This is a genomic window from Streptomyces sp. NPDC021622 (genome assembly GCF_040640795.1).
Classification (GTDB): domain Bacteria; phylum Actinomycetota; class Actinomycetes; order Streptomycetales; family Streptomycetaceae; genus Streptomyces.
In genome coordinates this window covers 56256-113926 of record NZ_JBFACK010000002.1, presented here as the reverse complement: position 1 = coordinate 113926, position 57671 = coordinate 56256, and the positions used below count along the sequence as shown (strand labels likewise).

Genomic DNA, 57671 nt, shown 5'->3' with positions numbered 1-57671 from the left:
GCGCGAAGAGGGCGTCGACGTGGCCGACTTCGTGCCCACGGTGCTGCGCACCCTGGCCGCGCACATCGCCGAGAGCGGCCAGGACCTGGCCTTCCTCAAACTGCTCATCGTCGGCTCCGACACCTTCCCCGCCGACGAGCTGGAGCGGATCCGCCGGCTGTGCGGACCGGACACGGATGTCGTCAACTGCTACGGCCTGACCGAAGGCACCATCGACAGCACCTACTTCACCGTCGGCGCAGAGGACCAGGACACCCGGTCCGTGCTCATCGGCACCCCGCTGCCCGGTACCGAGGCGTATCTCCTCGACGACCGGATGCGCCTTGTGCCACCGGGCGTGCCCGGCACCCTGTACATCGCGGGACCCAGCCTCACCCGCGGCTATCTCGACGCCCCGGGCCGCACCGCGGACGCCTTCGTGCCGCACCCCTTCGCCGGCCGGCCCGGCGCGCGGATGTACCGGACCGGCGACCGCGGCCGCTACCGGCACGGGCCGCACGGCCTGCGCATCGAGTTCCTCGGCCGCCGCGACCACCAGCTCAAGGTGCGCGGCTACCGCGTCGAACTCGGCGAGATCGAGGCCGCGTTCCGCCGCTCACCGAGCATCAGGGACGCCGTCGTCCTCACCGCGGAGGAGCAGGGCACGAGGCGCGTCCACGCCTATCTCGTACCGAGCGCCGGGCAGGAAGGCGTGGACTGGCACGCGGTGGTGCGCGAGCATCTGCCGCTGTACATGCTGCCCGACCGCCTGGTGCTGCTGCCCGAACTTCCGCTCACCCCGAACGGCAAGCTGGACCGCGCCGCGCTGCCGCAGGCCGGCGGCGCCGAGGTCGCGCCGCCCGGCACCGCCAGACCCGCCCGCACACCGGTCGAGCACACCCTGCTCGACCTGTGGCGCGGCGTGCTGCGGCGCGCGGAGATCGGCGTCAACGACGACTTCTTCAGCCACGGCGGTGACTCGCTGATGGTGATGCGGGTGATCGCGGCAGCGCACGACACCTGGGGCGTGGACATCACCGTACGGGCCTTCTTCCGGGCTCCGACCGTGGCCCGACTCGCCCCGCTGGTCGAGGGGTTGCTCGCCGATTGCGCCGCACAGGGCGGGACGGACCGAACATCTGGCGCGCCCGACCGGATCGTCCCGGTCGCCCGCCGACGCATCGCGTACGAGGAGGGTTGAGTGACCACTGGACCGCAGCACGGCGGCGACCCGGCCGCATACCGGGTCGTCGTCAATCACGAGGAGCAGTACTCGATCTGGCCCGCCGAACAGCCGCGCCCTGCCGGCTGGGAGGACACCGGGCACGGCGGACCGCGCGAGGAGTGCCTGGCGTACATCGAGACCGTCTGGACCGACATGCGGCCGCTGAGCCTGCGCCGCAGGATCGAGCGGGAGGCCGCCGGATGACGCCGTACTACCTGGGCTGTCTCCTCGGAGACGTGCGCGGCTTCGCCGGCTGGGCCGAAGCCGCTGCGGGGGAGCAGCGGGAGCTGCCCGACGACACCGTGGTGTATCTGCGCGAGGACCTTGCCGTCGTACGCCACCCCGTGCAGGCCGACCAAGGGGTGCTGTGGGACGCGGCGACGCCGCAGTGGCGCGCCTTCTGCGCCGACGCGCTGCGGTTCGAGCCGCCCGCAGGACGGAAGTGACGGCCGTGCAGCTGCCCCACGTCATCGAGGCCCACGAGGGCGAGGAACTCCTCGGCAGGATCGGCCGGGACCGGGCCGCGATCCGCCGGCGGCTGCGCTCCGACGGCGCCGTGCTGCTTCGCGGCTTCACGGCAGGCGGCGTCGACGGGTTCGAGTCCGCGGTACGTGAACTGTCCGGCGAGGCCCCGCTGCGCTACGAGGAACGGTCGTCGCCCCGCAGCACCATCAAGGGCCGGGTGTACACCTCCACCGACTACCCGCCGCACGAAGAGATCTTCTTCCACAACGAGAACTCCTACCGCGTGTCCTGGCCGATGAGCCTGTACTTCTACTGCGTCGAGCCACCGGGCGGCAGAGGAGCGACCCCGCTCTCCGACACGCGCCGCGTGCTGAGCCTCCTCGACCCCGCCGTGCGCGAGGAGTTCGAGCGGCGCGGCTGGAAGGTGGTGCGCAACTTCGGCTCCGAGTTCGGGCTGAGCTGGCAGGAGGTCTACGACACCGATGACCGGGCCCAGGTGGAGCGGTTCTGCGCGGCCAACGGCGTCGCCGTCGAGTGGCGTCCGGACGGCGGCCTTCGCACGTCCTCGGTGCGCGATGCCGTCCATCGGCACCCGGAGACGGGGGAGGAGGTGTGGTTCAACCACGCGGCGATCTTCCACATCTCGACGCTGTCGCCGGAGAACCGTGAGGGCATGCTCGAACTGTTCGGCGAGGAAGACCTGCCCAACCAGAGCTACTTCGGTGACGGCGCGGACATCCCCGACGACGTCATGGCGCACGTACGCGACTGCTACCGGACGGCGGCCACGCGGTTCGACTGGTCCCGCGACGACGTCCTGGTCATCGACAACATGCTCACCGCGCACGGCCGGGAGCCCTTCACCCGTCCCCGTACGATCGCCGTCGCCATGGCCGAGGCGGTCGCGGCGAACGGGCGGGGGTGACCGCCATGACGGGACGAACGGTGTCCGCCCTGGTGAGCGACGCGTCGTACGCCCAGGCGCGGATGTACTTCCTCGACGAACTGGCCCATCGGACCGGGGTGTTCACCGTCGCCCGCGTCCTCGACCTGACCGGTGACCTCGACCCGGCGGCCCTGGACGCGGCGGTGCGCGGATGCGTGCGCCGCCACGAGAGCCTGCGCACCTGCTTCCGCGTCCACGAGGGACAGCTGCAGCAGATCGTCACCGACCAGGAGCCCGAGCTGCGCATCCTCGACCTGCGCACCCTGCTCGGGCGGGACGCCCCGCCGGACGAGCAGGACCTCGTCGCCGACCTGGCCCGGCAGGAGGCCGCCGAACCCTTTGATCTGCGGCGCGTTCCCCTGCTGCGGACCACGCTGATCCGCCTCACCGACCAGCGGGCCGTACTGCTGTTGACGCTGCATCACATCGTTGCCGACGCCTGGTCGTTGGACCTGCTCCTGCGGGAGCTCGCGGCGCTCTACCGGGCCCACGTCACCGGCGCTCCCGACGGGCTGCCCGAACTGCCCTTGCAGTACGCGGATTTCGCCGCCTGGCAGCAGCGCGCCGAGACGAGCGGCGCCCACGACCGGCTCCTCGCGCACTGGCGCGAGCGCCTGAGCGACCTGCCCGAACTTCCCCTGCCCACCGACCGCCCGCGCCCCGAACAGCGCTCCTACCGCGGCCAGGAACTCTCCGTCCCGCTCGACGACCGGCTCGCGGGCCGGCTGGGTTCCCTGTGCCGGGAGGAGGAGGCGAGTCTCTTCATGGGCCTGCTCGCCGGCTTCTATGTCGCGCTGCACCGCTACAGCGGCCGGGCCGATCTCACCGTGGGCGGCACCACGTCCGGCCGGGCCCGCCCCGAGACCCAGAACGTGATCGGTTCCTTCGTGAACATGGTGGTGCTGCGGACCACGGTCCGCGACGACCACACGCTGCGGGACGTGCTGCGGGCCACCGCGGAGACCTGTCACGACGCCTACGACCACCAGGAACTGCCCTTCGAGCGGTTGGTGGCCGCGCACGGCGGCGCCCGAAGGGCCAACAGGAACCCGCTGTTCCAGATCGTGTTCCAGATGATCGCCGAGCCGGACGACGAGCTGTCCGTGCCGGGCCTTGGCATCCGGATGCGCGAGGCGGCCACCAGCGTCACCACCTTCGACCTGGTGTGCACCGTGACCAACAGGGCCGGCCGGCTCTCGGCGACCCTGGACTACGCGACCGAGCTGTGGGACCAGGACACCGTCGCGGCCCTGGGCCACGCCTGGCAGCGGGCGCTGCGGGACCTCGCAGAGCGGCCCGACCGCGCCCTGCGGGACATCCCCCTCGCCGAGGAGCGTCCGTACACCCCGGACGTCCTGCCGGACGAGCTGCGCGGCGATGCGGCGCTCGCGCAGCTGCCCGCCGATGCCGTGCTGACCGTCCGCGACCCCTACGGCCACCCCGCGCCGCCCGGAGCGGTCGGTGAGCTCTTCCGCCGCGACAGGCCGGACGGTCCCGCGCGGCCGACCGGCGTCGCGGTGCGGTCACGCGGAGACGGCCGCCTCACGGCGGCGCCATCGCAGGACGCCGCCTCCGAAACCGCCCCGGAGCCGTCCGACAAGTCCGCACCCGTCGGCCCCATGGAGCGCGAACTCGCCGCGCTGTGGGAGGAGTTGCTCGGCTGCACAGGCGTCGGACGGCACGACAACTTCTTCCGGTGCGGCGGCCATTCGCTGCTTGCGACGGTGCTCATCACCCACGTCCAGGAGCGCTACGGCGCCGATGTCACCCTTGAGGCGTTCTTCCGGCAGCCCACCCCCGCGGGCCTCGGCGAGGCGATCGCCGCCGCCTCCGATGCAGCAGGGAAGACCGGTGCCGCGGGAGCCGATGAACTGAGCGCGCTCGTGGACGCATTGGAGCGACGGGGGGACCATGCCTGAAGCCGACCTCGCCGAGCGGATCCAGAACCTCACGGCGAAGCAGCGCACGGAACTGCTCGGACAGCTGCGCGAACGCGGCATCACCCCGCCGCTGAGCCTGTTCGCAGGCCCTGCCGACGGGGACGCGCCCGTGTCGTCGGGGCAGCGTCGCATCCTCTTCCTGGGCGCGCTGCAGCCGGAGAACTCCGGCTACACCAGCGTGAACCCCTTCCGGCTCACCGGGCGACTCGACCCGGCCGTGCTCCACCGGTGCCTGAACGAGATCACGGCCCGGCACGAGATCCTGCGGACCGTGTTCCCCCTGGTCGACGGCGTCCCCGTGCAGCGCGTCCGGGCCGCCGCACGGGTCGAGCTGACCGTCGTCGACCTGCGCGGACTCCCGCCCGCGCGGCGCGCCGCCGAGGCGGACCGCCTCATCGAGGCCGAGCACGGCATCCCCTTCGACCTGGCGGAGACCCCGCCCGTGCGGTTCCGGCTGCTGCGGCTCTCCGCCGAGGAGTCGGTGCTCCTCTCGGTGTTCCACCACGTCCTCGTGGACGGCTGGTCCCTCGCCGTCCTGGGCCGCGAACTGACCACTCTGTACGAGGCGTTCGCGATCGGCCTGCCAAGCCCGCTGCCGCCCCTGACCGTGCAGTACGGCGGCTTCGCCCGCTGGCAGGCGGTCTGCGAGGACGGCGCGGAGGCCCGGCGGCAACTGGCCTACTGGGAGACGCACCTCAGCGGCGCCCCCGACCGGCTCGACCTGCCCACCGACCGGCCGCGGCCACCCGTGCAGAGCCACCGGGGAGCCACCCACCATTTCGTCGTCGACGCCGAACTGACCGACTCCCTGCGCGAGTTGGGCGTACGGCACGGAGCGACCCTCCACATGACCCTGCTCGCCGCGCTCGCCACCGTGCTCCACCGCTACAGCGGTCAGAGCGATCTGCTCATCGGCGGGGCCGTCGCCAACCGGCGGCAGAGCGAACTGCACGACCTGGTGGGCTTCTTCGCCAACTCGGTCCTTTTCCGGGTGCGCCTCGATGACGACCCCGACTTCGCGGAACACCTGGCCCGGGTGCGCCGGACCTGCCTGGCGGCGCACGACCACCAGGACGTCCCGGTGGACCTGATCGCCCAGCGGCTCTTCCCCGAGCGTGACCTCGCGCGCAATCCGCTGTACCAGGTGAATTTCACCCTGCACAACACGCCGGCCGTCACCGGCGACCCTTCCGGCCTGACGGTGACGCTGCTCGACACGGCGACTGAGTCGTCCCGCTTCGACCTCGACTTCAACATCCTGGAGACCGACGAAGGACTCGACTGCCTGGTCGACTACGCCACCGACCTCTTCGACGCGACCACCGTCGGCCGCATCTGCGACTCCCTCGGCGAACTCCTCCGTGCCGTCGCCACCGACCCCGAACGGCGCCTCTCCGCCCTGCCGGTGCTGTCCGCTGGCGAACTGCGGCGGATCGTGAGCGAGTGGAACGACACCGGCACCGATTCCTGCGCGACCCCCCTGCACGAACTGGTCGCGGCCCAGGCGTCCCGCACACCCGAAGCGGTCGCGGTGAGCCGTGCGGACCACACCATGACGTACGCAGAACTCGACAGGGCGGCGAACCGGCTCGCCCACCATCTGCGGGACGCCGGCGCAAGGACCGGCACCGTGGTGGCCGTCCTGATGGACCACGGACCCCAGACCGTGACCGCGCTCCTCGCGATCCTCAAGACCGGCGCCGCCTACGTGCCGCTCGACCGCACGCATCCCGCGTCCCGGACGAACGCCATGCTCGCCGACAGCGAGGCCACCGTCCTGGTGGTGAACGACGCCCTGCCGGCGCAGGTGGACCCGGCCGGCGCCCGGGTCGTCAGGACGGCCGCCGAAGCCGACGCGATAGCGCTGCGGCCATCGGCCGCCCCCGACGTCCGCGTGTCGGCGGACGACCTGATCTACCTCATGTTCACCTCGGGCTCCACGGGCCGCCCCAAGGCGGCACTGCTCACCCACCGCAACATCGTCAACTACCTGCTGTGGGCGAAGGATTACTACGCCGCGGCCGCGGGGACGGGCGTGCCCGTGCACTCCCCGCTCGCCTTCGACCTGACCGTGACGAGCGTCTTCGCGCCCCTGCTCGCCGGGCAGCGCGTGCTGCTCCCGACGCCGACCGCCGACGACACCCCCGACGCCGCCCTGCGCGACCTGCTGACGGACGCCGCCGACCTGAGCTTCGTCAAACTGACCCCCTCGCACCTGAGACTCCTTGAGCAGTCCGCCGACGGCGCACCGCTCGCCCTGCCCGCCCGGACAGTCATCCTGGGCGGGGAGGGGCTGCACGAAGACGCCCTGTCCGCGCTGCGCGCGGGTACACCCGATGTCCGGATCGTCAACGAGTACGGACCCACGGAGACCGCCGTGGCCTGTACCGCCTTCGACGCGGGGAGCGGCCCGCAGGCGGACAGCGCGGGTCCGGTGCCGATCGGCAGGCCGATCACCAACGTCCGCGTCCATGTCCTGGACGAGGCGCTGCGCCCGGTGCCGGTCGGTGTGCCCGGCGAGGCGTGCGTCGGCGGGGCCGGAGTGGGCCAGGGCTACTGGGGGCGTCCCGCGCTCACCGCCGAACGCTTCGTGCCCGACCCCTTCGGCACGGCCCCGGGCGCCAGGCTGTACCGGACGGGCGACCTGGTCCGGCTGCTGCCCAGCGGTGAGCTGGAGTACCTGGGCCGCCGGGACGAACAGGTCAAGGTGCGCGGCCACCGGCTCGAACCCGCCGAGGTCGAGGCCGCGGTGCGCAGCCACCCGGAAGTGCGGCAGTGCGCCGTCGAGGTGGTCAGCCGCGCGCCCGGCGACGAACGGATCGTCGCCTTCGTCTGCCTGCGGGACAGCTCAAGGAGCGAGCGGAACTGGGACGGCGACCGCGTCGAGGAATGGCGGCGGCTCTACGAGACCACCTACGGCGATCTGCCCGCCGACCGCGACGCCGCCTTCAACCTCGCGGGCTGGCTCAGCAGTTACACCGGCCGGCCCCTGGACGAAGGGGAGATGCGTGCCTGGCTCGACGACACGCTCCGCCGCATCGTCGCCCTGCGGCCCCGCGACGTCCTGGAGATCGGCAGCGGCACCGGTATGATCCTGCTCAACATGGCCGCCGGGTGCGGGAGTTACCGGGCCACCGACCTCTCCGCCCCGGCCGTCGCGTACGTACGGGACACGGTGGCCGCCATGGACCTGCCGCCCGGCCGGGTCGAGGTCCGCACGGCCCCCGCCCACCAGAGCTTCACTCCGGAGGCGGGCGACCCGGCACCCGACACGGTGGTGCTCAACTCGGTGGTCCAGTACTTCCCTTCGGCCGACTACCTCCTCGACGTGCTCCGGCAGGCCGTCGACGCGGTGCCCGACGGCGGCCACGTCTTCCTCGGCGATCTGCGCAGCCTGCCGCTGCTCGACCTGTTCCACACCTCCGTCCAGGCGCACCGGGCCCCGGCGAACATGCGCATCGCCGAACTGCGGTCCAGGATCCGCCGCCAGAGCGCCCTCGACCCGGAACTGTGCGTCGATCCACGGCTGTTCGAGGAGGTGGCGGCCCGCTGGCCGCGGGTCGCGCAGGTCCGTGTCCTGCCCAAGCGCGGCCGCCATGACAACGAGCTCAACCACTACCGGTACGACGTCGTCCTCACCGTCGGCCCCGAGGCCCCTGTGGCCCCCGAGGTGCCCGAAGTCCCCGAGCCCTCCGGCACCGTGCTCGACTGGGCCGCATCGCCCCTCACTCCGGACGAACTCCTGCGCCTAGTCGAGCGGGAGCGCCCCGAGCGGCTCAGCCTCACCGGCGTACCCAATGCCCGGCTCGGCGCGGCGCTCGCCCTGCGCGACCTCATCGAAGAGCGTGCGCCTTCGTCCTCCGTGGGCGAACTCCGGGCCCGCGCCAGCGCCCTGCCGCCGCACGGCCGCGCCCCGGACGACTGGTGGGAACTGGCCGATCGGTGCGCGTACGAGGTGGAACTGAGCTGGCTCGAAGGGCGGTCCGACGGCGCGTACGACGTCGTCCTGGTGCGCCGCGACGTGGACTCCGCCGCGCTCCCGGCCACCCCCACGCACCGCCGTGCCACGCCCCCCGCCGAGCTGTTCGACGCACGGCGGCACACCAACGACCCGCACTGGCGCCGTGCCTGCGCGGTGACCATTCCGGACATCGACGCCCACGTACGGAGCTGGCTGCCCGAACCGCTCCTCCCGGCCCACTACGTGCCGCTGCCCGAGCTCCCGCTCACCTCGAACGGGAAGGCGGACCGCACCCAGCTGCGCCGACTCGCGGCGGACCCCGCCGTCGTGGAGCGGGCCGTATGGGGCGTGGCCGCCCGGGAGCTCACCGCCACCGAACAGGTCGTCGCCGACATCTGGCGCGAGCTGCTCGACTGCGGTGACGTCACGCCCGACGACGACTTCTTCGGACTCGGCGGGCACTCGCTGCTCACCCTCCAGGTCGTCTTCCGCCTCCGCAAGCGCCTGGACGTCGCCCTGCCGGCACGCGCCCCGTTCGACCACCGGACCCTCGCCGACCTCGCCGCCTGCGTCGACGCGCTGCGGGAGCCCGAGGCCGGCGCCGCGCCGCCGCCGCTGACCGCCGTGCCCCGCACGGGAGTGCTGCCGGCCTCCTGCGCCCAGGAACGGCTCTGGTTCATGGACCAGTTGAACCCGGGTGATCCCCGGTACAACGTGCCGGTCTTCGACCGGATCCGTGGACCGCTCGACCCCCGGGCGCTGTCCCGGGCGCTCGACGCGCTCGTCGCCCGGCACGAGGTGCTGCGGACCCTGATCACCGCGCCCGACGGCGCGCCCCGGCAGGAGATCCGGCCGCCCGAGCCGGTGCCGCTCCCGCTGGTCGACCTCACCGGGCTGCCCGCGGAAGCCCGGGAAGCGGAACTGACCCGCCTGGTGCGGGAGGAGTACCGCCGGCCCTTCGACCTGGCCGAGGGACCGGTCATCCGCGCCCACCTGGTGCGCCTCGCCCCGCAGGACCACGCCCTGCTCCTTTCGCTGCATCACATCGTGCACGACGGCTGGTCGTTGGGCCTCTTCAACGTCGACTTCGCCGCGTTCTACGAGGCCTTCGCCGCGGGGCGCGAGCCCGACCCGGCCACGCCGTCGGTCCAGTACGCCGACTACGCCGTATGGCAGCGGCGCCTGCTCGACGAGGGCCACCTGGACGCCCAACTGGCGTACTGGAAGCGCAAATTGGCCGGAGTCGTCGAGCTGCCCCTGCTGGCCACAGATCATCCACGGCCCGCCCGGCCCACCGGCAGCGGCAGGCTGCTCCCCGTCGCCATCCCCGCCGAAACGGTGGGGAAGATCCGGCGGCTGTGCCGGCAGTCCGGGGCCACTCCGTTCGCCGTGCTGCTCACCGCCCTCGGCGTGGCCCTGTGCGCCCACACGGGCGAGCGGGAGGTGACCGTCGGCACCGATGTCGCGGGCCGGACCGCCGCCGAGACGCAGGACATGCTCGGCTTCTTCGTCAACCAGCTGACGCTGCGCGTCGACCTCGCAGGCGACCCGACCCGCAGTGAGCTCCTCGCGCGCGTCCACGGCACGGTGCTCGAAGCGCTCAGCCACCAGGACGTGCCCTTCGAGCGGGTCGTCCAGGCGCTCAACCCGCCCCGCAGCCGCCGGCACAGCCCGCTGTTCCAGACCAAGCTCGTACTGAACAACACGCCGGGACGGTCCGGCGTCGAACTTCCGGGGCTGCGCATCGAACCCGTCCAGGCCGGCCTCGACACCACCAGGTCCGACGTGGCGCTCGTCCTGCAGGAGAGCCAGGCGGTGCGGGACGGCATCTCCCCGTCCGACGCGGACGGGGAGATCACCGGATTCCTGGAGTACAGCACCGAGCTGTTCGACGAGTCGACCATGACGAAGCTGCTCGACGACTTCGAGCGCGCCCTCGACTCGCTGACCGACGACGCCCCGGGGACAGGTGCCGCCTGATGAAGCCGCTCACGACGTATCTCAACGGGGGGACCGCCGTGCGCGCCGAGGACGAGGCCCTTGTGCTCACCGATGACGCACGGGCCGCATTCGACGCGGGCCGGGAGCTGGCCGCGACGGGGGAGTACCGCGCGGCGATCGGGCTGCTCCAGGCGGCTGCCGGAGACCCGCAACTGCGGGCGCGGGCCCTGTACTTGGCTGGTGAGTGCTTCGAGCGTCTCGGGGCGGAATCGGCCGCCGCCATCGCCTTCCAGCAGGCAGCGCTGAGCGGTCCCGGCGAGGACGACAAACGCCTCCTGTACGACAGCGCACGGGCTCTGCAGGGGGAGGGCAGGCACGCCGAAGCCGCCGACCGCTTCGAGACGCTGCTCGCCTGGGACGCCACGTACGAGGACGCCTGGAAACACCATGAGGACAGCCGGACACGCGCCGGTGCGACCGCCCGGGAGATGGTGCGACCGCACAGTCCCGAGTCGCTCGTCAGGGACCTGGAGGCGCGCGGTCTGCTCGGGAACTCCGACTCCCGGATCGCGGCGTACGACGCCTTGTTCTACGTCCAGTTCGACCACACCGGGCTGCACGACAGCGTCAAGAAGCGGCTTGAACTCGTCCAGCTGCTCACCGCCGTCGGAGATGTCTCCGCCGTGCGCACCTCGCTCGACGTCGGCAGTGGCACCCTGCGCTACCCCCAGGTCCTGAACCGGTTCGGCGTGCGGTCGTACGGGATCGACCTCAGCGACGCGGGCGTCCGCGTCTGCGTGGACGAGCAGTGGGCGGCGGGCCGGTTCGCCGTCGCCGACGGCACGGCGATGCCCTTCCGCGACGGCTCCTTCGACCTCGTCACCTGCATGATGGGCACGGTCAACCACCTGTCGGCGGACCAGCGCGAACGCTTCCTCGCCGAGTCGTTCCGCACGCTGCGGCCCGGAGGGCTCCTGGTGGTGAGCGCATGGGATCCCGCGTGCCGCTTCCAGACGTTCCTCTCCTTCTACTCCCCGGCGGAAATGGCCCAGCTGCGGGGGCAGTTGACCGAGCGGGAGCCGCTGCGCGCGGAGTGCGCGGCGGCGGGCTTCGGCGATGTGCGCACCACGCCGTTCTGCACGGCCCCCGACTGGCTGGTGACGGGGGCCGGCGCGGCAGGGACGAACGCCGACCACCTGGCCCGCCTCGCGGAGCTCGACCGGGAACGCGCGGCACACGATCCGGCGGAAGCCGGCCAGATGTTCCTGCTCAGCGCGCGTCGCTGACCCCGCTCCCGCCGAACACGTCCGCGAGGCTGTCCGCCGTGAGGAAACGGATGCTGCGTACGGTGATTCCCTCGCGCCGGCAGGCGGTGGCGAGCTTCATCGCCGTGATCGAATCCCCGCCCAGGTCGAGGAAGTTGTCACCGGCGCGGACACCGCGTACGCCGAGAACGTGCTCGCACAGGGCGCACACCTTGCGCAGGACGTCGCCGGGCCCGCCGCTGCCGGGTTCGGCTTGTGCGCGACCGGAACGCGTCGCCCGGGTCTCCTTCTCGAACAGGTCCTGAAGGCGCCGGCGGTCGAGCTTGCCGTGCCGGGTGAGCGGGAGTTCGCCGAGTGCCGAGAAGTGCTGGGGGACCATGTACGGCGGGACGGAGGCTTCGAGCCGGGCCCGCAGCGGTTCCGGGTCGAGGCCCGGGGCGCGGCCTGGGGAGCGGCCTGGGGAGGGGCTTGGGGAGGGGCTTGGGGAGAGGCCAGGAGAGAGGCCCGGCGAGCCGCTCCCGTCCGGGACGACGAAGGCGGCGAGCACGCTCCGCGGCTCGCGCGCCTTCACGACCGCCGCCGCGCATATGCCCTCCATCGCGCACAACAGCGCCTCGATCTCCGCGAGTTCCACGCGCTGGCCCCGGATCTTCACCTGCCCGTCGGCCCGGCCCACGACGACCGGACGGCCCCGCGGATCGAGGCGTACGAGATCTCCCGTGCGGTAGACGCGCCCCTCGCCGTCGGGCAGCGCACTGAACGCGCGGTCCGTGGCGTCGGGGAGGTTGAGATAGCCGCGGGCGACACCCGCCCCGCTGATGACCAACTCGCCCACGCCTTGGGCGGCTTGCTCCGCATCGGTGTCGTCCACGGTCAGGCGCGTGTGCGGAATGGGGTGGCCGATCGGCAGCGGGTCGTCCGGCGCGTACTCCTCGATGCGGAACCCGGCGGTCTCGTCAAGGCGGAGGAAGCAGCGGCCCACCACGGTCTCCGTCGGACCGTAGTGGTTGTAGACCACCGAGTCCGGGAACAGCCGCCGCAGGGCCGTGAGATGGCGGGCGCGCAGGATCTCACCTCCGACGACGAACTGCCGCGGCCCGCGCAGCCCCCGCCGGCCGCCGAGCCGGGCCGTGAGCATCTCGATGTGCGAGGGGGTCAGGCGCACCAGGTCGAAGTCCGGGTTCTGGACGGCCGTCGCGAGATCCTCGGCCTCCTGGTGCTGCGGGGCGAGGTGGAGGGCGCCGCCGGTGACGAGCGGCAGGAAGAGGCTCGTCAGGGAGAAGTCGAAGCTGAGCGGCGTGTGCAGATACGCGTCGGCAGGACGTCCGCCGGAGAACTCGGACACCGTCCAGCCGACGTAGTTCGACAGGCCGGAATGCTCCACCGCCACGCCCTTGGGGTGTCCGGTGGAGCCGGAGGTGTACAGGACGTAGGCGAGGCGTGCGGGATCCGGGACCTGAGGCTGTACGGGGCTGCTCGTCACGCGCGCGGCACCCGCGCGGAGATTCACGGTCCGTACGGATGTCCCCGCAAGGCGGTGGCGGTGCTCGGTATCGGTTACGGCGAGTTTCATGGATGTGTCGTGCACCATGAACGCCAGCCGCTCCGGCGGGAGATCGGTACCTAGGGGCACGTATGCGCCGCCTGCCCGCAGGACGGCGAGGAGGCCGACGACGAGGCCGGGCGAACGACCCGCGAGCAGCCCCACCGCCTGCTCCGGACCGACGCCACGCTCCAGGAGTTCCCCGGACAACTGGACGACTCTGGAGTGCAGTTCGCGATAGCTGATCCGTACGCCGCCCTGAACGACGGCCGGCGAGTCGGGCCGCTGCTCCGCCTGCCCGGCGAACCAGTCGTATACGGAGCCGTCCGTGGATGCGTCTGTGGATGCGTCCGTGGATGCGTCCGTGGGGGAGAGATGCTCGTCGTTCCGTGCCGATTCCTGGTCCACCGCTCCGACTCCCGTTCTCGCGTGGTGACAAAGTGACCCGGCGACCCCGGCGCGACAGCCGCTCACGGTGTCACCATGCGGCGCATGCAGGCAGCGTACATAGACGATTTCGGGCCGCCCGACGCCATCCGCCACGGCGAACTGCCGCCCCCGGTACCGGGGCCCACAGACGTCCTGGTCGACACCCTTGCCACCACGGTCAACCCGGTGGACACCTTCATCAGAGCCGGCACCTGGCGGACGGGGGTGACCTTCCCCTTCGTGGTCGGCCGTGACCTCGTGGGCACCGTCGCCTCGGTGGGGCCCGGTGCGACGGGCTTCGCCGTGGGGGACCGGGTCTGGTGCAACAGTCTCGGACACGAGGGCCGGCAGGGCGCGGCGGCCGAGCGGGCCGTGGCGCCCGTGGACCGGCTGTATCACCTGCCGGACGGCGTGCGGCCGACGGACGCGGCAGCCGTGCTCCATCCGTCGGCCACCGGCTATCTGGCCCTGTTCACCCACGGGCGGTTGAGGGCCGGCGAGACCGTGCTCGTCGCGGGAGCTGCCGGCAACGTCGGCAGCGCGCTGGTCGTCCTCGCCGCCGAGGCCGGTGCGCGGGTGCTCGCCACGGCAAGGACCGAGGACGAGGAGCACTGTCTGCGGCTCGGCGCGACGGCCGTCATCGACTACCGCGATCCCCGACTCCCGGAGCAGATAAGGGAGTTGTCGCCGCACGGCGTCGACCTGGTCGTCGACACCTCCGGGCACAACGACATGACGGCCGCCGTCGATCTGCTCGCCTTCCGGGGCCGCATCGTGCTCCTGGCCGGTCTCCGGTCACGCCCGGTGCTCCCGGTGGGCCCGCTCTACCTCAAGGACGGCTCCGTCACCGGCTTCGTCATCTCGCGCGCCACCACCGCCGAACTCGCCGAAGCGGCACGCACCCTCAACCGGCTGATGGCGGCCGGTCGGTTGCGCGCCCGAGCGGTCGAGGAGCGGCCGCTGAGCACCGCGGCAGAGGCTCATGCCCGGCTGGAAAAGGGGGAGTTGAACGGCAGGCGCATCGTGCTCCTTCCGGACCGGCTGCTCTGATCGCGAAGTCCCCACAAGCCCTGCCGCGGGGCCGACTTGACGGACCCGGACGACCGTCGTTGACCCGTCTCGGCTCCGCTGGCCAGGCTTCCGGCCATGACGAATTCCGAAGTCGAACCCGCCACGCTCTTCCAGATCAGTGTCCGGACCGAGGTCGCCTCCTCGGCGGCCGAGGCGTACGCGGTCGTCAGCGACCTGCCGCGCTGCGGCGAGTGGAGCACCGAGTGCACCGGCGGACGCTGGGTCTCCGGGCAGGCCGCCACCGTGGGAGCCGTGTTCCGGGGCGAGAACCACCGCCCCGAGGACGTCGTCGCCTGGGCGCCCGTCGTGCGCGGCAAGTGGACCACCGAGGCGGAGGTCGTCGCGGCCGAACCCGGCAGCACCTTCCGCTGGGCGATGCGCGACAGCTCGGGCCGCCGCCAGGACAGCGTATGGGCCTTCGACATCGAGGCCGCGGACCAAGGCTGCGTCCTGGTGCACCACTTCCGGATGGGAGCGCCCACCGAAGGCATCCGCGGCATCACCGCCGGCATGGACGCCACCGAGCGGCAGCGGTTCTTCGCCGACTGGTCGGCCAAGTTGGACGCCGACATGGCCGCCACCCTGCAGCGCGTCAAGAAGGTCATCGAGGCTGGCTGACCGGCACGCCGCACGATCACACGCACGACGCACGACGCACACGCACGACGCACACGCGCGACGACGACCGACCCGGAACCCCAACCCCCTGTGCGGTTCCGGAATCCGAACCCCCTGAGTTCTCCGCAGCGACCGGCGAGAGGGTGCACACAACATGCTGCTGCAGCGCATAGCAAACCGTGGAATCAGGCTGGGGACGCTCTTCGACCGTGCCGCGTCCCGGCATCCCACGAACGTCATGATCTTCGACCACGACCTGGACGTGGCACCGGACCTCGGCCGCCGCGCGACCGTCGCGGAAATGGCGGACCTGGTCGCGGAGCAGGCATCCCGGCTCTGGGCGGCCAAGGTACGCCCCGGCGAACGCGTCGTGATCCACAAGTCCGACAGCTTCGACATCACCCTGCTCGCCTGCGCCGCCGCCCGGATCGGCGCGGTGCCGGTGCTGCTCTCTCCCAAGCTCGACGGCGCCACGGTCGCCGAGCTGGTCCGCCGCGCCGACCGGCCCCATCTCCTCACCGACGGCGCCAAGTTGGAGCTTGAACTTCCCGACTCGGTCTTCGAGCTGGCGCAGAGCGTGCTGCTCGCCTCCGGCCGGCACGAGCGCGCCGTCGAACTCGCCCGCTTCGCCGGGGCCCGGCGCGTCGACCCGGTCACCATGCCGCCCGACCACCCCACGCTGATCACCCACACCTCAGGGACGACCGGAGTGCCCAAGCTGGCCGTGCACACCGGGCGCACGCTCCAGGCGCGTTACCGTCCGCAGCGGATGGCGATCGCGGCCGTCATCCGCAAGCCCGAGACCATCGCGATGCATGTCTCCTTCGTGCACTCGCGGCTGTTCACCGCCCTTGCCATCTCGCTGCTCAACGGCTTCCCCATCGTCGTACTCAACGACTCGGACCCCAAGCGGGCCGCCGACCTCTTCGTGCAGCTGCGCCCCGGCATCCTGGAGGCCCACCCCAACTCCTTCATGCGCTGGGAGGAGTTGGCGGACGACCGGCGCGGTCCGCTCGCCAACGTGAAGCTGTTCAGCAGCACCTTCGACGCCATCCACCCGCGCACCGTCCACCGGCTGCTCCGTGCATCGCGGCGCAGGGCACCGCTGTTCGGGCAGCTGTACGGGCAGAGCGAGGTGGGTCCCACGGTCGTGCGTGCCTTCACCAGGCGGCACCGGCCGGACGACGACGGGCGCTGCGTCGGTGTGCCCTTCCCCGGCATGACCGACGTCCGCGTGGTCAGCCGCGACGGACAGCCGCCCTCGGAGCAGAACCCCGGCCACATCGAGGTGCGCAGCGACGGGCGCATCATGACGTACCTGGGCGAATCCGAGCGCTACGCACGGCAGTTGAGCGACGGTTGGTGGCGGATGGGCGACGTGGGCTACCGGACCAAGCGGGGCTGCCTGCACCTGCTCGACCGCGAGGTCGACCTGATCCCCGGCTTCGGCTCCACCCTCGCGGCCGAGGACGCCCTGCTCGCGAAGCTCGACCGGCTCTCCGAGGTGATCATCGTGCCGAGCGAGGACGGCGCCGCCGTACCCGTGGTGTGCACCAAGGACGACGAGCCGGTGAGCCTCGCCGAGTGGCGCAGGGCCGTGGCCGGTCTTCCCGCGATGGCCGACCCGGTGCACTGGCGGCTCACGGACCTGCCGCAGACCGCGACCACGAAGATCAAGCGTCTCGAACTGGCGAAGCTGCTGACGGCAGCCGCCCAGGCCGAATAGAGGCAGACATGGCGAGGATGATCATCGTCGGGGGCGGTATCGGCGGGCTCGCGGCCGCCGTCGCCGTCGCCCGGCGCGGGCACCGCGCGGTCGTACTGGAACGCTCCGCCGACTTCGCCGAGATCGGCGCCGGGATCCAGCTGGCCCCCAACGGCCTGCACGCGCTCGACCGGCTCGGTGTCGGCGATGCCGTGCGCGACTGCGCGGTGCACATCGACGAACTGCGGTTCATGGACGGGGTGAGCGGCGAGCATGTGACGAGCATGCCGCTCACCGGCGATTACCGGCGCCGGTTCGGCAGTCCGTACGTCGTCGTGCACCGCGGCGAGCTGTACCGGCTGCTCCTTGACGCCTGCCGCCGCTCGGGCGCGGTCGAACTGCGCGCCGCAAGCCAGGTCATCGGCTACCGCCAGGACGATACGAGCGCGACCGCCCTGCTGGCAGACGGGACACGGGTCACCGGTGACGCGGTGATCGGGGCCGACGGCATCAGGTCGGCGATCCGCGGGCAGCTCGTCGGCGACGGCGAACCGCGCGTCGTGGGCATCACCGTGTACCGGACGGTGGTCCCGATGGAGCGGGTCCCCGAGGAGCTGCGGTGGAACGCCGTCACCTGGTGGGCAGGCCCGGGCCGGCACTTCGTGCACTACGCGATCGCCGGCGGCCGCTACCTCAACCTCGCCCCGAGCATCGAGAACGGGGTCACCGAGGCGTTCGCCGGAGTGCCGGTGGCGGCGCCGGAGGTGCACAGCGCCTTCGCCGGTCTCGGCGACACGGCCCGACGGCTGCTCGCCCTGGGCGAGGACTGGAAGTCGTGGTCGCTGGTCGACCGCGATCCGGTGGACCGCTGGACCGACGGACGCGTCGCGCTGCTCGGCGACGCCGCCCATCCGATGCTGCACTACGCAGCCCAGGGCGCCTGTCAGGCGCTGGAGGACGCCGTGCTCCTCGGCGACCTGCTCGACGACCCGGCCGACGCGATCGGCGAACGGTTCGAGAAGTACGCCGCCGAACGGCGCGAACGCACCGCACGGATCACGCTCGCCGCCCGGGCGAGCACCCGCCTGTGGCACCCCGCAGGGCCCGAAGCGAGAGCGAGGAACGCGATGCTGTCCGCCATGTCCGCGACGGAGCTGCACGACCACGTCGCGTGGATGCACTCGGCCCCCGAATCCGACGCCCGGGGCGTGCGGCCATGAGCGGCGCCCATGCCGAAGTGTGCATCGTCGGGGCGGGACCCCGGGGTCTGTGCGTCCTGGAGCGGCTGTGCGCCAACGAGCGCACGGCACCGTCGTACGCGTCGGTGACCGTGCACGTCGTCGACCCGGCCGCCCCCGGCGCCGGCGCGGTCTGGCGCACGGACCAGTCGCACCACCTGCTCACCAACACCGTGGCCTCGCAGATCACCGTGTTCACCGACGACGACACACGGATCGAGGGGCCCATCGAGCCAGGACCGAGCCTGTACGAGTGGGCCGACGGCGTGGCCCGCTGGGGCGAACCGGACACGTACGACGAGCAGATCCTCGCCGAGGCACGCGAGCTCGGCCCGGACTCCTATCCCACCCGCGCCCTGTACGGCCAGTATCTGCGGGACTCCTTCCGGCGGGTGGCCGCCCGCGCTCCCGAGCACGTCACCGTCCGGGTGCACCGCTCGCGGGCCGTGGCGATGGCGGACACCAGCGGTACGCCCGGTGGACCGCAGGGCGTCCGGCTCGCGGACGGCACGCGCATCCACGACCTGGACGCCGTGGTCCTCGCCCTGGGGCACCTGCCGGCGCAGCTGACCGCCCGTCAGGAACGCACCGCGAGTCTGGCGCGCATCCACCACCTCACCTACGTCACTCCGGCCAACCCCGCCGACGTGGACACGGAGTTCGCCGCACCCGGCGAGCCGGTCCTGCTGCGCGGGCTCGGCCTCAACTTCTTCGACTACATGGCCCTGTTCACCATCGGCCGCGGCGGCGTCTTCGAGCGGACAGGCGACCGCCTGGTCTACCGTCCGTCGGGCCGCGAGCCGCAGCTGTACGCCAGCTCGCGCCGCGGGGTCCCGTACCACGCGCGCGGACAGAACGAGAAGGGCGCGTTCGGCCGCCACACCCCCCGGCTCCTGACACCGCCGGTGATCGCCCGGCTGCGCGGGCGGGCCCAGGAGGGCGAGCGCGTGCACTTCGAGGCGGACGTATGGCCGCTGATCGCCGCGGAGGTGGAAGGCGTCTACTACGGGACGCTGCTGACCTCGCGCGGCGACGATCCCGAGCCGTTCGTCTCGCGCTACCTGGCCGCGTCGCCACCGCGCCGGGCCGCGCTCCTGGACGAGCACGCCATCGGCACCGACGACCGCTGGGACTGGGACCGCCTGGCCAGGCCCTGGCTCGGGCACGACTTCGCCGACCGCGACGAGTTCCACGGCTGGCTGCTCGGCTACCTGCGGCAGGACGCACGGGAGGCGCGGACCGGGAACGTGAGCAGCCCGCTGAAGGCAGCTCTCGACGTACTGCGGGACCTGCGCAACGAAGTGCGTCTGGTGGTCGACCACGGCGGTCTCGAAGGCGGATCCCACCTGAACGAACTGGAGGCCTGGTACACGCCGCTCAACGCGTTCCTCTCCATCGGCCCGCCGGTCTCCCGGATCGAGGAGATGGCCGCGCTGATCGAGGCGGGTGTCCTGGAACTCACCGGACCCGGCACACAGATCTGGATCGACACCGAAGAAGGGGCCTTCGTCGCACGGTCGTCGTTCGTCCCCGGAGAGCGCGTGCGCTCCCGGCACCTCATCGAGGCCCGGCTGCCGCTGCCCGACGTGCGCCGCACCGCCGATCCGCTGCTGCGGCATCTGCTGATCACCGAGCAGTGCAGCCCCTACCGCATCGACGGCGACTGCGGGGTCAGCCACGAGACCGGTGGCCTCGCCGTCACCGAGCGGCCGTGCCGGGTCGTGGACGGACAAGGCCGCGCGCACCCAAGGCGGTTCGCCTACGGCGTCCCCACCGAGTCGGTGCACTGGGTGACGGCCGCCGGCGTCCGGCCCGGCGTCGACTCGGTGACGCTTGGCGACGCCGACGCCATCGCGCGCGCCGTGCTGTCCCTCGCCCCGGCCCGACAGGCCCCCGAACAGCGGGCCGTGGCCCCTCGGGAAGGCGACACGTCTCTCACGGGAGTGATCGTATGACCGACGCACTCGTCGACGCCGGACTGCTTTCCCCGGTCCGTGCGGGCACACCGGCCGAGGCCGCGGTGTCCGACATGGCCTGGCTGCAGGCCATGCTGGACGCCGAGGCCGCGCTCGCCCGGGCCCAGGCCCGGCTCGGCGCGGTCCCGCACACCGCGGCCGAGGCGATCACCCGGGCCGCCCGCGCCGAGCGGCTCGACCTGCGGGCGATCGCGGTCGGCGCCCGGGAGACCGCCAACCCCGTGGTCGGCCTGGTGCGGGCGCTGACCGACGCGGTCAAGGCCGAAGCCCCGACGGCGGCCGAGTTCGTGCACCGGGGGTCCACCAGCCAGGACGTCTTCGACACGGGCGCGATGCTGGTGGCCCGGCGCACCCTGCGGCTGATCCGGTCCGACCTCGCGGCGACGGCCGACGCACTGGCACGCCACGCGGCCGAGCACCGCGACACCCCGATGGCGGGACGCACCCTGGCCCTGCACGCGGTGCCGACGACCTTCGGCCTGAAGGCGGCGGGCTGGCGGCAGTTGGTCCTCGACGCCGACCGGCGCCTCGCCGTCGTGGACGCTTCGCTGCCCGTGGCGCTCGGCGGCGCCGCGGGCACCCTCGCCGGCTATCTGGCATCGGCCCGGCTCAGCGGACCTGCGGCGGACGCCTATCCCGACCGGCTGATCGAGGCGTTCGCCGACGAGACGGGGCTCGCCAGGCCGGTGCTGCCCTGGCACGCCCTGCGCACGCCGATGGCCGACCTGGGCGCGGCCCTCGCGTTCACCGCCGGGGGGCTCGGGAAGATCGCGGTCGATGTGCAGTCCCTGGCAAGGACCGAGGTCGCCGAGGTCGCCGAGCCGGGCGGTCCGGGACGGGGCGTGTCGTCGGCCATGCCCCACAAGCGCAACCCGGTCCTCGCCACGCTGTTGCGCAGCGCGGCGCTCCAAGTGCCGCCCATCGCAACGGGTCTGACGCAGTGTCTGCTCTCGGAGGACGAGCGTTCCGCGGGCGCCTGGCACGCGGAGTGGCAACTGCTGCGCGAGTGCCTGCGCCTGACCGGCGGTTCCGCCCATACGGCGGTGGAGCTGGCCCGTGGCCTGCGGGTGAGCCCCCGGCGGATGCGGGAGAACCTGGGACTCACCGGTTCCCGGATCGTCGCCGAGCGCGTCGCCGCCGCCCTCGCGCCCCTGCGCGGTGCGGCGGAGGCGAGGAGCCTGCTCGACGGGGCGTCCCGCGAGGCCGAGGAGAGCGGCAGGACGCTGGCCGAGGTCCTCGGTGCCGTACCCGGCCTTGGGCTCGGCGCCGGGGAGCTCGCGGAGCTGTGCGACCCCACCGGGTACACGGGCGCCGCGGGGCCGCTCGTCGACCGGGCGCTGCGGGCCGCGGCCCCGCCGGCGCCCTGACGGAACGTACGCATCCCAACGCACCGACGCACCGACGCACCGACGCAGCGACGCAGCGCACGAAAGAGCCGGCCGGGTCGTCCACCCGGCCGGCCGTTTCGCGCGCCGTCCTCCCCGTGCTCCCCGCTCCTCACCCTTCGGCGACGTGGGTCAGCAGTTCGGCGAGGATCCGCTCGCCCTCCTGGGTGAGCACCGACTCCGCGTGGAACTGCACGGAGGCGAAGTGCGGCCCGCGCAGCGCGTACACCTCGCCGGTCTCGCGGTCCCGGCTCAGCTCCACCTGGCCCACGCCCGCGCACTCCGTCTTGTCCTCGTTCCACCGGGCCTCGAACGTGTTGTAGAAGCCGACCGTCTCCCGCGCACCGAAGAGATCGATCTCCCGCTGCGTGCCCTGGTTCGGGGTGTCCCTGCGGAACAGGTCGAACCCCAGCCGCGTGCACAGCACTTGGTGGCTGAAGCAGACGGCGAGAAAGGGCCGGCGCTCGGCAAGGAGCGTGTCGACGGCCGCGCGCAGCCGGTCGACCTTCGGATGTCCGGCGGCCCGCGGATCGCCGGGCCCCGGGCCGAGGAGGACGAAGTCGTACCCGTCGAAGGAGTGGGCCTCGTCGAACCTGCGCACCGTCACGGACAGCCCCAGGGCGGCAAGTTGATGCCGGAGCATCGCGGTGAAGGTGTCCTCCGCGTCGACGACCAGGACCTTCGCGCCGTCCAGGGCCGGCAGTCGGGGCACCTGCGCACCGCGCCCGTCGAGCCAGAAGCGGGCGATCGAGGCGTTGCGTTCGGCGAGCGCCGTACGGACGTGGGGGTGCTCGGCGTACCCGGAACCGCGCCCGCCCTCCAGGGCGGCGAGCAGACCGGCCGCCTTCGCCCGGGTCTCCGCCGCCTCGGCGGCCGGGTCGGAGTGGCGCACCAGCGTCGCGCCGACGCCGATGTCGAGCTGCCCGTCGCCGGCTATCTCGGCGGTGCGGATGAGGATGGCGGAGTCGAGGGTGCGGGCGTCCCGCTCGTCCCGGCCGATGAGCGCGAGGACACCGCTGTAGTAGCCGCGGCCCTCGGGCTCGTACCGCTCGATCACCCGGCAGGCGCTCTCCAGGGGGCTCCCGGTGACCGTGGGGGCGAGCAGTGTCTCGCGCAGGATCTCCCTCGGGTCGCGGTCGCTGCGTCCCTCGATGAAGTACTCGGTGTGCGCGAGGCGGGTCATCTCCTTCAGATAGGGGCCCACCACGCGGCCGCCGTCCTCGCAGATGCGGGCCATCATCTTCAGCTCTTCGTCGAGGACCATGTACAGCTCGTCGGTCTCCTTCTCGTCCGCGAGGAACTCCAGGACCCCGGGCAGCGCGGGCCCCGCGGGCGGATAGCGGTAGGTCCCGCTGATCGGGTTCATCACCGCCGTGCCGTCCTTGAGGCTGACGTGCCGCTCCGGGGACGCGCCGACGAAGGTGCGCGTGCCGGTGTGCACGACGTACGTCCAGTAGGCGCCGGACTCGGTCTCCAGGAGGTTGCGGAAGAACGACAGCGCGCTGCGCAGCGTGTAGTCCCGGATCCGGGCCCGGTACGAGCGCCGGATGACGAAGTTCGCGCCCTCGCCCGTGCCGATCTCGTTCGCGATCACGTCGCGCACCGTGGCCGCGTACGCCGCGTCGTCCGGCACGAAGCGGCCGTCCACGAGGTCGGTCGGCTCCCGGGGGAGTCGGGCCAGCGCATCGGCGAGGCGAACGGTGTCCTGTTCGGTCACGCGCAGCGCGAGCAGCGGGGCGCCGTCGTCGACGCCCGCGAATCCGCGTTCGCGGATCTGCCGGTAGGGCACAAGGGCCAGCACGTCGTGCCGGGCGCCGGTGCCGTGGGGCCCCTGCTCCGGGAGCGGGATCGCGCCGAGCTCGGGCCAGGCGTCGACCTCGCCGAGCAGCACGTCGAGCCGGGCCTCGCCGTCCGCCGTCGAACGGTGGATCAGGGCGAAGGGCGGCGGCTGCGTCGCCAGCACCTTGTCGAACGCGCCGGATGTCATGCGAGGACCTCCTTCACCGTGGTGACGACGGCGCAGGAGCGTGCCGCGTAGTCGAGGGCCAACTGGTGGCGCTCGGCCGAGAAGTCGGCGACGGCGTCGGCCACCAGGAACGTCTCGATGTCGTTGCTGAACGCGTCGACCGCGGTCATCAGGACGCCCAGGTGGGCGTAGATGCCGCAGAGGATCAGCTGGTCGCGCCCCTGGGCGCGCATCCGCTCCAGGAGTTCCGAGCGGAAGAAGGCGCTGTAACGCCACTTGGTGAACACCCAGTCGTCGGGCGCGGGGGTCAACTCCCGTGTGACAGCGCGGTGTTCGGAGTCCCCCCGCATGCCGGGGCCCCAGAAGTCCTTCAGGAGCCCGCGGTCGGCGTCGCTCATGTCGCCGGGCTGCGCCGTGTAGGCGACGCGCACGTCGAGTGAGGCGCAGTTCTCGCGCAGCCGGGCGATGTTGTCCACCAGCGGCTGCCGCAGGGCCTGGGGGAACGGCCGGAGGAAGTACTCCTGCATGTCGTGCACAAGGAGCACCGCGCGGTCCGGCTCGGCGGTCCACGGTGCGACGGCTTCGGGCAGCTCGCCGGTGCTCGGCAGCTCGTAGGGTTCTATGAGGGGCAGGCCGGTCATGGAGATCCTTTCGAACATGGGCGGGGACTACATGCCGAGCGTGGCGCCGCCGTCGACCGTGAGGCTGTGCAGGGTGATGTGCGCGGCCCGGTCGGAGAGCAGGAAGACGACGGCGTCGGCGATGTCGTCGGGCCGGGCCAGCTTGCGCAGCGGAATGCCCAGGCGGTACTCCTCGGGCTTGCCGTCGAGGGTGCCGCGCGGCCCGCTCTCGTCGTGCCACATCGAGGTGAGCATCGGGGTGTCGGTGGAGCCTGGGGCGACCAGATTGCAGCGGATCCCGTGCTCGGCGACCTCGAGGCCGAGGCACTTGGTGAACATGGTGGCGGCGGCCTTCGACGCCGAGTAGGCGGCCATGTGGGTGCGCGCGGTGCCGGCCGCGTTGGACGCCACCGTGACGATGGAGCCCTGACGGCGTGGCACCATCCGGTTCACGACCGCCTGCGACATGTGGAACACGCCCGTGGTGTTGACCGCGAAGGTGCCCTCCCAGTCGGCGGCGGACAGCCGGCGGGCTTCGCCGAGCCGGAGCACGCCCGCGGTGTTCACGAGGTGGTCCAGCGGGCCCAGTCGACGCTCGACCCGGTCGACCATGCGGTCGACCTCGGCCCGGTCGGTGATGTCGGCCAAGAACGCCTCGGCGACAAGTCCGTCGGCGGTCAGCTTCCGCACGACGTTGTCGAGCCCCTCGGCGTCCCGGTCCACGGCGGCCACAGCCATGCCGTCCTCGGCGAGCGCACGGGCCACCGCGCTGCCGATCCCTCCCGCTGCTCCGGTGACCAGAGCGACCTTGCCTTCCATGTGGATTCTCCTTAGTCCGTAGGGTTGTTGGCTCCCGCCGTGGGGCCTGGGGCCTAGGCCTGCCAGGCCCCGACGACAGACACCGCCTGATCCGGGCGGAGCCGCGGATCGCACAGACTCGTGTACGTCTCGTGCACCTGATCGGCGGCCGACGGATTCGGGGCGCATTCGGTCACGTCGTCCGGCGTGGTCTCCAGGTGCAGCCCGCCGGCGACACCGCCGCCCGCCAGGACCGCCGCCCGGAAGTCCCGCACCTCCTGCGCGATCCACTCCACGTAGCGCGTCTTGCGTCCGGCCGGGGTGGTGACGGTGTTGGCGTGCATCGGGTCGCAGAGCCAGATGACGGGGTGCCCGGCGGCGCGCACCGCCGACACCAGCGGCGGAAGACCCCGGGCGGCGAGCTGGGCGCCCATCCGGGCGATCAGGGTGAGCCTGCCCGGCACCCGGTCCGGGTCCAACCGCTCGCACAGCGCGAGCAGTTCACCTGCGGTCATGCCCGGGCCGACCTTGCAGGCGACGGGGTTGGCCACCGCGGAGAGCAGGGCGACGTGCGCTCCGTCGACCTGACGGGTGCGGTCACCGATCCACGGCCAGTGCGTGGAGGCCAGATAGAGCGCGCCCGTGGACTCCGTACGCAGCAAGGGGACTTCATAGTCGAGTACGAGTGCCTCATGGCTGGTCCAGACGGGCGGCTCGACCGGTAACTCCTCGGGGCGGCGGCGCCAGCCGAGGTGGCGAAGGACCTCGTCGGACGCGCGGTAGCACCGCTCCATGCGCAGCGGATCCGGCCGCCTTGCCCGCGGGTTCGGCTCGGGCCCGTTGACCAAGTGCCCTCTGTAGACGGGGAGTTCGACGTCGCCGACCCATTCCGTCGGCTTCGAGCGGGGCTTGCCGAACTGCCCCGCCATCCTGCCCACGCGGACCACCGGGCGGTGCGTGGCCGCCGTCATCTCGTCCGCGAGCAGACCGATCAGGCCCACCTTGCGGGCGACATGGGCCGCGGTGCACTCGTCGGGATCCTCCGCGCAGTCGCCCGCCTGCACCACATGGGCGGCGCCGGAGGCGACTTGGGCCAGGGCCGAACGCAGGGCGTGTACGTCGTCGGATCCGACCAGGCCGGGAGCGTCCCGGAGTCGCTGCCGTACCCGTCGTACGGCCTCCTCGTCGTCCCACCGCGGCTGCTGGCCGGCCTGCTTCGATCCGAATTCGAGCACGGGGTTGTCCACTGATCTCTCCTGAGGGGATGACCGGTGCGCAGATGTGTCGCGCGGATGGGTGGGAGGACGCGGCAGCACGGAGCGCCGTGCGCGGGCCTGGCCGGGGCGTGGACACCGCCCCCGCTCCGGCCGCCGTCGGCGGGTCACGGAGCGGGGGTGTCGGCGCCCCCGGCATGCAGTGATGCGGCGGATCGTTCGACGGAGCTGATCCTGCGATGGCACTGATCCTGTTATGGGCGCAAGGGAGGCGACAACACGCCGCTCAGCACTTCGTCAGGTGCCGAGCCGCGTCCCGGTCGTCGCCTGCCCGCCCGATGCGGCCGCCGCGGTCAGCACGGTGATCGCGTGCGCGGCCGATGCCAGGGTCATGTGCCGATGCCACCCCTCGAAGGACCGGCCCACGTAGTCCTCGATGCCCACGGCCTTGGACACCTGCAGATAGTCGTCCTCGACGCGGTCGAGCAGCGTGCACAGCGTGAGCAGCACGGTCGGCTTGACGCGCGTCAGATCGGTGAGCCAGAGCTGCGGCGCGTCCTGCGGCCTGCCCCGCCTGGAGAGGGCGACCAGGGTCAGCGGCCGTCCCGTTCCCGACCGCAGGATGCCCGGTCGCCCCGAGGGCAGCTTCACCGTCACGGTGGCCAGCTGCCCGGTCCATAAGCCGCCGCTCACGCCGGGCTGGTGCCAACGGACGGGGTGCCGGAAGCCGTTGGACGCCCGCGCCACCTCCCACGCCTGCATCTTCGCGGAGCCGTGGTGACCGGTGAGCGCCGGGTCGGTGACGACCAGCGGGACCGACTCGTCGATGCGCGCCATCATGGGGATGCCCCGCCGGCCGAGCCGGTTCACGATGGTGGGGACGTACATGGCGCGTGCGTCCAGGACCACCGGGCGCACCGGCATGGCCCACTCCGTCATCATGTCGACACAGAGATTGGCGGCCCGGTCGGTCAGCGGCTCCTCCTCGGCGGTGTCCGGTATGGAGGCGCGGCTGCGGCGGGATCCGTCGTCTATCCAGACCCGGGGGAGATGGAGGCCCCAGTCGACCGGGCTGCTGCGCCCGCCCGACGCGGCCCAGACACTGACCGCCTGCTGGGCGTTGAGCACCCGGCCCTCGGCCGGGACGAACCGGCGGTCGACGCCGACGGAGTGCTGTCCTGCCTTGCGGATCACGGTGTTCTGCACCACCCAGGCCTCCACGGGGAGGCGCGGCACCAGATACCGGGACAGGGCCTGGCGTACCGGCATCCAGTCCCAGGTCGATTCGCTGATGAAGTGATGCAAACTCTGATCGGTCGCCCGACCGCCCATGAGATTCGCGATGTTCCTGATGGATTTCCGTCCGGTGACCTTGAGCAGGCCCTTCACATACGCAACGCCCTTATTGCGCTGATCGGTGCGGGGTAGCGACGCAAATAGGGATCTCGAAATTTCCTGGAGCACATCATCGCTGACACTTTCGTCAAGGAATCTATTCGCTCCCCTTGCTCCCGTTTGTGTGGTGGTCAGCGGCAAAGGCGCTGCAGTCACAGGATACCCCCGAACATACGACTCCCGTCAGGCAAGCAAATGCCCTCGAATGGCTCGTGCCGTTTCCCTGTGCACCTTCGTGGCGACGCGTATTAGTCGCGTACGACCCGCGTACGACCCGCGCCACCACGTGTCCGAGCTCGCCCCCCTCCCCTCGGCGGCCGCAAAACTCGCCAAAGCGGACATGATGTTATGGCGCCTCGGAGCATTCCTCCACGGTTGTGATTGACATCTGTCACCTCACTCACTGAAGTGGCAGAACGCACCGTCGGGAACAGGGGCATACCGTCGAACGTGACGGACTATTATCGGCCACGTTGACGACATTTCACGGGTGCTTCACTGTCGCGGAGTAGGGCACCGGCACCACAAATGCGACGCACAAAGCACCGGAGCCGGCGGATGAATCACCGGAACGGTGAGATGAAAGTGCGAGGCCCTTGCAGAAGGCGCAGTCGAACCGAAAGAATCAGCGCGATCCCGGGGAATGCGACTTCAGGCCTGGTCGGGCGACGTGCTGACGGGGAATCAGCAGCGGTCGCCGGACGAGACGTACACGGTCGTGCCCGCCGGGCCGTCCTGCGCCGTCTGACGCAGGAGAAGATCGGCGAGGTCCCCGCGGGACGTCCGGGCGCCGGGCAGGGCGTGCGGAGAGATCCGGTAGTCGGTGCGGCCCGCGCCCCAGAGGCGGCCCGGCCGCACGATCGTCCAGTCGAGCGCGCTGCTCCTGACGATGCTCTCCATGCGCCCCATGTCCCTGTGCACGCCGAGCATCCGTGCCTGGAAGAGGCGGCGGTGCGCCTCCCGGCGCGACAGCGTGCGGGCGGATCGCGCGGCCCGGTCGAGGCCGGCGGAGCTGACGCACACCAGGCGCCGCATCCCGTGCGTGGTCATCGAGTTGACGATGTTGCCTGCGCTCTCCGAGTAGACGGTGACGGGCCGCCTGGTCGGGGGTACGCCGATGACCGAGACGACCGCGTCATGGCCCGCCACGACCCAGTCCACCGCTTCCGCGTCCCGCACGTCGACCTCGGCCACCTGCAGTTCCCGGTCGAAGAACGGGAACTCCTTGGGCCGCCGGGCGATGGCCGTGACCGAGTGGCCCGCCGCGACGGCCATCGAAACGACCAGACGTCCAGTGGCTCCGTTGGCGCCGAGCACCACGAGCTTCACACTCTCCTCCTGCCCGAACAATGTTCTGGTACCCGTACAACGCTCGATCGCATGGATCAACGTACTACCATGGTCGGGCAGAGAGCACGAGAGCCGGAAAGGCTGGTGGCATCGTCGTGAACAAGCCACGGGGGAACAATTCGACCGGTGCGGACGTCGCGAGCAGTGTCTGGCTGCGCCCGCCGGTACCGCGCTCGGTGCCGCCGCTGACCCTGGAGCGCATCACCGAGGGGGCGGTCGCGCTCCTCGACGAGGAGGGCATGGACCGGCTGACCATGCGTCACCTCGCAGAGCGGCTCGGCGTCGGCACCACGACGCTGTATTGGCACATCAAGACCAAGGGTGACGTGATCGACCTGGCGATCGATGCCATCTTTGGCGAGACATCGCTGCCCGACAAGGGCTCCGGGGACTGGCGGGAGGACATCGTCGCGCTCCTCACGGACTGCCGGGCCATGCTCCTGCGCCACCCCTGGTCAGCCGCCCTGCCGCTGCGTCAACGGCCCGCGATCGGACCGAACTTCCTCGCCTGGATGGAATTCCTGCAGGCCTCCCTGGTGCGCGTCGGCTTCCGGGGCAAGGCGGTCACTGCCGCCTGCTGGCTGCTCTACAGCCACCTCCAGGGATCCACGTCCAGTCAGTCGAGCCTCAGCTGGTCCGACAGCGAACGGGTCGCGGCCCAGGAGCAGTTGCGCCGCCACCGGGACTCCTATCCGACGCTCGCGGGCCATGAGTACCTGCTCGACGACGACTGGGAGCAGAACTTCCACCTGGGTCTGCGGTACGCCCTCGACGGGCTCCAGGCGCAGATCGACCGCACTCCATGATCAGCTGAAATTGATCGCTCGGCGGCGCACCACCTGACAGATCCGTACAGCTTCGCTGGACCGTGACGCGAGCGCCGACTGTTCTGATGTGTGACATCAGGACGACTACGGAGCAGATCATGATCACATGTGGTGCGGTCACCGGGAGTCCCGGCATCCTCGGCACGGGCTCCTATGTGCCGAGCCGGGTCATCGACAACAAGGACATCAGCGAGCTGATCGGGGTGTCCGAGGAGGCGATCTGGCGCAAGACGATGATCCGCGAACGGCGTTGGGCCAAGCCGGAGGAGGCGACATCGGACCTCGCGGTCGCCGCCGCCCGGCAGGCTCTCGAGCAGGCCGGCATCAGCGCCTCCCGGCTGAGTGCCGTCGTCGTGGCCACCTCCACGCCCGATTACCCGCAGCCGCCGACGGCATCCGTGGTCGCGGACGAGCTCGGGGCAGGACACGGAACCGCGGCCTTCGACGTCAACACCGTGTGCAGCGGCTTCACTTACGCGCTGTCGGTGACCGAACGGCTCCTTGCGGGCGCCGACGAGGGCTACGCGGTGGTCGTCGGTGCCGACGTCTACTCACGGATCCTCGACCCCACCGACCGGCGCACCGTCCTGCTGTTCGGCGACGGAGCCGGTGCCGTCGTCCTGGGCCCCGGCGCCCCTGCCCGGCTGCTCTCCACCCGCCTCGACGGCTTCGGCTCGGCACGTGAGCTCATCCAGGTCCGCGCCGGCGGGAGCAGGCTTCCGACGACGGAGGAGACGCTGCGCGAGGGGCTGCACCACTTCACGATGGACGGGCGCGGCGTGACCGAGTTCATCGACAGCGTGGTGGTTCCCGGCATCCGGAAGTTCCTCGCGGACAACGGCGTACACCCCGGCGACATAGCGCACTTCGTGCCGCACCAGGCCAACGGCCGGATCATGGAATCGCTCGCACGGCGCCTGGACATCCCCGAGGACCGGGTGGCCAGCACCGTCACCCGGTACGCCAACACCGGTGCCGCTTCGGTGCCCATCACCCTGGACCACCTGAGCCGCTCGGGCGCCGTGGCGGCGGGCGACCTGGTGCTCCTCGCGGCGTTCGGCGGGGGCATGTCCATGGGGCTCAACCTGATCTCGTACTGACGCACCGGAGCCCGCCCCCTTCAGCGAGGGACCGGGCTCCGGCGCGTCCGGGCCGGGCAAGCACGCCCGGCCCGATGTCAGCGCTTGTTGCCGATGTGCAGGGCTTCCTTCACGAAGACACTGGCGTAACTGGGCACGCCCTTCGTCGTGATGACCTCGACGATCTCGCCGGCGTCGCGGTGGTCGACCGCCGAGCGCACCAGCGCGTCCGCGAGGTCCTTGCGGGCGGTGAACCGGCCGGGCGTGCGCGGCTTCCCGACGATGTACTCGGTCGGGTCCGTGGTGTCGAAGAGGCCGGCCGGGCGGATGATCGTCCAGTCGAGGCCGCTGGCGCGCACGAGTTCCTCCATGCGGCCCATGTCCTCGTAGAGGGTGCGGCCCATCTTCAGGAGCATGGGCGCGATGACTTTGCGGAAGGTGAAGGACTCGCCCGGTGCGTGCTCGGGGGTGACGCCGATCGAGCTCACGCAGACCAGGCGCCGGACGCCGTGGAACTCCATCGCCTTGAGCATGTTCGCCATGCCGTCGGAATAGACGGTCACGGGCTCTTTCGTGTACGGCAGGCCGAGTGTGGAGACCACGGCGTCCTGCCCGGCCACCAGACGGTCCACCGCGGCGGCGTCGTGGACGTCCGCGCCCGCGACCTCCAACCGGGCGTCGCTCAGCGGGAATTCGTCGGGTCGGCGAGTGACGGCCGTGACGGTGTGCCCTTCGGTGAGTGCCTGTTCTGTGGCCAGTCTGCCGGTCGGGCCGTTGGCGCCGAAGATGACCAGCTTCACGGTTTCCTCCTGCGGAAGGCGGTGGGGGGATGCCTCGCACGGACAGTGATCGATCACTCGTACAACGTTCTGGTACCAGATCAACGTACCACGCAGGGGCGGGAGTTCCGGGAAGGAAAGGGTGTGGGCAACGCGCGACGACCGGCCCGTTCGGGCCGGTCGTCGTCGGGCTTCACGCGGTCGGTGCGGCGCCTTGGATCAGTCCATCGACAGGTGCGGGAACTTCCTGGCGAGGTCCTCCAGGCTGACGTAGTTGATGGCGGACTCCGTCTGCTTGAGCCCGATCTGGTAGGCGGTGGCGACCTCCACGACCCGCTGGGTCTGGTACTCGATCGCCTTGATGTTGTCCTCGTGCACATGGTTCGCCAGGTGCCGCGAGATGCTGCACGTGCCGTACGGCGAGCCGTTGTGCTCGGAGGCCAGGATCTCGACGCTCGACCCGTTCGGCACGATGAGCGAACCCCAGTGGCACAGCGCGTTGTGAATGGCGAGGATCGCGGTCTGCGCGCCCGCGTGCGCCGCGGACCCCGAGGCGAACACGGTGACCGCCTTGTTCACGAGCATGCCGGGGATGGCGACCGGGCCGGAGTGGTCGATGAAGTTCAGGACCTGCGGCGCCGGAAGGCCGAAGTGGACCGGAGTGCCGATCATGATGGCGTCGGCCCACAGCAGGTCCTCCAGCGTCACCACCGGGATGTCCGCGGTCTTGGTCTCCAGGTCGTTGTACGCGTCATTGTCCAGCACCATCGGGTCCGGAAGCTCCCCGAACTTGAGCAACTTCGGCTCGGCGCCCGCCTTTTCGGCCGCCGCCGCGGCCGCGGCCGCCAGCTGGTAGATGTTGCCGCTCCGGGAATGGAAGATGATGGCTACCTTGGTCACGGGTACTCCTCGCCCCTCGTCTTTTCGATCACCACGTCATGATCGGTATGTGCGGCATCATGAGTTCCGCGCGAGGGGTATGCATAGCCGGAGGCCGCACAGTTCGTCAGGTGTGCAATGCGATCCTCACGATGACGACGGCGACCTGACAAACTGGCCTGTGCCGAGTTGAGCGCCCTCCCGTGCTGCCAGTGTGCTGTCCGCCATGGTGAATTCAACCGATCAGGCGACCGGCCTTCCGACTGACCTTCAGACGGAACTTCCGACGGACCTCATGCAACTCCCCGGTGCATTCGCGGAGGCATTCAACGCCGGAAATCTCGAGATCCTGCGGATGCTTTTCGACCCGCAGGCCATGCGCGTCCTTTCCCCCGGTAAATTCCAGGCCGGCGACGAACTCTGGGACACGGGCGAGGAGACGCTCGCCCACCGGCTGCCCATCAGCCTCAAGGTGCGGCACGCCTACACGGTCGGCGACACGGCCCTGATGATCATCGACTATGTGCACGAGGGCACAGGACCCGACGGCAAGCACGTCAAGATCGAGGGCACGGCCGCCGACATCGCCCGACGCGGCGCGGACGGCGTCTGGCGCTGCCTGATCAGCAACCCGTCCGGCACGGGCAAGGCCTGAGGGCCGGGCATGCGGGACGACACTCAGGCACCCACCGGGAAGCCGTGGCGGCGCGCCATCGACGTACACCACCACATCCTCCCGGACTTCTACCACGACGAGCTCACGGCCATGGGAATTCCGGTCGTGCTGCCCGGAATCGACAAGCCGACGTGGGACGTCGATGCCAGCCTCACCATGATGGACCGCCATGGAATTCGGTCAGCCGTGGTGAGCGTCTGGCCGGGAGTTCCGGGCCATCTCGAGGCCAAACCGGCCGCGGAATTCGCGCGCCGCGTCAATGAATACCTCGCCGGTCTGGTCGCCGACCATCCCGGCCGGTTCGGCGCATTCGCCGTGCTGCCCTTTCCGTACATGGACGTGGCGCTGGAGGAGTTCGTCTACGCCGCCGATGTGCTGGGACTCGACGGCGTGGGCCTGGTCAGCAACTACGGCGGTCAGTACGTCGGGGACCCCGCGATGGACCCGCTCTTCGACGAAGCGGCGCGCCGGAAGAAGCCGCTGTTCGTCCACCCCACCCTGCCGCCGGCCGGCACCCGGCCGATGCCGGACCTGCCGGCACCGTGGTACGAGTTCCCCTTCGAGACGGTCCGGGTCGCGGCCCAACTCCTCTACAACCAGACGCTCGAGAGGTACCCCGAGCTTGCGGTGATCCTGCCGCACGGCGGGGGCGGCGTCCCCTCCTACGCGGGACGCCTGGCCGCCGGAGGGCTCATCAGCCCGGCGCTCGCCAAGCGGCTGCCCGAGGACCCCATGCGCTCGCTGCAGCGGCTGTACGTCGACATCGCGATGACCGGTGACGCGCACGCCCTGGCGGCCCTGCGTTCGTTCGCCCCCGCGAGCCAGATCCTGGTCGGCTCCGACTTCCCGCTCATGCCCGAGGCGTACACCCTCGGCACCGGCCACGGTGTGCTGGCGCACGGGAAGTTCGACGCCGAGGAACAGCTCCTTCTCGACCACCGAAACGCCGAGGGACTCTTCCCGAGGCTCAGCGGAAAGGAAGCGTGAGACATCGTGCTCGACGAGCGGACCGTATCGGCCTATCTGGACCGCATTTCCGCCGACGCCCCCAAGCGCCTGGACGCCGCCGCACTGCGCCATCTGCACGAACGCCATGTGCTCTCGGTGCCGTTCGACAGCCTCGACTACCACTCGGGCGACGAGATCTACCTGGACGAGCGGGTCATCGAGAAGATCGTGCACCAGCGCCGCGGCGGCGGGTGCTACGAGATCAACGCCGGTTTCTACCTGCTCCTCCAGGCGCTCGGCTTTGATGTGACGCTGCATCAGGGGCGGATCCGCTTCGGCAGGTTCTCCACGCCGCCGTACCACCACATGATGATGACCGTTGCCATCGACGGCGTCCGGTGGATCGTGGACATCGGCTTCGGCAAGGGCAACCGGCACCCCATCCTCGTCGACTCCGACGACCTCTGGGACGACCCGCACGGCGTGTTCTCCACCGAGCGCAAGGACCACCGCAGCGTCGAGGTGCTGCGCAACGGCGTGCCCCAGTACGTGTTCTACGAGGAGCCGGCGGATCTGAGCGACTTCGCCCAGACGATGTGGTGGTACCGCACCTGCCCGGGCTCCCCGTTCCTGCAGAACATCTTCTGCTCGCTGCCCCTGGAGAACGGCTGGGTCAGCCTGCGGGACGACGAGCTGACCCTCACCACGGGCGAAGAGAAGACCACGGAGAAGCTCGCCGACGACGCCGCCGTCGTGGCCGCCTACGCGAAGTGGTTCGGCATCGAGATGGACAAGCGGCCCGTGCCGGGACCGCACACCACGAACAAGCTCCGCTTCTCCTTCGAGCAGGACTGACCCAGGACTGACGCAGGACCGACGCACCCACTTCGCCCAAGGGAATGGCCATGCTGGACGAATCGACGACGACCGCCTACCTGGAGCGCATCTCGGCCAGGCGCCCGGACCGCCCCGACCTGGATTCGCTGCGCCACCTCCATGAACGCCACGTCCTGTCCGTGCCGTTCGAGAGCCTCGACTACCAACTCGGCCGCGAGGTCCACTACAAGGACAAGCGAGTCGTCGACAAGATCGTGCACCAGCGCCGCGGCGGAGGCTGCGGCGAGATCAACACGTCGTTCTTCTATCTCCTGGAGACCCTCGGCTACTCGGTGCGGCTGCACCACGGTCGCGTCTGGATCGGCGGCGAGCTCAAGGCCCCGTACAACCACCTCCTCGTCTCCGCGGAGATCGACGGCCGGCGCTGGATCGTCGACACCGGATTCGGCAAGGGCAGCAGGTACCCGCTGGCCATGGACACCGCAGAGGCGCAGCCCGATCCGCACGGCGAGTTCTCCCTCCGCGTCGTCGACGACCGCTCGACCGACGTGCTGTGCAACGGAAAGCCGCTGTACCGCTTCTACGACGACCCGGTGACCCTCTCGGACTTCGACCAGGTCATCTGGTGGTACCGGACGAGCCCCGACTCCCTGCTCCTGCAGAACATGTTCTGCCAGCTTCCCCTCGACGACGGCTGGGTGCTCCTGAAGGACGACGTCCTCTCGATCACCAGGGGCAAGGAGACGACGACCGAGAAGCTCGCCGACGACGCCGCCGTCCTCGCCGCCTACGAGGAGTGGTTCGGCATCAGTTTCGACGAGCGGCCCACACCGAGCCCCCATCGCAGTTCCTCCGTACGCATGGCGTTCGAGGAGAAGTAAGTGCCGCGGCACCGCAGCACCGGAACAGGAGGTCGTCATGCCCAAATGGGAACTCACCCCGGTCTATCCGCGCAGTGTCGCCCTGGCACTGCCCGAACGGGTGGTCACCAATGAGGAGTTGTGCGCTTCGCTCGACACCACGCCCGAGTGGGTCGAGGAGAAGACGGGAATCAAGGAGCGCCGCTTCCTCGACCCGGAGGACACCGTGGCCGACCTCGCGGTCGAGGCCGCTGAGAAGGCGCTGGCCACGGCCCGCGTCCAGGCCGCCGCGATCGATGTGCTCGTCGTGGCGTGCACGACGCCGGACTGGGTCATGCCCTCGCTCGGGGTGACCATCGCCGAGCGCCTGGGGATAGCCACCCCGCGCATCGTCGACCTCACCCAGCACGCCTGCGCGTCCACCGTGTACGGGATGTACATGGCCGCGAACCTGCTGCAGGAACCGGGCCTGGAGACGGCGTTGATCGTCTGCGCCGAGCGCGGCTCCGGCGGCACCGACCCGCAGGACCGCGTCACGCGCATCTTCTTCGGCGACGCCGCGGGGGCCGCCGTGCTGCGCAAGTCGGAGAGCCGTGACGGGCTGCTCAGCTACGACCTGGGCAACACCTATTCGGACGCCGTCCGGATGGCCGCGCCCTGGCGCCTGAACCAGGAGGTGCCGGGATCCCCGACCCCGACACCCCTGACCCCGTATCTCCACATGGACGGCAGCGTGGTGCTGCGGGAGGCGATGACCCGGCTCCCCAAGTCCCTGAACGAGGCGCTGTCGTCGGCCGGCGTCACCGTCGACGACGTGCACGGCTTCGCCCTGCACCAGGCGAGCGCCAAGCTGGTGCGGCAGATCGCGCGCAGCGTCGGCGCGGATCTGGGGCGTGTCCCCATCACCGCGGACACGTTGGCCAACACGGCTTCGGTCTCGCCGCTGACCTCGCTCTGGCGGGTCGCCCACGACGGGCTCGCCCGGCAGGGGGACCTGCTCGCCATCGGGGCGATCGGCGCCGGATTCCTCTACGGCGCGCTCTGCTTCCGTCTGCCCGAGGATCTGCTCGCCGCCGAGCTGTCCTGATGGCGGCCCGGCCCGGCCGGCACCACCGGGGCGCCGGCCGGGCCGGGGCCGGCCGGCCGTCTCGCGCCCACGCTCACCCGGCTCGCTCGAAGGGATGGACCGCATGAGGTTCTTCGTACGTCGCTGTGTCAAGGCGGCCTGGCGCAGCCTGGTGGCCTACGGCGCCACGCAGATGGTGCCGCCGATCCACTGCCCCGGCCTGATCCTGCCCCCGCCGCTGAGCCCGCCGCCCGCGGGCGGCCCCGAACGGCTGGTCCCCGACGTGCCGTTGACCGACGTAGAGCGGTCCCTCGCCCGGGAACTCACACCGCCGAACAGCCGCCGCGCGGCGCCCTCGTGACGTCAGGCGGCGTGCTTCACGTGGCGGACCAGCCACCTCAGCAGGGCGTCCAGGTCGGCGGCGGCCGAGAGGACCCGGTCGGCCGCCTCGGGGGTGTGCAGCCACTCCTGGCAGCCGAGGGGACGGGCGGCGATCAGCGAACGGTGGCGCAGCAGGTCCGTGCGGGAGTGGTTCGTCGGATAGCCGCGTGGGGGGCGCTTCATCACGTCCCCGGAGATGTCGTAGCCCTTCTTCCGTACGTCATCGACGATGGCGGACAGCTCGCGGCCGCTCCCCTCGGAGGCCACGGCTTTGCGGAACATGTCCACCTGGCCGGGATCGGGGTACCACCAGGCGCCCTGGATCCGCAGGCCGTCCAGGGAGAACCGGAGACCGATCTCGATCTTGCGGCCGAGCCGGATCACCGCGCTCTGGTGCTGCCACCACCAGGAGTCGGTGCGGTAGTGCCAGACGGAGAAGTCCTCGTACCGGGGGTCGGCGTCCGCGACCTCGTTGAGCAGGGCGATCATCGGCTGCCGGACCAGGCGTTCGCGGTCGGCGCGACAGCGCTCGCGGATCGCGTGGCTCGGTTCGCCCTGGAGCTGCCACAACACGTCCATGGCCTGCTCCGGCCAGCCGGTGAACTGTCCGCGCATGCGGGCAGGCTAGCTCACCCATGGTCCGCGCGCGGAGAGCGGGACGCCACCGCGTTCGCTTCGGCGTCAACTTCCGCCTCGGGCACGGAATTTATCGGCCGTACGGGAATGAGTGAGGCGACCGCGGCCGCCGCGAGCGCCGCCCCGCAGCCCATCAGCATGGCGACGCGGAAGCCGTCCTCCGAGGGCAGCAGGTGGCCGCCGAAGTCCGTCGTCAGCTGCGCGAGGACCACGCCGATCACGGCGGCCGAGACGGAGCTGCCGATCGAACGCATCAGCGTGTTGAAGCTGTTGGCCGAAGCGGTCTCCTCCTGCGGCACGGCCCCCATGATCAGGGCCGGCATCGCCCCGTAGGCCAGGCCGACGCCCGCGTTGCAGACGATCGTCACGGCGAGCAGGCCCCAGGTCGAGCCGAGCAGGAGCAGCGAAGAGGCGTAGCCGACGGCGATGACCAGGCTGCCGACGGACAGCGTGACCTTGGGGCCGCGGGCCGCCGAGAGCTTGGCGCCGAGCGGGGCGAGGGCCATCATCATCAGGCCCGCCGGGGCCATCCACAGACCCATGGCCATCATCGACTGCCCCAGGCCGTAGCCGGTGGCCTCGGGCAGTTGAAGCAGCTGGGGCACGACGAGCGACTGGGCGTACATCGCGAAACCAACCAGCACCGAGGCCGCGTTGGTCATCAGGACCTGCGGGCGTGCGGTGACGCGCAGGTCGACCAGCGGCTCGGCGCTGCGCAGCTCCCACCAACCCCAGGTGAGCAGGACGACGACGGCCGCGGCGAAGAGACCGAGCGTCGTCCCGCTCGCCCAGCCCCAGTCGGAGCCCTTGGAGACGGCGAGCAGCAGACAGATCAGGCCGCTGCCGAGGCCGATCGCGCCCAGGAGATCGAAGCGGCCGGCTGCGGCCCCCACCCGCCCCGCGGGCACGAACAGCCAGGCAAGGGCGCCGACCAGAAGACTCAGCGCGGCGGCGACCCAGAACAGCACGCGCCAGCTCGCGTTCTCGGCGACGGCCGCCGAGAACGGCAGGCCGAGCGCGCCGCCCACGCCCATGGACGCGCTCATCAGGGCGATGGAGGAGCCGAGGCGCTCGGGCGGCAGCACATCGCGCAGCAGGCTGACGCCCAGCGGCACCACGCCCATGCCCAGGCCCTGCAGACCGCGCCCGACGATCACCGGCACGACGGAGGACGACAGCGCGCAGACCACCGAGCCCGCGACGAGCGGCAGCACGGAGACGAGCAGCATGCGGCGCTTGCCGTACATGTCACCGAGCCGCCCGGCCACCGGAGTCGCCACTGCCGCGGAGAGCAGCGTGGCCGTGACCACCCAGGACGCGTTCGACGCCGAGGTGTCGAGCAGGCCCGGCAGGTCGCCGATCAGCGGCACCACCAGCGTCTGCATGACCGCGGCGACGATGCCCGCGAGGGCGAGTACGCCGACGATGCGCCCCGGGCGTACAGCGGACTCATGGGACTCATCGGGCTCGGATCCGACCACTGGCTTCTCCCTCGACTCTGCACGAAGCCTTCGGCCCCGCACGATGCGACGCCCTCGGCCCGCACGCTGATGTGCACTGTACATATGACATGCATCATGCATACGCCGAGTACGATGCATCATGTGCGGCAGGGCCGGTGCGGGCAGCCCTGCCCTGTAAACACCGGGAGTCGGAGGATGCCTCACATGGAAAAGCCCGTTGGCCGGGTCGAGTTCGAGACCATGCTGCTCGGGCGGCACTCGCACCTGTACAACCCCCGGACGCGCGCCACCGGCGGGCGCCTGGACCGCAGTGCGTACGTCCTGCTCAGCCGCATCCAGATGGACGGGCCGATGTCCATCGGCCAGCTCAGCGAGGCCTTCGGGCTCGACGCGTCCACCCTCAACCGGCAGACCGCGGCCATGCTCCGCGCCGGACTCGTCGAACGCATCCCCGACCCCGACGGCGGCCTGGCCCGCAAGTTCCGCATCTCCGCCGAGGGCGAGCACCAACTCGACGCCGACCGCGCCGATTACACCGGAGGCCTGGAGAAGGTGTTCAGCGACTGGGCACCGGAGGACGTGGCCACCTTCGCCGACTACCTCCAGCGCTTCAACAGCGACATCGAGCGGCTCGAAGGGCACCCCTGGCCGCGCCCTTGAAGGGCCTACTTCTTGAGGCTCTCCATCGCCGTGCGGGTGTCGGTCTCAAGCATCTTCCGGATCTCCGCGTCCGTCGGCTGGGTGGCCTTGTCGTCCGGGGCTCCGTATGAGCTCCAGTGCATCTGGTTCGTGAACCAGCCCGCGCGCACGGCGAGCGTCATGCTGGTGAGGGAGTCCTTGTCCGTGCCGCTCTTCTCGGTCACGAGATACGCCTCGTCGCCGATGCCGCTCACGGCCTTCGTCGTGTAGCCGTACGTCTTCTGCGACTGGTCCTCGAAGGCCTTCCACTCCGAGGCGAACTCGCCCGCCGGGTCGGTCGTCTTGTGCCACCGGGCGGTGGAGTAGACGTACGTGGTCGCGTACGAGTCGGCGGCCGCCTCCGGGTCCTTCAGCTTGTGGCTGCAGTAGCTCTGGTCGAGCCCCTGCTGCCGGGAGCCGTAGTGCGTGGTCGCGGTGGAGTCCGTGTCGAGCGTGTACTCCTTCTGGAACGCCTTGAGCTTCGTGGCGTCGCAGAGGTTCTTCGTGTACTGGTGACCGGCGAAGTCCGCGTCGCCGCCGTCGCCCGAGCCGAGGTTGCCGGTGGCGAAGAGCGCCCCCGCCCACAGGGCCGACGCCACGACCACGCCGCCGAGTCCCCAGACCCACCCCGGCGTCGGTCTGCGCGGACCGGCCGGAGGCGTCGGGGGGCCACCCACGGGAGCCGGCGGCTGGCCGTAGGGCCCCGGCTGCTGGGTGTACGGGCCGGGCTGCTGGCCGTAGGGCTGAGGCGATACCGCGCCCGGAGGCTGCTGGTACGGATTGGGGTTCGGGTTCGGCTGGTACGGGCCCGGCTGCGGCGGGTTCGGTATCGACATAAGCGGCAATGTACAGCGGCGTCGCGGCTTTTCCGGCTTTCGGGCCGCGGGCACCGGAGCCTGGCCGACCTGCGGCGGCGCCTCTCAAGTAAGGTCACCCTTATCGACTCCTGGAGGCCTCCCCATGCCGCTGACCGCTCCCCCCGACGGGACCACCCGCCGGCCGCCCCGCATCGCCCGGCCGCGGCCCGTCGAGCGCGCGTCCAGCGCCTGGGTGGACCGGGCCGTGGAGCGGGGCGACTTCTGGGGAGCCGTGCGGGCTGAGGGCGGGGCGCCGATCGTCGAGCCCGATCCGCAGGGCGATGCCGACCACCGGGTGGTCACCTTCCTGTGGAGGGGAATCGAGAGCACCCGTGCCGTCCTGGCACTTCCGAACAAGATCGTCGATCCGCGTGACCTCGCGCGCAATCTGATGGAGCGCGTGCCGGGCACCGACATCTGGCACTGGTCGATCCGGATGCGCGCCGACTGGCGGGCCACCTACACCCTCTGCGTGGACGACGGCGAAGGGCCGCAGGAGCAGGGCGAGTACTGGGCCTGGCTGCGCGGCCGCCAGCAGGGCGACCCGCTGAACTCCCGGACCCTGGCCCGGCGTTGGGGCGGCGATCCGGTGTCGTACGTCGAGCTGCCCGGGGCCCCGCGCGGCGAGGACTGGCAGCGGCGCGATGGCGTCGCGCGAGGCACCGTGAGCACCCACACCGTCCGCAGCGAGCTGCTCGGCAACGAGCGGCCTGTGCATGTGTACGAGCCGCCGGGCGGCGGCGATGACCTGCCCGTCCTCGTCCTGATGGACGGCGAGATGTGGCAGCCGGGCCTCGATGTCGCCGCGCTCCTGGACAACCTCATCGCGGACGGCCGCATCCCGCCGCTGGTCGCCCTGCTTCCCGATTCCCTGGACTCGGACCTGCGCTGGGCCGAACTCGCCTGCAACGAACGCTTCGTGGGGTTCCTGGAGCGCGAACTGCTGCCCTGGGCGGCCGGACGCCTTTCGCTGACCGACGACCCGGCCCGCACCGTCGTCGCGGGCCAGAGCCTCGGCGGCCTCACCGCCGCCTATGCTGCCTTCGCGGCGCCGGGACGCTTCGGCCGGGTCCTTGCCCAGTCCGGGTCCTTCTGGTGGCCCGACGGACCCGACCTCGAAAGCTCCGAGTGGCTGACCGGCCGCATCGCCGCGAGCGAGAGGCTGCCCGTCCGGTTCTGGCTCTCGGCCGGCGAGCAGGAGTGGGTGGCACTCCCCGCCCTGCGCAGGCTGCGCGACACCTTGCGGGAGAAGGGGTACGACGACGCCGTGTACCGCGAGTACAACGGCGGGCACGACTACCTGTGCTGGCGCACCGAGCTGGCGGACGGGCTCGTAGGCCTGCTGGGCACTCAGGCAGCCACCGCGACCGCCGCCGCGTAGCCCTCGGGGACGGCCACGTCCGTCACCGTCCAGCCCGGCACCGGCGTGGGCGCGGACCCGGTGCCCACCAGCAATGCGGTCATCCCGTCACCGGCGAGACCCGCGCCCGTCCCCTTCAGGCACGCCTCCTTGCGGGTCCAGCAGCGGGCGAAGGCGAGCAGCCGCTCGGGGGCCGGGAGCGTGGCCAGTTGGGCCCGCTCCAAGGGGTGCAGGGCCGCCGCCACGTCCTCCACCACGCCCGCCGCGGGCAGCCGCTCGATGTCGACGCCGACCGGACGGTCCGCGAAGGCGAGCAGGGCGAGGCCGTCCGTGTGCGACAGCGAGAAGTGCGGGCCCGCGCCCCCGGCCACGGCGGGACGGCCGTGTGGCCCGCCGCATCCGGGGCACGGCAGGCGGACGAGCTCCACCGCCGCCGGATCGACCGAGAGGTACGTGCCGAGGCGCCGCCGCAGCGCGGTGTGCGCCGCCACGTACACCTCACGGTCCGCGGGACGTCGCAACGCCGCCGCCCGGCGCCGCTCATCGGCATCGAGTACCGAGACGTCGATGCCGGAGAGCGGAACCGGGCGTACGAGGTGGAGATCCGTCACGCGGGCCGAGCCTGGAGGTGGGCCACGCAACGGCCGTACGGCTCGGGGCCGTACACCGTCCGCCATCCCTCGGGAGCCGGGCGGAACGCCGGCCACAGGGAGTGCTCGCCGCGCGCGTTCTCCAGGACCAGATGGGTCGGCTCCGCGGCGTCGTCCGCGCCGGTCGGATCGAAGGGTCCTGCTGTGATCGTCATGCGTGGTCCAGCTCCTTGAGGCGGGTGGCGAGGACGGCGCAGATCTCGTCGAGACGCCGCGGCTGGGTCAACTCCGGGTGCAGACAGTCCACATCGTGGTTGTCGATCTCACCACTGATGTACGGCGCCCATGCCTCGCGCGTCAGCCAGTCCTCGGCGCGCGGTGCGGACGCCGTGAAGAACAGCGCGTCGCCGTCGAAGGCCCGGTGGTCGTGCTCACGCATCAGGCGCGCGTTGTTGACCACGATGTCGATCACCGCGGTGAGCGTCCGGTCGGGAAGACCGGCAAGCGCGCTGCCCTCGCGGTGCAGCGTCGCCAGGACGTCCTCGCGGGTCAGCTCGCCCGTCCGGTCGTAACCGGCCATCCGCAGCAGCGCCGTCAGGGCGTCCGCCTCGGCCGGGATCGCCGAGTCGCGCCACTGGTCCGACGGATAGGCGTCGAGCAGCGCGAGCAACTCGACCTGCTCGCCCGCCTCTTGGAGCCGTACGGCGACGGTGTGCGCGAGGACGCCGCCCACCGACCAGCCGAGCAGCCGGTAGGGGCCGTGCGGCTGCACGCCGCGCAGGGCGTCCACGTACTCGGCCGCCATATCCTCCATCGAGGACGGGAGTTGGCCCTCGCCGTGCAGTCCCTGCGCCTGCAGCCCGTACACCGGCTGCCCGGGGTCGAGCCGCGAGAGCAGGCCCGAGTAGCACCAGCTGATGCCGCCCGCGGGGTGGAACGCGAACAGCGGGGTGCGGTCGCCGCCCGCGCGCAGCGGGAGCAGCACGTCCAGGGCGTGATCGGCCTCGCCGCCATCCGCGTCCAGGTGGGCGGCGAGCGCCGCCGGGGTCTGCGCCTGGAAGAGCGTGCCGATGGTGAGCTCCGCGCCGAGCGTGTCGCGGACCCTGGCGACGAGCCGGGCCGCGAGCAGCGAGGTGCCGCCGAGGTCGAAGAACGCGTCGTCCACGCCCAGTTGGGGCACGCCGAGGATCTCCGCGAAGAGCCGGGTGAGGGTCTCCTCGCGGTGGCCGCTGGGCACCCGGCCGCCGTCGGCCGACCCCTCGAAGGCGGGGGCGGGCAGCGCGCGCCGGTCCAGCTTGCCGTTCGGGCTGAGCGGGAAGTCGTCCAGGACCACGATCGCGCCCGGCACCATGTAGTCGGGCAGCGTGCGGGCGAGGCGGGTGCGCAGCGCCTCGGGGTCGGGGACTCCGGACCCGTCGGTCGTGACGTACCCGACGAGCCGCTGGTCGCCGGGACGGTCCTCGCGGACCAGGACGCTGGCCGCGCTCACCGCCGGATCACCGGCCAACTCGGCCTCGATCTCGCCCAGTTCGATGCGCAGGCCGCGCAGCTTCACCTGGTGGTCGGTGCGGCCCAGGTACTCGATCTCGCCGTGTTCCGTCCAGCGCGCCAGGTCGCCCGTGCGGTACATCCGGGTGCCTGCCGGCCCGTAAGGGTCGGCGACGAAACGGGACGCGGTCAGCTCGGGCCGTCCCAGGTACTCGGCCGCCAGCTGGGTGCCCGCGAGGAACAACTCGCCCTGGATGCCTGGCGGGCACGGCTGGAGCGCCGCGTCCAGGACGTACAGACGGGTGTTCCAGACCGGCTTGCCGATCGGTACGGGGCCCGTCGCGGCGGTTGCGCACGGGTGGTACGTCACATCGACGGCCGCCTCGGTCGGACCGTACAGATTGTGCAGCGGTACGCCGTCCAGGACGCGCCCGAACTCGCGCACCGTCTCGCGCGGCAGCGCCTCGCCGCTGCAGAAGACGTGCAGCAGGCCCGAGCAGTCCGCCGCGGCGGGCTCGGCCAGGAACACCTGGAGCATAGACGGCACGAAGTGGCAGACGGTGACGGCCTGTTCGCGGATGACGCGGGCCAGATACGCCGGATCCTTGTGACCGCCCGGCTCGGCGACGACCAGCGTCGCGCCGACCCGCAGCGCCCAGAAGAACTCCCACACCGACACGTCGAAACCGGACGGCGTCTTCTGCAACACCCGGTCGCCGGGGGCGAGTTCATACTGGTGCTGCATCCAGCGCAGCCGGTTGTCGATCGCCGAGTGCGGCACGACGACGCCCTTGGGGCGGCCCGTCGAGCCGGAGGTGTAGATGACGTACGCCGGGTGGTGCGGCGTGAGCGCGCGCGGCGGGTCGTAGCTCCCGTACGGCGCGGTGTCCAGGCGGTCGAGGGCGACGAGCGGAACGCCGGAAGCGGGCACCCGGTCCGCGCGGTCCGCGATCACGCAGGCCGGATCGGCGTCGCCCAGCATGTACGCGAGGCGGTCCGCCGGATAGTCCGGGTCGAGCGGGAGGTAGGCGCCGCCCGCCTTGAGCACGGCGAGGAGCGTGACCACCAGGTCGAGGGAGCGGGGCACCGCCACCGCGGCGAGGGCGCCTGGCCGTACGCCGATCTCGATCAGATGGTGGGCGAGCCGGTTCGCGCGGGCGTTCAGCTCGGCGTAGGTCAGCTCCTGGTCGCCGAAGACGAGGGCCGTGGCGTCCGGGGTGCGGACCGTCTGGGCTTCGATCGGGCCGATCAGGGTGGTGGGCGGCACCGGGTGTGCGGTGGCGTTGAACTCCTCGACGACGAGGGCGAGTTCGGAGCGGCGCGCGATGGTGTGCTCGGCGAGCGCGGCATGTGGCTCGGCGTGCGAGAGGCGCTCCAGGAGCTCCATGAACCGCGCCTGGTGGATGCCGAGTTCGTCCGGCTCGTACAGGGCCGGATTGCCGTCGTAGTCGATGCGCAGGCCGCTGCCGTCCGCGCGGTCGTAGACATTGACCGTGAGGTCGTCGACCGGGCCCGCCGACAGGTTGTGGGCGTCGGTGCGGGCGCCCGCGAAGGTCAGGCCGTAGTCGAACGGCATCACATTGATCAGCGGCCCGACCAGCGAGCGGCCGTCGCCCAGGAGGCCCAGGTCGCGGCGGATGTCCTCGTAGCGGTAGCGCTGGTGGCGGCGGGCGGCGCGGATGCCGAGCACCACCTGCCGGGTCAGCTCGGCGAACGTCGCCTGCGGGGTGACGGTGAGCCGCAGCGGCAGCACGTTCATCACCATGCCGGGCACGCGAAGGGCCACCGAACCCATCCGGCCCATCATCGGCAGACCGAGCACCACCTCGGCGGAGCCGGTGGCCCGCGAGACGTACAGCGCCTGCGCGGCGACGAGCACCTCGGGCCAGGTCGCCCGCATCGAGGTCGCCAACTCCCGCAGCCGGGACGTCGCTTCGGGGGAGAGGTGGGCGGTGCGGCGGTGGAAGGTGCGGGACGGCAGGGCGGTGCGCCCGGCCAGGTTCGGCGCGTCGGGGCGGTCGCAGAAGGCCTCGTCCCAGTGCCTGCGGTCCTTGTCGTACGTCTCGGAGGCGCGGTAGGCGGTGTCCTCGGCGACCAGGTCGGCGAGGCGTCCGAAGGGGCTGTCGGCCGGGGTCTCGCCCGCGGCGAGCGCGGTGTAGACATCGGCGGTGCGCCGGGCAAGGAGCGAGTAGCCGAAGCCGTCCATCACGATGTGGTGCACCCGCTGGTACCACAGCCACCGCTCGTCGCCCACGCGGAACAGCGCATGCGCGAACAGCGGCCCCGCCGCCAGGTCGAACGGCGTGGCGAGATCCTCGCGCATCCACGCCCGCGCCTCGGCGTCCGGGTCCGCGGCGGCCCGCAGATCCCGCACCTTCAGCGGCAGCGTGGGATCGGAGACCTCCAACTGGCTGGGCCCTTCGGCCCCTTCGATGATCCGTACGCGCAGGGCGTCGGCCTCGGACACCACCTGCCGCAGCGCGTCCGCGAACACGGACGGGTCGATCGGCCCGTGGATCTCCAGGCACTCGGCGGTGTTCTGGGCCGGGCTCCCGGGATCGAGGGCCTGGGCGAACCACATGCCCGACTGGGCAGCGGTGAGTCTCATGCCGAGGCTCCAAGAATCGGCGCCCAGGCCTCGATCGCGGGCTGCTCGGCCAGGTCGACGAAGGTGGCGGTGATCTCGTGCTCCCGGCGCCAGCGCTCGATGAGCGCCATGATGCGTACGGAGTCGAGGCCGTAGTCGACCAGGTTCTCGTCGACGGGAATGTCGGCAGGGTCCTCGCCGAGCACGTCCGCGACGTCCGCCCGGATGGTTTCCACGCTGAGCGCCATGTCAGATCCCCTTCAGAACCGCGTCGGTGGTGGTGACGACCGCGCAGCGGCCCGCCGCGTAGCGCAGCGCCATGTCGTGGTCCTCGCGGGAGAAGTCGGCGACGGCGTCGGCGACGACGAACGCCTGCACGTCACGCATCCACGCGTCGCACGCCGTCATCAGGACGCCGATGTGCGCGTACACGCCGACGATCACGATCTGGTCCCGGCCCGCCTCGCGCATCCGCTCCTCGAGGTCGGTGCGGACGTACGCGCTGTACTTCCACTTCGTGATCACCGTGTCGCCGGGCTCCGGCGCGACCGGGCCGGCGATCGCCTTCGCGTGCTCGTCGTCCGGCAGGCCGGGGCCCCAGAAGTCCTGCTGGAGACCGCGCTCTTCGGGCGACTGGCCGCCCGGCTGCGCCGAGTACAGGACCGGCATGCCGGCCGCGCGCGCCGCCTTCGCCAACTCGCCCACGTTGGCGAGGAGTTCGGTGGTCGGCGAGGTGTCGGGGGTGTACGCGGTCAGGAAGTGGTTCTGCAGGTCGTGGACGAGCAGCACCGCCCGCCGCGGGTCGACGTTCCACGCGACGCGGTTGTCGGGCAGTTCGTCGGATGCGGGCATCGGGTACGGCGTGACGGCTGGGAGCGCCATGGTCGGTGGCCTTTCGGTGAAGCTCAGGAGTGCGGGAGGAACGGGTGCTGCTCAGCTGTCCGGGGTCGCGGCACTCGTCCGCTGGTCCTTCTTGCTGACCTTGCCGATGCCGGTCTGCGGGAAGGCGGTCACGAACTCCACCCGGTCGGGCACCTTGAACGCGGCGAGCCCCCGCTCGCGCACGAACTTCTTGATGGTGACGGGCTTGAGCGGTCCGGCGTCCTCGCGCGGGATGACATAGGCGAGGGTCCGCTCGCCCAGGTACTCGTCGGGGACGGCGACGACCGACACGTCGTGGACGTGCGGGTGGCCGAGGATGATGTTCTCGACCTCCTCCGGGGCGATCTTCTCGCCGCCCCGGTTGATCTGGTCCTTCGCCCGGCCCTCGACCACCAGATGGCCGGTGGGCGTGCGGCTGACGATGTCGCCCGTGCGGTAGAAACCGTCGGCGGTGAACGAGCGGGCGTTGTGCTCGGGGGCGCGCCAGTAGCCGCGGATGGTGTAGGGGCCGCGGGTCAGCAGATGGCCGGACTCGCCGTCGGGCACGTCCTGGTCGGCGTCGTCCACGATGCGGATCTCGTCGTCGGGGGAGATCGGCCGCCCCTGTGTGGTGACGATCGTCTCCGCCGGGTCGTCCAGGCGCGTGTAGTTGACCAGGCCCTCGGCCATCCCGAAGACCTGCTGCAGGGTGCAGCCGAGCGCGGGGGTGACCCGGCGGGCCGCCGCCTCGCTGAACTTCGCGCCGCCCACGAGCAGCACGTCGAGGCTGGAGATGTCGTACGGAGTGGTGCGTCCCGCGTCGGTCCACACCAGGGCGAGCGGCGGGACGAGACCGGTGATGGTCACCTTCTCCCGCTCGATGATCGGGAACGCGGTGTCCGGGTCGGGCTGCGGACACATCACGACGCGGCCGCCCGCGTACAGCAGACCCAGCGAACCCGGCGACGAGAGCGGGAAGTTGTGCGCCGCGGGCAGCGCCACGAGGTAGACGGACTCCTCGGTCACCCCGCAGAGCTCGTTGGAGCCCCACAGCGAGTACATGTAGTCGTCGTGGGTGCGGGGGATCAGCTTGGGTACGCCGGTGCTGCCGCCGGACAGCTGGAGGAACGCGAGGTCGGACGGCACGGGTCCGGCGGTCTCGACCGGCTCGACCGGCTCGACCGGCTCGCACGGCACGTCGGCGAGCGCCGTGTGCTCGCCGGGCTCGCCCACCACGAACACGTCGCGCAGCGTGGGCACTTCGGCCCGGACCTTCGCCGCGAGGTCGCGGTGGTCGAAGCCGCCGATCCGGTCGGGGACGACGTAGGCGACGGCCTCGGTGAACTCGCAGAAGTAGTGGATCTCCGTCTCGCGGTGCGCGGGCAGCGCGAAGACCGGCAGGGCGCCGATCCGGAAGAGCGCGAAGACCACCTCGAAGAACTCGGCGACGTTCGGGAGCTGGACGACGACCCGGTCACCCTTGGTGATGCCGCGGGCGGCGAATCCGGCGGCCAACCGGTCGGCGCGCACGTCGAGTTCGCCGTACGTCCAGTTGCGGTCCCCGTCGGTGATCGCGACGCGGTCCGGGTGCGCTTCGGCGCGCTCGCGGAGCATGCCGCCGAAGGTCTCGCCGCGCCAGTAACCGGCGGCGCGGTACCGCTCGGCGAACTCGTCGGGGATGCGCGGCGCGTCCACGCCGCTGTATGCCGTCGTCATCGGTGTCGTCATCGGTCGACCCCCACCGCGTCCAGGAACGTACGGAACTTGGCGCCCGTCTCGGCCCGTTCGGCCTCGGGCGAGGAGTCGGCGACGACGCCCGCGCCCGCGAAGAGCCGCAGCCGGCCGCTGCCGTTCTGTCTCTCCTCGGCCTCCGCGCAGCGGATCGTGACGACCCACTCGCCGTCACCCTGCACGTCGCTCCATCCGACCATGCCGGTGTAGTGCCCGCGGTCGAAAGGCTCCAACTCGCCGATCACGCCACGGGCGTGGCCGGTCGGGGTGCCGCAGACGGCCGGAGTCGGGTGCAGGGCGCAGGCGAGGTCAAGGGCGGAGGTGCCCGGGTCGGCGAGCTCGCCGGTGACGGTCGTCGACAGGTGCCACATGGTCGCCGTGCGGACCAGCGTGGGCCGCTCGGGGACGTCGAGGTCGGTGCAGAACGGGGCGAGGGCCTTGTGCACGGCGTCCACGACGACCGCGTGCTCGTGCAGGTCCTTCGCCGATTCGAGCAGGGCGGCCGCCCTGCGCACGTCCTCGGCGAGATCGGCCGAGCGCGGCGTCGAACCTGCGAGGGGGTTGGCGGTCAGCCGGTCGCCGTGCCGGGAGACGAGCAGCTCGGGGCTCGCGCCGAGGAGGGTGCGGCCGGGGCCGCTCGGCACGGCGAAGGAGTAGCCGTGCGGGTCGCGGCGGGCCAGGCGTTGCAGCATGGCGGGCAGGTCGAGCGGGCCCTCGGTGTCGAGCTGCAGGGTGCGGGCGAGCACGACCTTGTCGAACTCGCCGCTCTTCATGCGCCGTACGGCGGCCTCGACCGAGGAGGCGTACTCCTCGCCCGAAGGGACCTCGCGGACCTGCCAGCCGCCGGCCGTGGCGGGCGGCGGGGTGGGCAGGGCGACGAGCGGATCGGTGCGCAGGGCGGGCGCCCAGCGGACCGCTTCGGGCACGCTGAGCACGGCGGGCGCGGCGGGGTCGAAGGGGATGGAGCCCACCACGACCGGGGCCTGGTTGCCCGCGCGCCGCTGCGCCTGCAGGGTTGCGGCGACCCGCTCGGTCAACGGCCGCTCGTCGTGCGGGACTTCGGCGGCCGAGCCGTGGGCGAGGAGGGTACGGGTGGGGGACGCGAAGAACCGGGTGTCGCCCGGCTGGTAGGCGTCGAGCAGCGCGGTGGCCGCGCCGACGGCCCCGGGGGTGTGGGGGGCGGCGAGCGCTACCGCGTCATGGGCGGGTGTCACGGGTGACTCCTCGTCAAGTCTCGTCAAGTCTCATCAAAGTCGCGTCAAGTAAGGGAGGGTGGCGCGGCGTTCAGGCGCGCAGGGTGGCGCCGCCGTCCACGTACAGGTCGTGCAGGGTGATGTGCCGGGCCCGGTCGGAGACCAGGAAGGCGACGGCGTCGGCGATGTCGGCGGGGTCCGCGATCCGGCCGAGCGGAATGCCCACCCGGTAGGAGGCGGAGTCGCCGTTGATGACGCGCTCTGCGGCCTCGGCGTGGTCGTCGGTCCACAGCTGCCGCTGCATGTCGGTGTCGGTGGAGCCGGGCGACACGACGTTGCAGCGCACGCCGTCGCGGGCGACTTCGAGGCCGAGGCATTTGGTGAACATGGTGGCCGCCGCCTTGGACGCGGCGTACGCGGCCATCTGGGTGCGGGGCACCCCGGCCGCGTTCGAGCCCACCGTCACGATGGAGCCCTTGCCCCGTGCGGTCATCCGGCGGGCCGCGGCGCGCGCCGTGTGGAAGACACCGTTCGTGTTGACCGCGAAGGTCTCCGCCCAGTCGGCGTCGGAGAGTTCGACGACCGGGGCGGGCCGCAGGACGCCCGCCACATTGACGAGGATGTCCAACGGCCCTGCCGTGCGCTCGACTTCGTCGACGGCCGCGTCCACGGCGGCCGCGTCGGTGACGTCGAGGACAAGTCCTGTGATGCCCGAGCCCGCTTCCTGCAGCTTGACGTCGGGCGACCGGTCGGTGGCCACGACCCGCGCGCCGCGTTCGGCGAGCGCGCGGGCCACGGCCCTGCCGATGCCCCGGTTCGCACCGGTGACAAGGGCGACCCGTCCGGAAAGCTCCGACTCCGTTGTGCCGGAGGTCACTTGGCCATCGCCTTCTCTATGTCACCGAGGACCGAGACGGCGGCCTGCGCGCCACCGAGGCTGGTCCACTTCGAGCCGTCGATCTCGGTGACGTGGCCCTTCTTGACCGCGTCGAGCTCCTTGTACGCGGCCTTGCCCTTCAGCTCCTTGAAGAGGTCGGCGTCCGGGCCCTTGGAGGCGAGCGTGCCGATGAACAGCCAGTCGGCGTCGATCTGCTTCAGGTCCTCGTCGCTGAGCGGCGTGGAGTGGCCCTGGCCCTTGTCGTTCTGGATGCCGGGACGCTTGAAGTCCAGGTCCTTCAGGACGTCGGAGATGAACACGCCCTGCTGCATGACGGCGGTGCCCTTGGCGGAGTAGCGGGCGACGGAGACGCTGGAGCCCGCCTTGTCGCCGAGCTTCTTCTTCAGGGCGGCGGCCTTGGTGTCGTAGTCCTTGAGGAACGCGGTGGCCTCGTTGGACTTGCCGAGCGCCTTGCCGGTGAGCTCCAGGGACTTCTTCCAGTCCTTGGTCTTGTCGATGGTGACGACCGTCGGCGCGATCGCCTTGAGCTGCTTGAGCACCTGCGGGTCGGCGAGCTGGCCGGCGAGGATGACGTCAGGCTTGGCCTGCAGGACCTTCTCGATGTCGGGTCCGGTGACCGCGCCCACGACCGGGATGCCCTTGGCCTGGTCGGCCAGGTACTCGGGGGCGCCCTTCTGGCCGCGGCCCGCGGAGAGGCCGACCGGCTTGACGTCCAGGGCGAGGGCGGAGTCCAGGTCCATCTCGCTCAGCGCGACGACCTTCTCCGGATTGGCCGGAACCTTCACCTCCGCACCGGTGGCGTCGGTCACCGTGACGTCCTTCGCGGCGTTCTTCGCCTTCTCGCCCGAGCCGGAGCCGGAGTCGTCGGACGAGTCCGAACCGCAGGCGGAGAGCGTGAGCGCGGAGGCGATGGCGAGGGCTGCTACCGCGGTCAGCCGGGTGCGCGGGATGTGGTTCGAGGACATGTCCGTGGTCTCCATGCTTCAGTCGCCCGGGGGGTCAATCCGGACGTAAGGGATATCTCTTGCCGCGTCAGGGCATGGCGAACTGGCCCTGAGGGAACAGGGAGTTCGCCCGCACCCCGACTCGGGGCGCAAGGTCAAGGTTAGGTTAGGCTAAGTTCATGTTGGTTGCGCAAGGGGGGCAGGTCCCAACGTCCGGATCCAGACCTCCCATACCGGACTTGGCCAGGATGCATCGCCCCACGCTGTGGGCGGCCGCCGCCCTGTTCGTCCTGCTCCTGCTGCTCGGCCTGCTGTCTCTCCTGGTCGGGTCGGGGTCGACGCCGATGGGCCGCGCCTGGGACTTCCTCATGGGGGATCCCTCCGCGCGGGCCGACGGCCAGATCCGGCTCGCGGTCGTGGACGTACGCCTCCCGCGTACGCTCGCCGGCCTCCTGGTCGGCATCGCGCTCGGCGCGGCGGGCTGCCTCCTGCAGGCCGTCACCCGCAATCCGCTCGCCGAGACGGGACTCCTCGGGGTCAACTCCGGTGCGGCGCTCGGCGTGGTGATCGGTCTCACATACTTCGAAGTGACGTCCGCGTACGGGGTGTTGGTGTGGGCCCTGGTCGGCGGCATGGCCGCAAGCGCGGTGGTGCTGCTGCTCGCGGCGTCGGGACGGGCCGCGGGCTCACCCCTTCGCCTCGTCCTGGCCGGATCGGCGCTCGGCGCGACATTCCACGGCATGACGTCGTACGTCCTGCTCGGCACGCAGTCGACCTTCGACACCTACCGCTACTGGACCATCGGTTCGCTCGCCGGCATCAAGACCTCCGAGACCTACCCGCTGATCCCCATGATCGCGGCCGGTCTCGTCATCGCCTTCTGCTGCCTACGGCCCCTGTCCGCACTCGCACTCGGTGACGACAGCGCACGGTCGCTCGGCCACCACCCCGGCCGCATCCGCCTGATCGTCGCGGCGGCGGTCACACTGCTCGCCGGATCGGCGGTCGCCCTCGCGGGACCGATCGCCTTCCTCGGCCTGCTCGCCCCGTACGCCGCACGGACCGTCACCGGACCGCGGATCGCGGGCCAGTTGGTGCTGTCCGCGCTGATCGCGGCGAACGTGATGATCGTCGCGGATCTCCTGGCCCGCGTGGTCATCCGCCCCTGGGAGACCCCGGTGAGCGTCCTTCTCGCCTTTATCGGCGGCCCGTTGCTGATCTGGATCGCGCGGTCGCAGCGGATGTCGACGGCGGGGGTGGGCGCGTGAGTGCCGAGCGCATGCCTGAGGGTGCGGCGGGCGCGGTGCCCGATGGGGCGTCGGATTCCGCGCGGGGGGCCTCCGCGCCGGACCGTGCGGCGGGCGCGGGGGGTGGCGGGGCGTCGGATTCCGTGCCGGGGGCTTCCGTGCCGGACGGTGCTGCGGGTGCCACGCGGGGGCGGGCGTCGAACCGGGCGTCGGGCTCGGCGTCGGGCGGGGTGTCGGGTTCCGTGCGGGGGGCTTCCGTGCCGGACGGTGCTGCGGGTGCCACGCGGGGGCGGGCGTCGAAGCGGGTGTCGAACGGGGTGTCGGGCTCGGCGTCGGGCGGGGTGTCGGGTTCCGCGCGGGGGGCTTCCGTGCCGGACGGTGCTGCGGATGTCACGCGGGGGCGGGTGTCGAACGGGGTGTCGGGCCCGGCGTCGGGCGGGGTGTCGGGTTCCGCGCGGGGGGCTTCCGCGTCGGACGGGGCGTCGGGTTCCGCGCCGGGTTTCCCGCAGGGGCGTGCTGCGGATGCCACGCCGGGGCGCGCGTCGTACGGTGTGGGCGGCTCGGTGCCTGGCCCGGCGTCGGGCGGTTCGCAGGGCTCTGCAGCTGGTGCCGTACCCGGTGCCGGCGGCCCGCCGGATTCCGTTCACGGCCGTGCGCAGCACGCCGCCGACGTGACCCCGCCCGACTCCACGGCGGTCCGCGTAGGGACCTTCTCCTGGCTCTTCCCTTACCGCAGCGCCCTGGCCGCCGTCGGCCTCACGCTGCTCATCGCGGTGGTCGTCTCCCTTGCCGCCTTTGCCAGTTCGACGGGGATGAGCTTCTCCGACAGCCTCTCCGGGCTGCTCGGAACCGGCGACTCCGCCACCGTCATGCTCGTCCAGGACTTCCGGCTTCCGCGCATCGCCGTGGGCCTCATGGTCGGCGCGGCGCTCGGCATCGCCGGGTGTCTCACCCAGACCCTGGCCGGCAACCGGCTCGCCACACCGGACATCATCGGCGTCAACGAGGGCGCGACCGCGGCCGTCGTCGCCTCCGTCGTCGGCTCGTCCACCGGGATGATCGGTGACTGGTGGCTCGGCCCGCTGGGCGCCGCCGCCGCGGCCATGGTCGTCGTCGCCTGCGCGGGCGGCGCGGGCAGCGGCGGCTACCGGATCCTCGTCGTGGGCATCGGCGTCTCCACCGTCATCGGCGCCGTCACCGACCTCGTGATGTCCCGTGAGAACGACAACACCGCGGGCGGCGTCTTCCTCTGGACGGTCGGCTCACTCAACGGCCGCGACTGGAGCGTAGGTACGCCCTTGGCGTTCATTCTCCTCGTCCTCGTCCCCCTGGCCCTGGTCGCCGGAAGCCGCCTCCAACTCCTCCGTTTCGACGACGACATGGCGGCCACCCTCGGCGTCAACGTCCGCCGGGTGCGTGCCGCGACCCTCGCGCTCGCCGTCGCCCTGTCCGGCGCGGCCGTCGGCATCGGCGGCCCGATCGCCTTCGTAGCACTCGCCGCACCGGTCGTCGCAACCCGGCTGAGCGGCCCCACCCGCGTACCCGTCATCGGCTCGGCCCTGGTCGGCGCGGCCCTCGTGGGCGGCGCCGACGCGCTCGGCCGGGTCATCGCGCCCGTGGAGATCCCGGTCGGCGTCGTCACCAGCGTGCTCGGCGGACCCTTCCTCCTGTGGGTCCTCTTCGGCAAGAACTCCCAGCAGCAGAGCGGAAAGGCCTGACCCCCGTGCAACTGACCGTCGAGGCGCTCACCTCCGGCTATCCAGGGCACACCGCCGTGGACGGCGTCGACCTGACCATCCCCAGCGGACAGGTCGCCGCGATCGTCGGCCCCAACGGCTGCGGGAAATCGACGCTCCTTCGCTCCATCTCCCGGCTCCACAAGCCGAGTTCGGGCACGGTGCGTGCCGGTGACGAGGACGTGTGGCAGCTCACCCAGCGCCGCGCGGCCCACCGCATCGCGCTGCTCGCCCAGTCCCCGCAGGCGCCGGAGGCGGTCACCGTCGCCGGGCTCGTCCGCTACGGCCGTCACCCGCACCAGGGCCTGTTCCGCCAGTGGTCGCGGGAGGACGAGACGGCCGTACGGGACGCGCTTGAGGCCACCGGCACCACCGACCTCGCCGCGCGCCGCCTCGACCATCTCTCCGGCGGCCAGCGCCAGCGCTGCTGGCTGGCGATGGTCCTGGCACAGCAGACCCCGATCGTGCTGCTCGACGAACCGACCAGCGCGCTCGACCTCGGCCACGCGGTCGAAGTCCTCTCCCTCGTACGGGAGGTGGCCGCCGCGGGCCGCACCGTCGTCATGGTCCTGCACGACCTGGCGAGCGCCGCGCGGTACGCCGACACCGTGATCGCCATGAACGCGGGCAAGGTCGTGGCGAACGGCCCCGCCCGCGAGGTGGTGACCGCCGCCCTGGTCAAGGAGCTGTACGGCATCGAGGCGGACATCCTCCAGGCACCGGGCGACGGCTCCCCGGTGGTGGTGCCGGCGGTGACGGCGAAGGCGGAGGACACGAAAAAGGACACGAAGGTCACGACGACCGGCTGACGGCTCAGATCGCGAGATCCGCGAGTGTCACGACCGGCGTGATCGTGACGATCTGCGCGACCGGCGCGATCTGCGTGACCGTCAGGCCAGGCCGCGCGGCCGCGAACTCCGCCGCCGTCCCCGCAAGCCTCACCGCCCCGTCGTCGCGAAGGTCACGACGGTCGGCTGACGGCTCAGATCGCAACAGCCGCAACAGCCGCAACAGCCGCGACTGTCACGACCGGCGCGATCGTGACGACCCGCGCGCCCCGCGCGACCGTCACGCCGACCGCGCCGCCGCGAAGTCCGCCGCCGTCCACGCCAGCCCCACCGCCCCGTCGACCATGGCCTGCTCGGCGGTGGGCGTCGCGGACGCCGCGGCGAACTCCGGCTGGTGCGGAGCGCAGCCGCCCCCGCTGATGTCGAGCACCGGGTGGATCGACGGCACGACGTGCGACACATTGCCCATGTCGGTGGAGGCGAACGGGCCGCGCTGCTGCGGCTCGGGCCGCCCGAGCTCCCGGGCGTTGGCCGTCCACAGCGCGGTGAGCGCGGCATCGGACCGGAAGTCGAGGTAGTCCGGCGCCGGCTGCTCCAGATCCAGCGCGCACCCGGCCGCTAGCGCACCCGCACGGAAACAGTCCGCCACCCGCTCGCGCAGCTCCCGCAACTCCTCGACGGACGGCGTCCGCAGCGCGTACGCGGCGCTCGCCCGCTCGGGAATGGCGTTGAGCGCGGTCCCCGCCTCGGTGGTGATCCCGTGCACCTTCCACTCGCCCGGCAGCTGCTGCCTCAGCAGCCCGAGCGCCACCTGCGCCACGGTCAGCGCGTCCGCCGCGTTCCGCCCGTCCTGCGGGTTGAGCGTGGCGTGCGCGGACTTCCCCGTGTACGTCGCCGAGAGCGCCCCCATCGCGTACGAACGGAAGTCGGCCACCTCGAACGGACAGGGATGGATCATCATCGCCGCGTCGACCCCGTCGAAGGCACCGGCGTCGATCAGCAGCGCCTTGCCGGCCCCGCTCTCCTCGGCGGGGGTCCCCAACACCCGGACGGTGAGCCCCAGTTGATCCGCGAACGGGGCAAGACCGAGCGCGGCCCCCACGCCCGCCGCCGCGATGAGATTGTGCCCGCAGGCATGCCCCATCCCCGGCAGCGCGTCGTACTCACAGGCCAGCGCGACGGTCACCGGACCCGAGCCCACGGTCGCCTCGAAGGCGGTCTCGAGCCCGTACGCGGGAGCGGTCACCGCGAA

At 71.6% G+C, this 57671-nt stretch carries 49 protein-coding genes (2 of these 49 cut by a window edge); 26 read left to right on the top strand and 23 right to left on the bottom strand.

What is annotated here, in order from left to right:
• The 7 genes in view from AB0G47_RS04940 to AB0G47_RS04910 are tightly spaced (at most 5 nt apart) and all read left to right on the top strand, a layout consistent with a single transcriptional unit that may run on beyond the window.
• Positions 1 to 1180, top strand: partial view of an amino acid adenylation domain-containing protein gene (locus tag AB0G47_RS04940; RefSeq protein WP_360764148.1) — the final stretch only. The gene continues 2144 nt to the left of window position 1, outside the view; only the last 1180 of its 3324 coding nucleotides appear in the window; its start codon lies beyond the left edge, outside the window; the stop codon is at positions 1178 to 1180.
• The gene (locus AB0G47_RS04935; RefSeq protein ID WP_266872217.1) at positions 1181 to 1408 is read left to right on the top strand and encodes an MbtH family NRPS accessory protein; all 228 of its coding nucleotides are present in this window, start codon (positions 1181 to 1183) and stop codon (positions 1406 to 1408) included.
• Positions 1405 to 1650 (top strand): hypothetical protein, encoded by a 246-nt coding sequence (locus AB0G47_RS04930; RefSeq protein ID WP_266872218.1) that lies wholly within the window; start codon positions 1405 to 1407, stop codon positions 1648 to 1650. The genes AB0G47_RS04935 and AB0G47_RS04930 overlap by 4 nt, the downstream gene beginning before the upstream one ends.
• A 5-nt stretch (positions 1651 to 1655) precedes the next feature.
• Positions 1656 to 2594: a TauD/TfdA family dioxygenase gene (locus tag AB0G47_RS04925; protein ID WP_360764145.1), complete on the top strand. Its 939-nt coding sequence runs from the start codon at positions 1656 to 1658 to the stop codon at positions 2592 to 2594.
• Positions 2595 to 2599: 5 nt separating this feature from the next.
• Positions 2600 to 4534 (top strand): condensation domain-containing protein, encoded by a 1935-nt coding sequence (locus AB0G47_RS04920; protein WP_360764143.1) that lies wholly within the window; start codon positions 2600 to 2602, stop codon positions 4532 to 4534.
• Positions 4527 to 10496 (top strand): amino acid adenylation domain-containing protein, encoded by a 5970-nt coding sequence (locus tag AB0G47_RS04915; protein WP_360764141.1) that lies wholly within the window; start codon positions 4527 to 4529, stop codon positions 10494 to 10496. The genes AB0G47_RS04920 and AB0G47_RS04915 overlap by 8 nt, the downstream gene beginning before the upstream one ends.
• On the top strand, positions 10496 to 11743 hold the full coding sequence (locus AB0G47_RS04910) for a class I SAM-dependent methyltransferase (protein WP_360764139.1): 1248 nt from the start codon (positions 10496 to 10498) through the stop codon (positions 11741 to 11743). Before AB0G47_RS04915 ends, AB0G47_RS04910 begins: the two co-directional genes overlap by 1 nt.
• Here AB0G47_RS04910 and AB0G47_RS04905 read toward each other — a convergent pair.
• On the bottom strand, positions 11727 to 13673 hold the full coding sequence (locus tag AB0G47_RS04905; protein ID WP_360764137.1) for a non-ribosomal peptide synthetase: 1947 nt from the start codon (positions 13671 to 13673) through the stop codon (positions 11727 to 11729). The two genes, AB0G47_RS04910 and AB0G47_RS04905, sit on opposite strands and share 17 nt — an antisense overlap.
• 84 nt (positions 13674 to 13757) lie before the next feature.
• Here AB0G47_RS04905 and AB0G47_RS04900 point away from each other — a divergent pair, with 84 nt between their 5' ends.
• From AB0G47_RS04900 to AB0G47_RS04875, 6 genes are all read left to right on the top strand, one after another.
• Positions 13758 to 14744 carry an NADPH:quinone reductase gene (locus tag AB0G47_RS04900; protein ID WP_360764135.1) on the top strand — a complete coding sequence of 329 codons (987 nt, stop codon included), beginning with the start codon at positions 13758 to 13760 and terminating at the stop codon, positions 14742 to 14744.
• A 96-nt stretch (positions 14745 to 14840) separates the two neighbouring features.
• On the top strand, positions 14841 to 15383 hold the full coding sequence (locus AB0G47_RS04895; RefSeq protein ID WP_360764134.1) for an SRPBCC family protein: 543 nt from the start codon (positions 14841 to 14843) through the stop codon (positions 15381 to 15383).
• Between the two features lie 154 nt (positions 15384 to 15537).
• On the top strand, positions 15538 to 17109 hold the full coding sequence (locus AB0G47_RS04890; protein WP_360764132.1) for an AMP-binding protein: 1572 nt from the start codon (positions 15538 to 15540) through the stop codon (positions 17107 to 17109).
• Positions 17110 to 17117: 8 nt separating this feature from the next.
• Positions 17118 to 18308, top strand: coding sequence for an FAD-dependent monooxygenase (locus tag AB0G47_RS04885; RefSeq protein ID WP_360764130.1), 1191 nt, complete (start codon positions 17118 to 17120; stop codon positions 18306 to 18308).
• Positions 18305 to 20281 (top strand): FAD/NAD(P)-binding protein, encoded by a 1977-nt coding sequence (locus AB0G47_RS04880; protein WP_360764128.1) that lies wholly within the window; start codon positions 18305 to 18307, stop codon positions 20279 to 20281. The genes AB0G47_RS04885 and AB0G47_RS04880 overlap by 4 nt, the downstream gene beginning before the upstream one ends.
• Positions 20278 to 21669 (top strand): lyase family protein, encoded by a 1392-nt coding sequence (locus tag AB0G47_RS04875; protein ID WP_360764126.1) that lies wholly within the window; start codon positions 20278 to 20280, stop codon positions 21667 to 21669. Before AB0G47_RS04880 ends, AB0G47_RS04875 begins: the two co-directional genes overlap by 4 nt.
• A 130-nt stretch (positions 21670 to 21799) precedes the next feature.
• Here AB0G47_RS04875 and AB0G47_RS04870 read toward each other — a convergent pair whose 3' ends face one another.
• From AB0G47_RS04870 to AB0G47_RS04845, 6 genes are all read right to left on the bottom strand, one after another.
• Positions 21800 to 23674 (bottom strand): chorismate-binding protein, encoded by a 1875-nt coding sequence (locus AB0G47_RS04870; protein WP_360764124.1) that lies wholly within the window; start codon positions 23672 to 23674, stop codon positions 21800 to 21802.
• On the bottom strand, positions 23671 to 24294 hold the full coding sequence (locus tag AB0G47_RS04865) for an isochorismatase family protein (protein WP_360764122.1): 624 nt from the start codon (positions 24292 to 24294) through the stop codon (positions 23671 to 23673). The genes AB0G47_RS04870 and AB0G47_RS04865 overlap by 4 nt, the downstream gene beginning before the upstream one ends.
• A gap of 27 nt (positions 24295 to 24321) precedes the next feature.
• On the bottom strand, positions 24322 to 25092 hold the full coding sequence (locus tag AB0G47_RS04860; RefSeq protein ID WP_360764121.1) for a 2,3-dihydro-2,3-dihydroxybenzoate dehydrogenase: 771 nt from the start codon (positions 25090 to 25092) through the stop codon (positions 24322 to 24324).
• A 53-nt stretch (positions 25093 to 25145) separates the two neighbouring features.
• Positions 25146 to 26318: a 3-deoxy-7-phosphoheptulonate synthase gene (locus tag AB0G47_RS04855; RefSeq protein WP_360764119.1), complete on the bottom strand. Its 1173-nt coding sequence runs from the start codon at positions 26316 to 26318 to the stop codon at positions 25146 to 25148.
• 264 nt (positions 26319 to 26582) lie between these two features.
• Positions 26583 to 27749 carry a transposase gene (locus AB0G47_RS04850; RefSeq protein ID WP_360764117.1) on the bottom strand — a complete coding sequence of 389 codons (1167 nt, stop codon included), beginning with the start codon at positions 27747 to 27749 and terminating at the stop codon, positions 26583 to 26585.
• A 615-nt stretch (positions 27750 to 28364) separates the two neighbouring features.
• Positions 28365 to 29009, bottom strand: a complete 645-nt coding sequence (locus AB0G47_RS04845; RefSeq protein ID WP_360764115.1) for an NAD(P)H-binding protein — start codon at positions 29007 to 29009, stop codon at positions 28365 to 28367.
• A gap of 116 nt (positions 29010 to 29125) precedes the next feature.
• Between AB0G47_RS04845 and AB0G47_RS04840 the strand changes: the two genes are divergently transcribed.
• Positions 29126 to 29836, top strand: coding sequence for a TetR/AcrR family transcriptional regulator C-terminal domain-containing protein (locus AB0G47_RS04840; protein WP_360764114.1), 711 nt, complete (start codon positions 29126 to 29128; stop codon positions 29834 to 29836).
• Positions 29837 to 29955: 119 nt separating this feature from the next.
• Positions 29956 to 30957 carry a ketoacyl-ACP synthase III gene (locus AB0G47_RS04835; RefSeq protein WP_360764112.1) on the top strand — a complete coding sequence of 334 codons (1002 nt, stop codon included), beginning with the start codon at positions 29956 to 29958 and terminating at the stop codon, positions 30955 to 30957.
• A 77-nt stretch (positions 30958 to 31034) separates the two neighbouring features.
• On the opposite strand, the gene AB0G47_RS04830 is transcribed toward AB0G47_RS04835, so the two are convergent.
• Positions 31035 to 31736, bottom strand: coding sequence for an SDR family oxidoreductase (locus AB0G47_RS04830; protein ID WP_360764110.1), 702 nt, complete (start codon positions 31734 to 31736; stop codon positions 31035 to 31037).
• A gap of 198 nt (positions 31737 to 31934) precedes the next feature.
• Positions 31935 to 32615, bottom strand: coding sequence for an NAD(P)H-dependent oxidoreductase (locus AB0G47_RS04825; protein ID WP_360764109.1), 681 nt, complete (start codon positions 32613 to 32615; stop codon positions 31935 to 31937).
• A gap of 205 nt (positions 32616 to 32820) precedes the next feature.
• Here AB0G47_RS04825 and AB0G47_RS04820 point away from each other — a divergent pair, with 205 nt between their 5' ends.
• From AB0G47_RS04820 to AB0G47_RS04795, 6 genes are all read left to right on the top strand, one after another.
• Entirely contained in the window at positions 32821 to 33249 is a 429-nt protein-coding gene (locus tag AB0G47_RS04820) for a nuclear transport factor 2 family protein (RefSeq protein WP_360764107.1), read from the top strand.
• A gap of 9 nt (positions 33250 to 33258) precedes the next feature.
• Complete coding sequence (locus AB0G47_RS04815; protein ID WP_360764105.1) at positions 33259 to 34257, top strand: amidohydrolase family protein; 999 nt, start codon at positions 33259 to 33261, stop codon at positions 34255 to 34257.
• 6 nt (positions 34258 to 34263) lie between these two features.
• Positions 34264 to 35073: an arylamine N-acetyltransferase gene (locus AB0G47_RS04810; protein ID WP_360764103.1), complete on the top strand. Its 810-nt coding sequence runs from the start codon at positions 34264 to 34266 to the stop codon at positions 35071 to 35073.
• Between the two features lie 50 nt (positions 35074 to 35123).
• Positions 35124 to 35936 carry an arylamine N-acetyltransferase gene (locus AB0G47_RS04805; protein ID WP_360764101.1) on the top strand — a complete coding sequence of 271 codons (813 nt, stop codon included), beginning with the start codon at positions 35124 to 35126 and terminating at the stop codon, positions 35934 to 35936.
• Between the two features lie 37 nt (positions 35937 to 35973).
• Positions 35974 to 37002, top strand: a complete 1029-nt coding sequence (locus AB0G47_RS04800) for a ketoacyl-ACP synthase III (protein ID WP_360764100.1) — start codon at positions 35974 to 35976, stop codon at positions 37000 to 37002.
• 103 nt (positions 37003 to 37105) lie between these two features.
• Positions 37106 to 37342 (top strand): DUF6059 family protein, encoded by a 237-nt coding sequence (locus AB0G47_RS04795; RefSeq protein ID WP_360764098.1) that lies wholly within the window; start codon positions 37106 to 37108, stop codon positions 37340 to 37342.
• A 2-nt stretch (positions 37343 to 37344) separates the two neighbouring features.
• On the opposite strand, the gene AB0G47_RS04790 is transcribed toward AB0G47_RS04795, so the two are convergent.
• Together AB0G47_RS04790 and AB0G47_RS04785 are read right to left on the bottom strand one after the other, a co-directional pair.
• A complete protein-coding gene (locus AB0G47_RS04790; protein WP_360764096.1) occupies positions 37345 to 37977 on the bottom strand; it encodes a DUF2461 family protein in 633 nt (210 codons plus the stop codon).
• 14 nt (positions 37978 to 37991) lie between these two features.
• Positions 37992 to 39479, bottom strand: coding sequence for an MFS transporter (locus AB0G47_RS04785; RefSeq protein ID WP_360764094.1), 1488 nt, complete (start codon positions 39477 to 39479; stop codon positions 37992 to 37994).
• Between the two features lie 186 nt (positions 39480 to 39665).
• Between AB0G47_RS04785 and AB0G47_RS04780 the strand changes: the two genes are divergently transcribed.
• On the top strand, positions 39666 to 40121 hold the full coding sequence (locus tag AB0G47_RS04780; protein ID WP_360764092.1) for a MarR family transcriptional regulator: 456 nt from the start codon (positions 39666 to 39668) through the stop codon (positions 40119 to 40121).
• A gap of 5 nt (positions 40122 to 40126) precedes the next feature.
• Here AB0G47_RS04780 and AB0G47_RS04775 read toward each other — a convergent pair whose 3' ends face one another.
• Entirely contained in the window at positions 40127 to 40975 is an 849-nt protein-coding gene (locus AB0G47_RS04775; RefSeq protein ID WP_360764090.1) for a hypothetical protein, read from the bottom strand.
• A 124-nt stretch (positions 40976 to 41099) separates the two neighbouring features.
• Here AB0G47_RS04775 and fes point away from each other — a divergent pair, with 124 nt between their 5' ends.
• Positions 41100 to 42377, top strand: a complete 1278-nt coding sequence (gene fes, locus AB0G47_RS04770) for an enterochelin esterase (RefSeq protein ID WP_360764088.1) — start codon at positions 41100 to 41102, stop codon at positions 42375 to 42377.
• Here the strand turns inward: fes and AB0G47_RS04765 are convergent.
• The 9 genes from AB0G47_RS04765 to AB0G47_RS04725 form a co-directional block, all read right to left on the bottom strand.
• Positions 42347 to 42967: a 4'-phosphopantetheinyl transferase superfamily protein gene (locus AB0G47_RS04765; protein WP_360764086.1), complete on the bottom strand. Its 621-nt coding sequence runs from the start codon at positions 42965 to 42967 to the stop codon at positions 42347 to 42349. The genes fes and AB0G47_RS04765 overlap by 31 nt on opposite strands.
• A complete protein-coding gene (locus AB0G47_RS04760; protein ID WP_360764084.1) occupies positions 42964 to 43161 on the bottom strand; it encodes an MbtH family NRPS accessory protein in 198 nt (65 codons plus the stop codon). Before AB0G47_RS04760 ends, AB0G47_RS04765 begins: the two co-directional genes overlap by 4 nt.
• The gene (locus AB0G47_RS04755) at positions 43158 to 47042 is read right to left on the bottom strand and encodes an amino acid adenylation domain-containing protein (protein WP_360764081.1); all 3885 of its coding nucleotides are present in this window, start codon (positions 47040 to 47042) and stop codon (positions 43158 to 43160) included. The genes AB0G47_RS04760 and AB0G47_RS04755 overlap by 4 nt, the downstream gene beginning before the upstream one ends.
• Positions 47039 to 47269: a phosphopantetheine-binding protein gene (locus AB0G47_RS04750; RefSeq protein WP_360764079.1), complete on the bottom strand. Its 231-nt coding sequence runs from the start codon at positions 47267 to 47269 to the stop codon at positions 47039 to 47041. Before AB0G47_RS04750 ends, AB0G47_RS04755 begins: the two co-directional genes overlap by 4 nt.
• Before the next feature lies 1 nt (position 47270).
• Positions 47271 to 47903, bottom strand: coding sequence for an isochorismatase family protein (locus AB0G47_RS04745; RefSeq protein ID WP_360764077.1), 633 nt, complete (start codon positions 47901 to 47903; stop codon positions 47271 to 47273).
• Positions 47904 to 47954: 51 nt separating this feature from the next.
• A complete protein-coding gene (locus AB0G47_RS04740) occupies positions 47955 to 49610 on the bottom strand; it encodes a (2,3-dihydroxybenzoyl)adenylate synthase (protein ID WP_360764076.1) in 1656 nt (551 codons plus the stop codon).
• On the bottom strand, positions 49607 to 50827 hold the full coding sequence (gene dhbC, locus AB0G47_RS04735; protein ID WP_360764074.1) for an isochorismate synthase DhbC: 1221 nt from the start codon (positions 50825 to 50827) through the stop codon (positions 49607 to 49609). The genes AB0G47_RS04740 and dhbC overlap by 4 nt, the downstream gene beginning before the upstream one ends.
• Before the next feature lie 70 nt (positions 50828 to 50897).
• A complete protein-coding gene (locus AB0G47_RS04730; protein WP_360764072.1) occupies positions 50898 to 51683 on the bottom strand; it encodes a 2,3-dihydro-2,3-dihydroxybenzoate dehydrogenase in 786 nt (261 codons plus the stop codon).
• Positions 51680 to 52669 carry an iron-siderophore ABC transporter substrate-binding protein gene (locus AB0G47_RS04725; RefSeq protein ID WP_360764070.1) on the bottom strand — a complete coding sequence of 330 codons (990 nt, stop codon included), beginning with the start codon at positions 52667 to 52669 and terminating at the stop codon, positions 51680 to 51682. Before AB0G47_RS04725 ends, AB0G47_RS04730 begins: the two co-directional genes overlap by 4 nt.
• A gap of 227 nt (positions 52670 to 52896) precedes the next feature.
• On the opposite strand from AB0G47_RS04725, the gene AB0G47_RS04720 reads away from it, so the two are divergent.
• The 3 genes from AB0G47_RS04720 to AB0G47_RS04710 all read left to right on the top strand — a co-directional run bounded on the left by AB0G47_RS04720 (position 52897) and on the right by AB0G47_RS04710 (position 56440).
• Complete coding sequence (locus AB0G47_RS04720) at positions 52897 to 53916, top strand: iron ABC transporter permease (protein ID WP_360765094.1); 1020 nt, start codon at positions 52897 to 52899, stop codon at positions 53914 to 53916.
• A gap of 650 nt (positions 53917 to 54566) precedes the next feature.
• On the top strand, positions 54567 to 55613 hold the full coding sequence (locus AB0G47_RS04715; protein ID WP_360764068.1) for an iron ABC transporter permease: 1047 nt from the start codon (positions 54567 to 54569) through the stop codon (positions 55611 to 55613).
• Positions 55614 to 55618: 5 nt separating this feature from the next.
• A complete protein-coding gene (locus tag AB0G47_RS04710; RefSeq protein ID WP_360764066.1) occupies positions 55619 to 56440 on the top strand; it encodes an ABC transporter ATP-binding protein in 822 nt (273 codons plus the stop codon).
• Between the two features lie 4 nt (positions 56441 to 56444).
• Here the strand turns inward: AB0G47_RS04710 and AB0G47_RS04705 are convergent, their stop codons facing one another.
• Together AB0G47_RS04705 and AB0G47_RS04700 are read right to left on the bottom strand one after the other, a co-directional pair.
• Positions 56445 to 56573 carry a hypothetical protein gene (locus AB0G47_RS04705; protein ID WP_360764064.1) on the bottom strand — a complete coding sequence of 43 codons (129 nt, stop codon included), beginning with the start codon at positions 56571 to 56573 and terminating at the stop codon, positions 56445 to 56447.
• A 126-nt stretch (positions 56574 to 56699) separates the two neighbouring features.
• Positions 56700 to 57671: the 3' portion of an amidohydrolase gene (locus tag AB0G47_RS04700; protein ID WP_360765091.1), read on the bottom strand. It continues 132 nt past the right edge of the window; only the last 972 of its 1104 coding nucleotides appear in the window; the start codon falls outside the window, past its right edge — the gene reads right to left on this strand; its stop codon occupies positions 56700 to 56702.

What these genes read in the sequence shown, in the direction of transcription:
- AB0G47_RS04930 (WP_266872218.1), top strand. Translation starts at nt 1,405, where the DNA reads ATGACGCCGTACTACCTGGGCTGTCTCCTCGGAGACGTGCGCGGCTTC.
- AB0G47_RS04920 (WP_360764143.1), top strand. Translation starts at nt 2,600, where the DNA reads ATGACGGGACGAACGGTGTCCGCCCTGGTGAGCGACGCGTCGTACGCC.
- AB0G47_RS04915 (WP_360764141.1), top strand. Translation starts at nt 4,527, where the DNA reads ATGCCTGAAGCCGACCTCGCCGAGCGGATCCAGAACCTCACGGCGAAG.
- AB0G47_RS04910 (WP_360764139.1), top strand. Translation starts at nt 10,496, where the DNA reads ATGAAGCCGCTCACGACGTATCTCAACGGGGGGACCGCCGTGCGCGCC.
- AB0G47_RS04900 (WP_360764135.1), top strand. Translation starts at nt 13,758, where the DNA reads ATGCAGGCAGCGTACATAGACGATTTCGGGCCGCCCGACGCCATCCGC.
- AB0G47_RS04895 (WP_360764134.1), top strand. Translation starts at nt 14,841, where the DNA reads ATGACGAATTCCGAAGTCGAACCCGCCACGCTCTTCCAGATCAGTGTC.
- AB0G47_RS04890 (WP_360764132.1), top strand. Translation starts at nt 15,538, where the DNA reads ATGCTGCTGCAGCGCATAGCAAACCGTGGAATCAGGCTGGGGACGCTC.
- AB0G47_RS04885 (WP_360764130.1), top strand. Translation starts at nt 17,118, where the DNA reads ATGGCGAGGATGATCATCGTCGGGGGCGGTATCGGCGGGCTCGCGGCC.
- AB0G47_RS04880 (WP_360764128.1), top strand. Translation starts at nt 18,305, where the DNA reads ATGAGCGGCGCCCATGCCGAAGTGTGCATCGTCGGGGCGGGACCCCGG.
- AB0G47_RS04875 (WP_360764126.1), top strand. Translation starts at nt 20,278, where the DNA reads ATGACCGACGCACTCGTCGACGCCGGACTGCTTTCCCCGGTCCGTGCG.
- AB0G47_RS04870 (WP_360764124.1), bottom strand. Translation starts at nt 23,674, where the DNA reads ATGACATCCGGCGCGTTCGACAAGGTGCTGGCGACGCAGCCGCCGCCC.
- AB0G47_RS04865 (WP_360764122.1), bottom strand. Translation starts at nt 24,294, where the DNA reads ATGACCGGCCTGCCCCTCATAGAACCCTACGAGCTGCCGAGCACCGGC.
- AB0G47_RS04860 (WP_360764121.1), bottom strand. Translation starts at nt 25,092, where the DNA reads ATGGAAGGCAAGGTCGCTCTGGTCACCGGAGCAGCGGGAGGGATCGGC.
- AB0G47_RS04835 (WP_360764112.1), top strand. Translation starts at nt 29,956, where the DNA reads ATGATCACATGTGGTGCGGTCACCGGGAGTCCCGGCATCCTCGGCACG.
- AB0G47_RS04820 (WP_360764107.1), top strand. Translation starts at nt 32,821, where the DNA reads ATGGTGAATTCAACCGATCAGGCGACCGGCCTTCCGACTGACCTTCAG.
- AB0G47_RS04815 (WP_360764105.1), top strand. Translation starts at nt 33,259, where the DNA reads ATGCGGGACGACACTCAGGCACCCACCGGGAAGCCGTGGCGGCGCGCC.
- AB0G47_RS04805 (WP_360764101.1), top strand. Translation starts at nt 35,124, where the DNA reads ATGCTGGACGAATCGACGACGACCGCCTACCTGGAGCGCATCTCGGCC.
- AB0G47_RS04800 (WP_360764100.1), top strand. Translation starts at nt 35,974, where the DNA reads ATGCCCAAATGGGAACTCACCCCGGTCTATCCGCGCAGTGTCGCCCTG.
- AB0G47_RS04795 (WP_360764098.1), top strand. Translation starts at nt 37,106, where the DNA reads ATGAGGTTCTTCGTACGTCGCTGTGTCAAGGCGGCCTGGCGCAGCCTG.
- AB0G47_RS04790 (WP_360764096.1), bottom strand. Translation starts at nt 37,977, where the DNA reads ATGCGCGGACAGTTCACCGGCTGGCCGGAGCAGGCCATGGACGTGTTG.
- AB0G47_RS04780 (WP_360764092.1), top strand. Translation starts at nt 39,666, where the DNA reads ATGGAAAAGCCCGTTGGCCGGGTCGAGTTCGAGACCATGCTGCTCGGG.
- AB0G47_RS04775 (WP_360764090.1), bottom strand. Translation starts at nt 40,975, where the DNA reads ATGTCGATACCGAACCCGCCGCAGCCGGGCCCGTACCAGCCGAACCCG.
- fes (WP_360764088.1), top strand. Translation starts at nt 41,100, where the DNA reads ATGCCGCTGACCGCTCCCCCCGACGGGACCACCCGCCGGCCGCCCCGC.
- AB0G47_RS04760 (WP_360764084.1), bottom strand. Translation starts at nt 43,161, where the DNA reads ATGACGATCACAGCAGGACCCTTCGATCCGACCGGCGCGGACGACGCC.
- AB0G47_RS04755 (WP_360764081.1), bottom strand. Translation starts at nt 47,042, where the DNA reads ATGAGACTCACCGCTGCCCAGTCGGGCATGTGGTTCGCCCAGGCCCTC.
- AB0G47_RS04750 (WP_360764079.1), bottom strand. Translation starts at nt 47,269, where the DNA reads ATGGCGCTCAGCGTGGAAACCATCCGGGCGGACGTCGCGGACGTGCTC.
- AB0G47_RS04745 (WP_360764077.1), bottom strand. Translation starts at nt 47,903, where the DNA reads ATGGCGCTCCCAGCCGTCACGCCGTACCCGATGCCCGCATCCGACGAA.
- AB0G47_RS04740 (WP_360764076.1), bottom strand. Translation starts at nt 49,610, where the DNA reads ATGACGACACCGATGACGACGGCATACAGCGGCGTGGACGCGCCGCGC.
- AB0G47_RS04725 (WP_360764070.1), bottom strand. Translation starts at nt 52,669, where the DNA reads ATGTCCTCGAACCACATCCCGCGCACCCGGCTGACCGCGGTAGCAGCC.
- AB0G47_RS04720 (WP_360765094.1), top strand. Translation starts at nt 52,897, where the DNA reads ATGCATCGCCCCACGCTGTGGGCGGCCGCCGCCCTGTTCGTCCTGCTC.